At 50.9% G+C, this 50,219-nt stretch carries 44 protein-coding genes; 27 read left to right on the top strand and 17 right to left on the bottom strand.

Annotation, left to right across the window (positions count from 1 at the left end; genetic code table 11):
* Nucleotides 1-1,175: LysM peptidoglycan-binding domain-containing protein (locus tag F4Y39_07060; GenBank protein ID MYC13474.1), on the top strand; the 1,175-nt coding region annotated here is incomplete at its 5' end.
* A gap of 114 nt (nt 1,176-1,289) precedes the next feature.
* Here F4Y39_07060 and cadA read toward each other — a convergent pair.
* Nucleotides 1,290-3,455: a cadmium-translocating P-type ATPase gene (cadA, locus tag F4Y39_07055; GenBank protein MYC13473.1), complete on the bottom strand. Its 2,166-nt coding sequence runs from the start codon at nt 3,453-3,455 to the stop codon at nt 1,290-1,292.
* Between the two features lie 46 nt (nt 3,456-3,501).
* Nucleotides 3,502-4,620, bottom strand: coding sequence for an aminopeptidase (locus F4Y39_07050; GenBank protein ID MYC13472.1), 1,119 nt, complete (start codon nt 4,618-4,620; stop codon nt 3,502-3,504).
* A 132-nt stretch (nt 4,621-4,752) separates the two neighbouring features.
* Between F4Y39_07050 and hisA the strand changes: the two genes are divergently transcribed.
* Together hisA and thiL are read left to right on the top strand one after the other, a co-directional pair.
* Complete coding sequence (gene hisA, locus F4Y39_07045) at nt 4,753-5,517, top strand: phosphoribosylformimino-5-aminoimidazole carboxamide ribotide isomerase (protein MYC13471.1); 765 nt, start codon at nt 4,753-4,755, stop codon at nt 5,515-5,517.
* Complete coding sequence (thiL, locus tag F4Y39_07040) at nt 5,471-6,514, top strand: thiamine-phosphate kinase (GenBank protein MYC13470.1); 1,044 nt, start codon at nt 5,471-5,473, stop codon at nt 6,512-6,514. Before hisA ends, thiL begins: the two co-directional genes overlap by 47 nt.
* Here the strand turns inward: thiL and F4Y39_07035 are convergent.
* Complete coding sequence (locus F4Y39_07035; GenBank protein MYC13469.1) at nt 6,511-6,852, bottom strand: peptide chain release factor-like protein; 342 nt, start codon at nt 6,850-6,852, stop codon at nt 6,511-6,513. The two genes, thiL and F4Y39_07035, sit on opposite strands and share 4 nt — an antisense overlap.
* Before the next feature lie 89 nt (nt 6,853-6,941).
* Nucleotides 6,942-8,219: a 30S ribosomal protein S1 gene (gene rpsA, locus F4Y39_07030; protein ID MYC13468.1), complete on the bottom strand. Its 1,278-nt coding sequence runs from the start codon at nt 8,217-8,219 to the stop codon at nt 6,942-6,944.
* A gap of 192 nt (nt 8,220-8,411) precedes the next feature.
* On the opposite strand from rpsA, the gene F4Y39_07025 reads away from it, so the two are divergent.
* The 8 genes from F4Y39_07025 (at nt 8,412) to F4Y39_06990 (ending at nt 17,200) form a co-directional block, all read left to right on the top strand.
* A complete protein-coding gene (locus F4Y39_07025) occupies nt 8,412-8,885 on the top strand; it encodes a sigma-70 family RNA polymerase sigma factor (GenBank protein MYC13467.1) in 474 nt (157 codons plus the stop codon).
* Nucleotides 8,882-9,640, top strand: coding sequence for an ActD-like protein (locus F4Y39_07020; GenBank protein MYC13466.1), 759 nt, complete (start codon nt 8,882-8,884; stop codon nt 9,638-9,640). Before F4Y39_07025 ends, F4Y39_07020 begins: the two co-directional genes overlap by 4 nt.
* Nucleotides 9,640-11,205, top strand: a complete 1,566-nt coding sequence (locus tag F4Y39_07015) for a caspase family protein (GenBank protein MYC13465.1) — start codon at nt 9,640-9,642, stop codon at nt 11,203-11,205. The genes F4Y39_07020 and F4Y39_07015 overlap by 1 nt, the downstream gene beginning before the upstream one ends.
* Nucleotides 11,206-11,217: 12 nt before the next feature.
* The gene (locus tag F4Y39_07010; protein MYC13464.1) at nt 11,218-12,897 is read left to right on the top strand and encodes a DUF4252 domain-containing protein; all 1,680 of its coding nucleotides are present in this window, start codon (nt 11,218-11,220) and stop codon (nt 12,895-12,897) included.
* Nucleotides 12,898-12,943: 46 nt separating this feature from the next.
* Nucleotides 12,944-14,743, top strand: a complete 1,800-nt coding sequence (locus F4Y39_07005) for a hypothetical protein (protein MYC13463.1) — start codon at nt 12,944-12,946, stop codon at nt 14,741-14,743.
* A gap of 128 nt (nt 14,744-14,871) precedes the next feature.
* On the top strand, nt 14,872-15,624 hold the full coding sequence (locus tag F4Y39_07000) for a hypothetical protein (protein ID MYC13462.1): 753 nt from the start codon (nt 14,872-14,874) through the stop codon (nt 15,622-15,624).
* Nucleotides 15,625-15,626: 2 nt separating this feature from the next.
* Complete coding sequence (locus F4Y39_06995) at nt 15,627-16,646, top strand: S41 family peptidase (protein ID MYC13461.1); 1,020 nt, start codon at nt 15,627-15,629, stop codon at nt 16,644-16,646.
* A gap of 131 nt (nt 16,647-16,777) precedes the next feature.
* On the top strand, nt 16,778-17,200 hold the full coding sequence (locus F4Y39_06990) for an ankyrin repeat domain-containing protein (protein ID MYC13460.1): 423 nt from the start codon (nt 16,778-16,780) through the stop codon (nt 17,198-17,200).
* On the opposite strand, the gene F4Y39_06985 is transcribed toward F4Y39_06990, so the two are convergent.
* Nucleotides 17,181-18,296 (bottom strand): YbdK family carboxylate-amine ligase, encoded by a 1,116-nt coding sequence (locus F4Y39_06985; GenBank protein ID MYC13459.1) that lies wholly within the window; start codon nt 18,294-18,296, stop codon nt 17,181-17,183. The two genes, F4Y39_06990 and F4Y39_06985, sit on opposite strands and share 20 nt — an antisense overlap.
* Nucleotides 18,283-19,503, bottom strand: a complete 1,221-nt coding sequence (locus F4Y39_06980; protein MYC13458.1) for an amidohydrolase — start codon at nt 19,501-19,503, stop codon at nt 18,283-18,285. The genes F4Y39_06985 and F4Y39_06980 overlap by 14 nt, the downstream gene beginning before the upstream one ends.
* A 169-nt stretch (nt 19,504-19,672) precedes the next feature.
* On the opposite strand from F4Y39_06980, the gene F4Y39_06975 reads away from it, so the two are divergent.
* The 3 genes from F4Y39_06975 to F4Y39_06965 all read left to right on the top strand — a co-directional run bounded on the left by F4Y39_06975 (nt 19,673) and on the right by F4Y39_06965 (nt 21,772).
* Complete coding sequence (locus F4Y39_06975; GenBank protein ID MYC13457.1) at nt 19,673-19,891, top strand: YtxH domain-containing protein; 219 nt, start codon at nt 19,673-19,675, stop codon at nt 19,889-19,891.
* Nucleotides 19,892-19,998: 107 nt separating this feature from the next.
* Entirely contained in the window at nt 19,999-20,499 is a 501-nt protein-coding gene (locus F4Y39_06970) for an RNA methyltransferase (GenBank protein MYC13456.1), read from the top strand.
* Nucleotides 20,500-20,569: 70 nt separating this feature from the next.
* Nucleotides 20,570-21,772: a hypothetical protein gene (locus F4Y39_06965; protein ID MYC13455.1), complete on the top strand. Its 1,203-nt coding sequence runs from the start codon at nt 20,570-20,572 to the stop codon at nt 21,770-21,772.
* 35 nt (nt 21,773-21,807) lie between these two features.
* Here the strand turns inward: F4Y39_06965 and F4Y39_06960 are convergent, their stop codons facing one another.
* The 6 genes from F4Y39_06960 to guaB all read right to left on the bottom strand — a co-directional run bounded on the left by F4Y39_06960 (nt 21,808) and on the right by guaB (nt 28,218).
* Nucleotides 21,808-22,509, bottom strand: coding sequence for an amidotransferase (locus F4Y39_06960; GenBank protein MYC13454.1), 702 nt, complete (start codon nt 22,507-22,509; stop codon nt 21,808-21,810).
* A gap of 4 nt (nt 22,510-22,513) precedes the next feature.
* On the bottom strand, nt 22,514-23,512 hold the full coding sequence (locus F4Y39_06955; GenBank protein ID MYC13453.1) for a Gfo/Idh/MocA family oxidoreductase: 999 nt from the start codon (nt 23,510-23,512) through the stop codon (nt 22,514-22,516).
* Nucleotides 23,513-23,535: 23 nt separating this feature from the next.
* A complete protein-coding gene (locus F4Y39_06950) occupies nt 23,536-24,183 on the bottom strand; it encodes an SGNH/GDSL hydrolase family protein (protein ID MYC13452.1) in 648 nt (215 codons plus the stop codon).
* Nucleotides 24,143-24,886, bottom strand: coding sequence for a M14 family metallocarboxypeptidase (locus F4Y39_06945; protein ID MYC13451.1), 744 nt, complete (start codon nt 24,884-24,886; stop codon nt 24,143-24,145). The genes F4Y39_06950 and F4Y39_06945 overlap by 41 nt, the downstream gene beginning before the upstream one ends.
* 43 nt (nt 24,887-24,929) lie before the next feature.
* A complete protein-coding gene (locus F4Y39_06940) occupies nt 24,930-26,588 on the bottom strand; it encodes a sulfatase-like hydrolase/transferase (GenBank protein MYC13450.1) in 1,659 nt (552 codons plus the stop codon).
* Between the two features lie 145 nt (nt 26,589-26,733).
* Nucleotides 26,734-28,218 carry an IMP dehydrogenase gene (gene guaB, locus F4Y39_06935; protein ID MYC13449.1) on the bottom strand — a complete coding sequence of 495 codons (1,485 nt, stop codon included), beginning with the start codon at nt 28,216-28,218 and terminating at the stop codon, nt 26,734-26,736.
* 647 nt (nt 28,219-28,865) lie between these two features.
* Between guaB and F4Y39_06930 the strand changes: the two genes are divergently transcribed.
* From F4Y39_06930 to F4Y39_06875, 12 genes are all read left to right on the top strand, one after another.
* The gene (locus F4Y39_06930) at nt 28,866-30,077 is read left to right on the top strand and encodes a tetratricopeptide repeat protein (protein MYC13448.1); all 1,212 of its coding nucleotides are present in this window, start codon (nt 28,866-28,868) and stop codon (nt 30,075-30,077) included.
* Between the two features lie 72 nt (nt 30,078-30,149).
* Nucleotides 30,150-30,770, top strand: a complete 621-nt coding sequence (locus F4Y39_06925) for a MotA/TolQ/ExbB proton channel family protein (GenBank protein ID MYC13447.1) — start codon at nt 30,150-30,152, stop codon at nt 30,768-30,770.
* A gap of 3 nt (nt 30,771-30,773) precedes the next feature.
* Complete coding sequence (locus F4Y39_06920; GenBank protein MYC13446.1) at nt 30,774-31,178, top strand: biopolymer transporter ExbD; 405 nt, start codon at nt 30,774-30,776, stop codon at nt 31,176-31,178.
* 15 nt (nt 31,179-31,193) lie between these two features.
* Nucleotides 31,194-31,601, top strand: a complete 408-nt coding sequence (locus F4Y39_06915) for a biopolymer transporter ExbD (protein MYC13445.1) — start codon at nt 31,194-31,196, stop codon at nt 31,599-31,601.
* Nucleotides 31,602-31,604: 3 nt separating this feature from the next.
* On the top strand, nt 31,605-32,252 hold the full coding sequence (locus tag F4Y39_06910; protein ID MYC13444.1) for an energy transducer TonB: 648 nt from the start codon (nt 31,605-31,607) through the stop codon (nt 32,250-32,252).
* A gap of 169 nt (nt 32,253-32,421) precedes the next feature.
* Nucleotides 32,422-33,618 carry a tetratricopeptide repeat protein gene (locus F4Y39_06905; protein ID MYC13443.1) on the top strand — a complete coding sequence of 399 codons (1,197 nt, stop codon included), beginning with the start codon at nt 32,422-32,424 and terminating at the stop codon, nt 33,616-33,618.
* A 75-nt stretch (nt 33,619-33,693) separates the two neighbouring features.
* Nucleotides 33,694-34,845: an MFS transporter gene (locus tag F4Y39_06900; GenBank protein MYC13442.1), complete on the top strand. Its 1,152-nt coding sequence runs from the start codon at nt 33,694-33,696 to the stop codon at nt 34,843-34,845.
* Between the two features lie 19 nt (nt 34,846-34,864).
* Complete coding sequence (gene nth / locus F4Y39_06895) at nt 34,865-35,515, top strand: endonuclease III (protein MYC13441.1); 651 nt, start codon at nt 34,865-34,867, stop codon at nt 35,513-35,515.
* On the top strand, nt 35,460-36,671 hold the full coding sequence (locus F4Y39_06890) for a hypothetical protein (protein ID MYC13440.1): 1,212 nt from the start codon (nt 35,460-35,462) through the stop codon (nt 36,669-36,671). The genes nth and F4Y39_06890 overlap by 56 nt, the downstream gene beginning before the upstream one ends.
* Before the next feature lie 42 nt (nt 36,672-36,713).
* The gene (locus F4Y39_06885) at nt 36,714-37,958 is read left to right on the top strand and encodes a sulfatase-like hydrolase/transferase (protein MYC13439.1); all 1,245 of its coding nucleotides are present in this window, start codon (nt 36,714-36,716) and stop codon (nt 37,956-37,958) included.
* A 186-nt stretch (nt 37,959-38,144) separates the two neighbouring features.
* Nucleotides 38,145-39,683, top strand: coding sequence for a YifB family Mg chelatase-like AAA ATPase (locus F4Y39_06880; protein MYC13438.1), 1,539 nt, complete (start codon nt 38,145-38,147; stop codon nt 39,681-39,683).
* Nucleotides 39,631-41,904, top strand: a complete 2,274-nt coding sequence (locus F4Y39_06875; protein ID MYC13437.1) for a penicillin acylase family protein — start codon at nt 39,631-39,633, stop codon at nt 41,902-41,904. The genes F4Y39_06880 and F4Y39_06875 overlap by 53 nt, the downstream gene beginning before the upstream one ends.
* A gap of 11 nt (nt 41,905-41,915) precedes the next feature.
* On the opposite strand, the gene F4Y39_06870 is transcribed toward F4Y39_06875, so the two are convergent.
* The 5 genes from F4Y39_06870 to F4Y39_06850 are packed head-to-tail and all read right to left on the bottom strand — an operon-like array spanning nt 41,916 to nt 47,840.
* Complete coding sequence (locus tag F4Y39_06870; GenBank protein MYC13436.1) at nt 41,916-43,289, bottom strand: sulfatase-like hydrolase/transferase; 1,374 nt, start codon at nt 43,287-43,289, stop codon at nt 41,916-41,918.
* A gap of 57 nt (nt 43,290-43,346) precedes the next feature.
* Complete coding sequence (locus tag F4Y39_06865) at nt 43,347-44,114, bottom strand: DUF1445 domain-containing protein (protein ID MYC13435.1); 768 nt, start codon at nt 44,112-44,114, stop codon at nt 43,347-43,349.
* A 22-nt stretch (nt 44,115-44,136) separates the two neighbouring features.
* Nucleotides 44,137-45,567, bottom strand: a complete 1,431-nt coding sequence (locus tag F4Y39_06860) for a sulfatase-like hydrolase/transferase (GenBank protein MYC13434.1) — start codon at nt 45,565-45,567, stop codon at nt 44,137-44,139.
* Nucleotides 45,568-45,578: 11 nt separating this feature from the next.
* A complete protein-coding gene (locus F4Y39_06855) occupies nt 45,579-47,000 on the bottom strand; it encodes a sulfatase (protein ID MYC13433.1) in 1,422 nt (473 codons plus the stop codon).
* A 3-nt stretch (nt 47,001-47,003) separates the two neighbouring features.
* On the bottom strand, nt 47,004-47,840 hold the full coding sequence (locus F4Y39_06850; GenBank protein MYC13432.1) for a sugar phosphate isomerase/epimerase: 837 nt from the start codon (nt 47,838-47,840) through the stop codon (nt 47,004-47,006).
* 213 nt (nt 47,841-48,053) lie between these two features.
* Between F4Y39_06850 and F4Y39_06845 the strand changes: the two genes are divergently transcribed.
* Nucleotides 48,054-50,219: efflux RND transporter permease subunit (locus F4Y39_06845; protein MYC13431.1), on the top strand; the 2,166-nt coding region annotated here is incomplete at its 3' end.

Here is a 50,219-nt window from a genome sequence, read left to right as displayed (position 1 = left end):
AAATTGCCGATCAGTTTTCCATGAGTGTGACCGAACTGAAGCGGATCAATGGGTTGAGGTCGAATAATATTTATCCCGGACAAAGGCTTCGCACGCGTTCTTATACTGTTCAATCGGCTCGCTCCCGTCCATCTTCTGGCTACGTAGAAATGGACTATGTGGTGAGAAGGGGGGATACGCTTTCTAAAATTGCCGCACAATATTCTATGGGCCTGACCGAACTCAAGCGGAGCAATGGTATCCGGTCGGATCGCATTTATGTGGGCCAGAGGTTAAAGATACAGACTCGGTTAACAAAGATCACGATGGATAATGGGCCGTATTATTTTTCTCGTCCCAAAGCCGCTGTGCAACGCAGTCGGAGATATCGAGAAGTGCCCCCCAAAAAGCCGATTGAAGATTATCGGAGTGCCCGAAATTTGATGGGCGTGTTCAATGCCAGTATTAATTCTGATATGCGTCGAGATGGCAGATCATTGAAAGGCTGGCGCATTGTGCTCGACCCGGGGCACGGTGGACGCGACCCGGGTGCTATTGTTTCCAATTTAGATGGCAATAATCGTTCGGTTTATGTGGTCGAAGACGAATTTGTTTACGATATTGCGTTGCGTTTGTACCAAAAACTGAGGCTTGCAGGTGCCGAGGTGGAGATGACGGTGATTAGTCCAAATCATCTCATTCGGGAAAATAATCCGCCTGCAAGGACGTTTGTACACGAACAAAACGAAGTCTATAACGATGTAAGTGTCAACAGAAGAAATAGTTTTTCAGTGCGTCCGGGGCTTGACAATATTGTACAAAGGGTAAAAATAGCCAACCGTTTCTTTGCAAGGCGCGGGAAGACTCTGTTTATATCCCTGCATGCAGACAACACTCCCAATCGTCCAGAGGGTCCTCTGGTTATTTATTGGAGCAGGCGCGGGAAGATCGATTCCCGGTCCCGGTCATTTGCGCGGATTATGGAAAGGGCACTCGATCTGCCAGATATGCCCGCTCAAATTGGGGGGCGGAATCTGGCGGTGTTGCGGGGCAATCTGGCGCAGGCAGAAATTCTGGTGGAGATACGCAATGTACACCATAAAGGCGAAGCATGGGCATTGCGTTCTCACAAGATACGCGATTCAGATGCGGATCGCATTTTTCGCGGGATATTAAATTACGCGAAGAGGCGGTAGGACGAATAGACGAATAGACGAATAGACGAATAGACGAATGGCAGTACATACTGATTTTGGGAGGATGGGTGGGGTTCGTAGATTCGCTGATTCGTAGATTCGCTTATTAAGATATTACGGAGAAAATCGCTTTAGGCGCAGGGCATTGGTGACAACGGAGACAGAAGAGAGGGCCATAGCAGCTGCGGCGAGCATGGGACCACCCAGGGGATTGAGCAGGCCCAGCGCAGCAACGGGAATTAGAAGGGTGTTGTAGGCAAATGCCCAGAAGAGATTTTGGCGAATGACGCGCATGGTTTGCCGCGATAGCCGGATAGATGTGGCTATGGCCGATAGGTTGCCCGACATGAGGATCATGCCCGCGCTTTCTATGGCGATGTCTGTGCCCGAACTCAGGGCGATGCCGACATTGGCCTGGGCGAGTGCAGGAGCGTCGTTGATGCCATCGCCAACCATGCCCACGTTTATATTTTGGTCCTGGAGTTGCGCGATTTTGTGAGCTTTGTCCTGGGGTAGAACTTCGGCAAAGACCTGATTGATGTTGAGCTGTTGCCCAATGGCTTTGGCCGTGCGCTCATTGTCGCCTGTCACGAGGGAGACTTCAAGGCTCAGGTGCTGGAGGTCATGAACGGCTTGCGCGGCGTCGGCTTTCAGGTTGTCTGAAATGGCGATGAGGCCCGCGGGCTGATCATTGACGGTGACGAATACGGCGGTTTTGCCCTCGGCTTCGAGTTTTTCGGCTGGATATTTTGCGCGGTCAGATATGGTGCGTGGGTTGCCGAGCACGACGCGCTGTCCGTCAATTGTGGCGGCGACGCCAACGCCTGGTCTGGCTTCAAAATCTGTGGTTGGATGCAGGGAAAGGTTGGCTTCTTGCGCGGCGCGAACAATGGCTTCGCCGAGGGGGTGTTCCGATCCTTTTTCTGCAGAGGCTGCGAGTTTGAGTATGTGATCGCGGTGATAATTTTCTGCGGGGATAATATCGGTGACAGTGGGTTTGCCCTCTGTTAGCGTGCCTGTTTTGTCCAGGACAATGGCATTGAGGCGGTGTGCATTTTCGAGCACATCGCCTCCTTTTATGAGGATGCCGAGTTGCGCGCCCCGTCCTGTGCCGACCGCGATGGCAGTGGGGGTGGCCAATCCCATTGCACAAGGGCAGGCGATGATGAGGACGACCACGGCATTGATGAGGGCGGTTTCGATCCCAAAGTCAAAGATCCACCACAGGGCGCAGGTCAGCAGGGCGATGGCAAAGATTATCGGGACAAAGATGCGGGCGACGCGGTCGGCGAGGTGTTGTATAGGTGCTCTGGACCCCTGTGCCCGGCGCACGAGGTCGATGATTTGAGACAAGACTGTATCGGCGCCGATCTGTGTTGCCCGGAAGATAAAACTACCGGTTGTGTTGCGCGTGCCGCCTGTGACTTTGTCGCCTAATTGTTTGTCAACGGGTAGGGATTCCCCCGTGAGCATGGATTCGTCAATTGCGGATTGTCCATTTTGTATGAGGCCATCAACAGGGATGTTTTCACCGGGCCGAACGCGAATGTGATCGCCGACCTGGATGTGTTCAACGGGCGTTTCAACATCCCGGCCGTCGCGGACGATGTGGGCAGTTTTGGGTCGCAGGTCGAGGAGTTTTCGGATGGCGGACGATGTTTGACCTCTGGCGCGCGTTTCGAGCAGACGACCGAGCAGGACGAGTGTAATGATCATGGCAGAGGTGTCGAAGTAGGTCTGGATATTCTGCATGTCGAGTGGGGCAAAGATTACCGCAGTGCTGTAAAAATAAGCGGCGAGGGTTCCCGCAGCTATCAGGCTGTTCATGTCGGCTGTGCGATGGCGCAGTGCAGCCCATGCCCCTTTGAGAAAACGCCAGCCACATAAGAATTGGACCGGTGTGGCCAATGCAAAGAGCAATATGTGAATGTGATGGGGGGGGATGTTTGCACCCCACATGGTGCGGGTCATGCCCGTTGCCATGATGAGTGCAGAGAGGATTGCGGCGACTGTGAACAGATAACGCAACTTGCGATATTCGATTGTGCGTTCGATTTGTTCGGCGTCTTCGGAAATGTGAGGAGAGGCTTCGTAGCCGGCATTGGAGACGGCGTTCAGGAGCACATCTGTCAGGACTGCTTTGTGATGAACCGTGGCCTGATGGGTGGCAAAGTTGACCTGGGCATCTGCGACGCCGGGAACAGTTTGGAGGGCATCTTCAACCCGCGCCACACAGGCGGCACAACTCATGCCTTTGATGGAGATGGTCAGGGTTTGCATGGGGTGTTCGGTTTTTGTCATGGGCAGTTGTGAAAGCTATTTTAGTTTATTTGAGGTTTTCGGGGTTTAGCCCTTTGAGGTCTTCTACGACAAAATGCCCGTCTTTGCGAATGCACTCGTCGTCGAAGTAGATTTCTCCTCCGCCGTATTCGGGTGTTTGGATAAATACCATGTCCCAGTGTACGGCAGAGCGGTTGCCGTTGTCGGCGTCATCGGGATAGGCATTTCCGGGTGTAAAGTGGAATGAGCCCGCTATTTTCTCGTCGAAGAGGATATCGAGCATAGGCGATGTGATATAGGGGTTGAATGCGATGGCAAATTCACCAATATAACGCGCGCCTTTATCGGTGTCGAGAATATCGTTGAGTTTATCGGTGTCATTTGCGGTCGCGTCGATGATTTTGCCCGCTTGAAAGGTCAGTTTGATATCTGAAAATGTTGTACCGCGATAGATAGTGGGAACGTTGAAATGGATGTGACCGTTTACTGAGTATTTCACCGGTGCAGTAAAACACTCGCCATCGGGGATGTTGCGAAGTCCCGTACAGGGTCTGACTGGTATGTTTTTGATGCTAAAGGATAGATCGGTATCGACTCCGGTGATGCGCACGCGCTCGGTTTGTTCCATGCGTTTTTGGAGGGGTACAACCGCTTCGGCCATTTTGCCATAGTCGAGCGTGCAGACGTCAAAGTAAAAATCTTCAAAAGCTTCAGTACTTTGTTGCGCCTGTTGTGCCATAGAAGGTGTGGGCCATCGCAAGACTACCCATTTGGTATGCGGCACGCGGATAGCAAAATGCACGGGTTTGAGCCAGTGTTTTTCGTAAATATTCATCGCGGTGCTGGATACATCTGATAATTCTGAGATGTTGCGGCTACCGCGCAGACCGATATAGGCCTGTACGCGCTTCATTCGGAAGGCTTCGTAATCGCCTGCTTGTTGCATGGTGGCGACATCTCCTGCATGGATGAGTTCTCGTTGGATGCGGTTGTTTTTCATGGATACCAGGGGAATGCCGCCGACTTCGCGCACTTTGCGAATGAGTGCAATGATCATGTCTTCGGGCATGTCGTAGCCTTGAATGAGGACGGTTTCGCCCGCTTGTAACTTTGTGGAATGGCGAATTAGGACATCGGCGAGTTTTTCAAGTCGGGGATCTTGCATAAAGTTTCCTTGGGATGATCGCGGTTGATGTTGATATAAATAGAAAAATAACACATAATATGTTTGTAATCCATATTTTTTACAGAAAGTTGTAGGGGCGGTGTTCCCGTGCCCGCCCGTTGGGTAGATCACATGAAATTCAGACCGTGTATTGATTTGAAAGATGGTCGGGTTGTACAAATCGTGGGGGGCACGTTGCGCGATGGGGATGCCCAGCACACGGTGACAAATTTTGAAACCGAACGCTCTCCTGCGGATTATGCACGGCTGTATCGCGAGGATGGATTTTGGGGCGGCCATGTGATTGCGCTTGGGCCGGGCAATGAAGCGGCGGTGTTGGAGGCTCTGGAGGCGTTTCCCGGGGGTCTGCATATGGGTGGGGGTATCACGCCACATAATGCGAAAAAATTCTTGCGTGCGGGTGCAAGCCATGTAATTGTGACGTCTTATGTTTTCCGAGATGGGCAAATTGATATGAGGCGGTTGGATGAGATGATACAGACTGTGGGTAGAGGGCGTTTGGTTCTGGATTTGAGTTGTCGAAGGCGCGGTGATGATTATGTTGTTGTAACGGATCGCTGGCAAAGATTTACGGATGTGACTGTCGGCGAGGAGACTTTGAGTGCGTTGGCAGGCTATTGTGCTGAGTTTTTGGTGCATGGGGTTGATGTTGAGGGCAAACGAGCAGGTGTAGAAGAACCTCTGGTGGAATTATTGGGCAAATGGTCACCCGTGCCGGTAACTTATGCAGGCGGGGTGCGAGAGCTATCGGATATGCACCGCGTCAATGTGCTGGGCCAGGGGCGGGTAGATCTGACTATTGGCAGTGCGCTGGATATTTTTGGGGGCGATGTGGCGTATCGAGATGTTGTGGCGTGGGCGTGGGGGGAAAAGTGAGATGGATCGGTTTAAGGATATCGGAGAGTTCGATTTTATTGATCGCATTACCGCGCACGCACAGCGCAATCGGGTTCTGTGTGGGATTGGAGATGATTGCGCTGTTATGGCTGCCGGGCAGGCGCGCGTGCGATTGGTGACGGTTGATGCGATGGTTGAGGGCGTACACTTTGTGCCACAGGCACCGCCAGAAGGTGTGGGGTACAAATTACTGGCTGCGAGTTTGTCCGATGTGGCTGCTATGGGAGGGAAACCAACGGATGCGGTTGTGGCGGTTAGCGCATCGGGTGATTGTGATGTGGGTTATGTGGAGCGTATTTACAACGGGCTTTTTGCCTGTGCAGATCGGTTTGATGTGGCTGTTGTGGGCGGTGATACAACGCGCACGTCTGGTGCGCTGGTTTTGAGTTTGACGCTTACGGGTGAGATGGCGCGAGACCAGGTGTGTTATCGGTCTGGCGCACAAGTGGGTGATGCTGTCTATGTATCGGGGACATTGGGCGATGCTGCAGGTGGTTTGGGGCTGGTATTGGGTGATGTCGATCTGCCAGGTGAGGTGCGAACCGCGTTGTTACAAAGGCATTATCGGCCTGAGCCTCGGTTGGATTTGGGGCAGGTATTGGCGGAGACAGGTGCGGTGACAGCGATGATCGATGTGTCGGATGGGGTGGCTTCGGATTTGAGCCATGTTTGCCAGCAAAGTGGCGTGTCGGCTGTGATTCGGGCAGCGACGATTCCCATGTCGCTGGCGTTTAAGAAATTTTGTGAAGTCAGTGGTGAAGAAAAATTGGATCTTGCTCTCACTGGAGGGGAAGATTTTGAGCTGCTATTTTCTGTGTCTCACACACAGGTCGATAAGGTCGAAGCACTGGCAGAACAGTATTCTATTTGTCGCATTGGCGAGGTTGTGGCTGGCGATGGTCGTGTGATGATAGAAGATGAGGATGGCAAGCGCGTGCTATTGGAGCAGTTGGGATATGATCATTTTGGGAGCTAATTGTTGACCACGCGTTGTCGCTGGCGTTTTTTTTCTGCACGCTGGCGTTTTTTTTCCAGGCGTTTCTCGATCGAAGATCGGTTGGGGCGGGTTTTGATGCGCGGTTTGCGCTTTTTGTTGCGCTCGTTCAAGCGGTTTTGCAAACGTTCGAGGGCGAGTTGTTTGTTGCGGTGTTGTGAGCGGTGTTCTGTGGCGATGACCGTAATACCCGTGGGTATGTGGGTCGCGCGTACGGCGGTTTCAACTTTGTTGCGATGTTGACCGCCGGGGCCAGACCCGCGCATAGTTTGAAATCGGACATCCTTCAGGAGCGCGTTTTTGTCGGTGTTTTTAGACATTTTAACATAAAAAAATAAGCGGTCAGTTTTTAACGATCACCCAACGAGACGTGATGGCGCAAAACTGACCGCTGAATTTTAACGGCCTCTCAGGCGAGTCCTGCACGGCGAAGGGCGTCGGCCATGGCATTGTCGCTTTGAGACTCTTGCGTTTGCTTGGATTTGAATGCGGCCATGTCCTCAATTTCAGCCGTTTGCCTATCTCGTTCTTCAACGGCGCGCATTGAGAGTGAAATGCGTTTTTTACCCAAATCGATTTCGCGGATCAAGGTTTTGACTTCTTGACCGACTGAAACGACTTCGCTGGGGTTTGAGATGCGTTTTCCCGAGACGAACTGCGAGATGTGGACCAGCCCCTCAATACCGGGTTCAATTTCGACAAAGGCACCGAAATTTTGGATTGAAACGACTTTGCCGGTAATGATGCTGCCCGATTGGTAGCGCTCTGCTACCGTATCCCAGGGATCTCTTTCCAGTGCTTTGATAGAGAGCGATATGCGCTCATTTTTTTTGCCCAGATTCTTGAGGCCGATTATTTTCACGCGCACTTCTTCGCCTTTTTTTAGGACACTGCGCGGATTTTCTACACGGGTGTGGCTGATTTCCGAGACGTGTACCAGACCTTCAACTCCTCCGAGGTCAACAAAAGAGCCGAAGCGTTCTATGCGTGTAATGGTTCCCGTTCTTTCTTCACCTTCTGAGAGTTTTTGGCGCATCTCGTCGGCTTTTTTGCGATTTTCTTCTTCCAGATAAGCGCGGCGTGAAACGACGACATTGTTGCGTCCTCGCAGTTCAACAATTTTGAAGTTGTGGGTTTGGCCCGCATACGAAGCCGGGTCGTCGCAATATCCCGTGTCGATTTGCGACATGGGGCAGAATGCGCGAAGGCCGCCGATATTCACCACAAGGCCTCCGGTATTGAAGCCGGTGACTTTGCCGGCGATGGGCATGTCGTTTTGATGTGCTTGACGCAGGAGTTGACGACTGGAAACGCGCAACGAAAATGCCAGGCGTATTTCGCCATCGGTGCTGGCGACAAAGGCTTCGATGGTATCGCCAGCCTTGTATTTCAATTCGCCCGATTCGTCGCGCAGTTCTTGAATGTCTATTGATGCTTCACTGCGGCCGCCAAAGTCGATAAAAGCTGTGGAGTCACCGATTTCGCGGATCGTTCCAGTGACTTTATCGCCAGTAGAGACCTCGCGATAACTCTGCTTATCGCTTTCTTCGAGTAATGCGGCAAATTCGGTATCAGGTGTGTCTTCAGCGTATTTTTTGTCGAGTTCTTCGACAGTGGGCGCGTCGTCTGAAGGGGCATTGGCTGGTGTATCGCCAGCCGTTTCGCGTGTTGTTTCGGGGGTGCTCATAGTTTATGACCTGTGGAATCGTTTTTGAGGGACGGGGGTTGTTAGACAGAACAAATAATTTATAAAGGATAAAAAAAATAAGCAACCAAATTTTCCTTCTCAGGCGAGCGTTTAAATTCATCTCGATCTTGTGCCTGCCAAAAAAAAGTAACATTTTGGTCTGTGTGATGTGTTAAAAAATAAAGCGATGGGTTGTTTATGAATGTCGAATTGTTATATCAAAAATACGGTCCTATGGTGTTGCGTCGCTGTCGGCGGTTGTTGCGAGATGAAGATCGCGCCATGGATGCCATGCAAGATGTTTTTGTGCGGGTATTGCAACGCCGGGATCGTCTGAAAGCGACCTATCCGTCGAGTTTGCTGTATCGCATTGCGACCAATGTGTGTTTGAATCGCATTCGCGATCAGCGGCTCGATCTGCCGGGTGATGAGAAGTTGATACACATTGCTGGGATTGAAGATCTGGAATCGCGGTTGGATGCTCGGGCGATGCTCGACCGGCTTTTTGCCCGGCACAGAGATTCGACGCGAACAATTGCGGTTTTACATTTTGTGGATGGTTTCACATTGGCGGAAGTCGCTCGGGAGGTTGGGATGTCGGTTTCTGGAGTGCGAAAGCGGTTGCGGGGGTTGCGAGAATCGCTGGAGAAGTTGGAGGATCTATGAGGAGACAACGCGGTGATTGGAAACTGGAGCGTTTTCGGCTGAATGAACTGCCGGAAGAAGAGATGAGAGCTGTTCAAAGGGCGCTGGATGAGGACCCGGATTTGAGGGCGCGCCTGGAGGCATTGGAAGGGTCAGATCGAGAAATTCACGCGTCCTATCCGACTGAGTGGGTTGCGCGGCAGGTTGCGCGCCGGTCGGAGAGGCGAGGGGTGCCGAGTATATCGCGGTTCGGTCCGCGTTTTGCATTGGCCGCTGTGATTTTGCTCGCCGTTGTTTTTTCGATCTTTTTACCGGGGCCTGAAGTGCCGCCACCCTGGGATCGGAAAGGGATGGATGGCATTCGGTTAAAAGGCGTAAAGCCGGATTTGTTGCTATATCGAAAAAGGGCGTCTGAGATTGAACAATTGTCGGATAGCAGTGTGGCTTATACAGGCGATTTGATTCAGATTTTTTATCGCGCGGCGGGCAAGCCTTTTGGGGTGATTGTGTCTGTGGATGGGCGCGGCACTGTGACGCGGCATTTGCCCTCATCGGGAACAAGTGCCGTGCGCTTGATACAGGGCGATCCGGTGTCTCTGGATTATTCTTACGAACTGGATGATGCTCCAAAGTGGGAACGGTTTTATTTTTTGACAGCAGATATGTCTTTTGACGTGCGCGATGTGGCACAGGCGGCAAAGGGTGGTCCCGATTCATTGAGGGTGGGAAGAGAATTTGAGCAGTTTGTCATTACGCTTTACAAAGGGGGCAGGTGATGTTGCGCCGATGGGCAGTACTGTTGGGGATCGGTCTGCTGTTATGTGCTCAGGGAATTGAGGCAACACAGGTTGTGCGGCGTTTTGTGTTGGCGGCTGGCGCAAATTTTGGTGGGGTGAAACGCACACCACTGCGTTATGCCGTATCGGATGCAAAACATTTTGCTCGTGTTTTAGAGATGATGGGTGGGGTTGAATCTGAGGATCAATTTTTATTGGCCGAGCCGAGTTTGGAAAATTTTAAACGGGTTTTGATGGATTTGCAATCTCGGGTTATAAAAGCATCCCAATCGTCGAGTCGCATCGAAGTTGTCCTGTATTATTCGGGGCATGCCGATGAAAATGGGTTGCTGTTGGGAGAAGATCGGTTGACCTATCGCGCTTTGCGCGATGCAATGAATAGCGTTCAGGCGGATGTGCATATTACTGTGCTCGATGCGTGTGCTTCGGGCGCTATTACGCGCCTGAAAGGCGGGCAAAGGCAAAAAGCCTTTATGGTCGATACGTCGTCGGATATGCGGGGGTATGCGTTTTTGACTTCGAGTTCCGAAAATGAGGCTGCACAAGAATCGGATCGCATTCGCGGATCGTTTTTCACGCATTATCTGGTGTCTGGCTTGCGGGGTGCAGCAGATGTGACCGGTGATGGTAAGGTGACACTCAGCGAAGCGTATGCGTTTGCATTTCGCAATACGCTGAAGCGAACCGAAAAAACTCAGGGAGGGGCGCAGCATCCGGCTTATGATATTAAGATGACGGGTACAGGCGATGTGGTGATGACCGATGTGCGAGAGACGTCGGCGAGTTTGATTTTGTCGGATGAGTTGAATGGCCGATTTTTTGTGCGCAATTCGCAGGAGCAACTGGTGGCAGAGCTGGACAAGACCGCCGGGCAAACGCTCGAGTTGGGATTGGAACCCGAGGTTTATGACATTCATTTTGAACAGCGAACGCAATTGTTGCATTCAAAGGTCGCGTTAAAAAAGGGTGAGCGGTTTTTGCTTGAGGATCGGCATTTTCGCTCTCAGGTGCGCGAAAAAACCACAAGCCGAGGGCCTGCGTTGAGGAAGCCAGCAACCGGGACATCTGCCCGCTATCCACACAGGCTATCCGGCAGATGGCGTCTTGAACGCAGCAGGGGTGCATGGCAACTGGGGGATGATAGCAAAGTCTGGATTTTTGGATTCTGGCCCACAGAACATGTTTCGATCAATTATTCTCGTTCGGGATTTTCGTTTGCTGACGATGAAAAAAAAGCAGGCGTGTCATCTGAGCTGGTCAGTCTGCGTATTTATATGCCTTTGAATATGTGGCGTTCACCTCTGCGCCCTTATGCCGAAGGAGGCGTTGGTCGGTACACGGGTAAAGTATTGGATGAGAATGTCGATGAAGTGAATGGGTTGTATTGGGGTGGTGGACTGGATGTGCCGTTTATGAAGTTTTTTGTTCTGGGTGGACGCATAGGCTATAATCGGTTTGTCGAGCCTTTTGCTGTGCCGGTGGATGGGCAAACGGACTATAGTGGGATGGAGTACAGCGTGGGGTTGGGTTTGTTGTTATTCTGATCGGAGGAGAATATGTGCCGAATGATTTTGTGCGCGAGTGTCATTTGTTTTTTGATTTTTGGAATCGCGAATGCACAACAAGATATTTCCAGTCATTTGGGTTATGTGGAGGTTAAATCACTGGATGTATTTGAGTCCAAAGATGTCACTGCGGATGTGTCTATTGGACAATTGATGTTGAAGCAGGTCGCTGAAAGGGTCAAAAGTAAAAATAAAAAAATTGGTGAAGCCCTATCAGATCTGAAGCTGGTGCGTGTGCATACTCTGTCGGTTGATGAGATTGCAATGCGTATGGACAAAATTGCGCGATATTTAGATGCGATGGGTTGGGAGATAACCGTTCAGTCATGGAAGAAACGCGAGCGCGTGTCGGTGTATTTGCAGAAGGAAGCAGATGCTGTTATTGGTCTGTTTGCAATGGTCCATGATCGCAAGGCTGCCACTTTAACGCTGGTCAATGTGGTTGGCGTTGTTCAAATTGATAAAATGGGAACTGTTGGTCGGGAATTAGAGGTGGAGGCGTTTGATCGCATTGCTCGTTTATTGCCCGGATATAAACCGTCTGTCTCCCACATAGCACACCACCGCCTGGGTTCCTGGAAGGCGCGTATTGCTCCATTTTCGAATATTTGGCGCATTGATCACGAAGATTTTTTGGTGCGTTACAATCGGGTGGATGGCGTTTTTATTGGCTGGCGATTGCCATTGAAATATCGCACTTCGCGCGGGGTGGCGCACTATGGCGAAGTGGGTTATGGCTTTGGGAGTAATCGGTGGGATTATCAGGCTGGTGCTGAGTTTTTTACTTTTTCTGGTGCGTCAAAGGACAACATGGTCGCGCTGGGTTTTGAATTGCACGGGTTGACAAATACGCAAGATAATTGGCGTATTGATGAGATAGAAAATTCGATTTTTGCCTTTTTGTTGCGACGCGATTTTAGAGACTATTATCGTCGGGAGGGGGCCAGTACTTATATTTTTCGGGATTTTGACCGCATGGTAGAGGTTCGAGGACAGGTGGGTGTAGATGTTTTCGAGTCGATGCCCAATAGCGTTTCCTGGAATCTATTTGGCGATCGATGGGGTAGCCGGATGAATTTTCGACCCAATCCAGAGATTGAGGCCGGGCAAATGCACAGTGTAATGGGTACACTACAGTTAGATAGTCGTGCGAGCCAACGGTCTCGACAGGGATGGCGTTTAATGGCACAGGCTGAGAAAGCAGGTGGTATTTGGGGAGGCGATTTTGATTTTGAACGCTATATCCTGGATGTGCGCCGCTATCAGTATGCGGGGCGTGGGACCCAATTGAATTTGCGCGTTCGCGCGGGTACTGGACGAGGACGTGTGCCCGTGCAATTTCTCTATCGTCTCGGAGGTCCTTCTTCGCTTAGGGGTTATGGATTGAATGCTTATGAGGGAGATCGCATGGTGCTGTTTAATGCGATTTATTGGGTTGATGGCGAAGCTCATTTTAGGGATGACTGGCCTTTAGATGATGTTGGCATCGGTGTATTTTTTGATGCGGGTAAGGCGTGGTTTTCGGATAGAGGGCCTGTTGAAACACGGGTTGTAACGAGTGCGGGATTTGGATTAAAGACCGATAATTTGCGCGTGTTTTTTGCCCGGCCACTGGATGCAAACGATCTGGTTGATTGGCGGGTTTGGGTGCGGTTTCGGCGGGCGTTTTAGATTATATCACGGATGAGGAGAGAGGTCCAAAGGAGGAAGAATTGCAATGTTTGGTCGCGTTTTGGCTCTTATGATGGTACTCTGTGTTCTGATTGTTCAAGATCTGTATGCGGTAGATGGCGTGCGGCGGTGGGTGCTGGCTGTGGGTGCCAATGATGGCGGGGCAAAGCGCGAGACCCTGCAATATGCTGTCTCTGATGCTCAAAATTTTGTGCAGGTCATGGAAACAATGGGTGGGGTTGATGCCGGTGTTTTGTTATCCGATCCGCGCGTTGACGATCTTGAGATGGCTTTGCACGTATTGCACAATCGGGTTGCATCTGCGGAAGCAGCGCGGCGAGAGGTCATTATCTATTATTCGGGACACGCCGATGAAAATGGCCTTAGGTTGGGTGAATCGCTTTTTTCCTACGTACGCCTTCGCAATGCAATGGATAGGATGGAAGCCGAAGTGCATATTGCTATTTTGGATGCCTGTGCTTCTGGTGCGATTACGCGATTGAAGGGCGGAAGACGACAAAAGGCGTTTATGGTGGATGCGTCGTCGGATATGCGGGGGTATGCGTTTTTGACGTCGAGTTCAGAAGATGAAGCGGCGCAGGAGTCGGATGCGATTGGGGCGTCGTTTTTTTCGCATTATCTGGTGTCGGGATTGCGCGGTGCAGCAGATGTGACCGGGGATGGGCGCGTCACGTTGAATGAAGCCTATCACTTCGCGTTTCAAAATACATTGGAGGGCACGGAACGCACACGAGGAGGGGCACAGCATCCAGCTTATGATATCAAGATGACGGGTACGGGCGATGTGGTGATGACGGATGTGCGACAAACGTCGGCGGGACTGGTTTTGGCGGAGTCGCTTCAGGGGCGATTTTTTATTCGAAATGCCAATCGACAGTTGATCGCAGAGTTGTTCAAGCCCGCTGGACGGCGCGTTGAGTTGGGTTTGGAACCCGGCACGTATCGCGTTCACATGGCCCGTGAGATTCAATCGGCTACAGCTTCGGTCGAATTGGCGATGGGACAGCGCGAGATACTTGACGAAGATGATTTTGAAATTGTTGCACGAGAACGTACCACAACTCGGGGCGGGATTAAATATAGCGTAAAGCGCTCTCGGATCGAATTGCGCGGCGGATATTGGAATCCAGTTGGAAGATCTACTACCAGCACAGGCGGATTGGCGCGGCAAAGTGTAGGGAGCGGATTGGTACAGCAGAGTGCAGAGAATGTGATGGGGGCTGTCGCTTATATCTATCAGCTCAAAGAAAATCTGGCTTTGATGGTTCGATGGGCTGGGTTGATTGCAGAGATCGAGCAAAATGTGGGTGTTATAGGCATATCAGAGGATGCCGTCGTTGTTATGCCTCTGCTTTTTGGTGTAAGGTACTACTGGCCTCTGGCACCATCCCCTTTTCGCCCTTATGTTGTCGCAAGTGCGGGGTCCTATTTTTTATCAGACACCTCTCAAAAAGTTGGTATAGGACGAGATGTACCAAACGTCGATATTGAGGCGGAAGGCGTTAGCGTTAAGGTGCAAGAAGACGATGAGGGGCGAACTGTCAACGTTCAGGCTGATCTTGAAAAGCTAAATCTCGACTTGACTACATCGAGGATCGTTCAAGAAGGTCGTATTCAAGCCAGTTTGGGAGCTTATATCGGTGGTGGTGTTGATTTTGCCATCGGAAGGTATTTGATGCTCGGCGCAAGCGCGGGCTATCATCTGATTGCAAATTTTGCAGAGCCAATAAGAGGTCGTAGAAATTTCAGCGGTCCGGAATTGAGCTTTAGTTTGAGTTTGTTGTGGGGGAAAGATGTGGGAGCGGTCAAGAGTATTCGCAGATAAAAGGAGAGAGGTTTTTCAAATAAGTTTTTTGCTTTAACTCATTCCTATCAACAGAGCCGTCATCGCGGCATGGTTTTAGCCGCGATCCAGAACTCACGCCTTTTGCAATACATACGAGATCTGATTTTATGGCGAAATATATTGGTTTGGTTTTTGTGGGATGTTTGTTGATTGCGCAATCTGTGGAAGCCGAGACAAAAAATACGCGGCAATTCGGTATTGGTCTCGGTTTGTTTTTGATGCGTAGTAAAGATAATTTGGCTTCTCCATTTACTTACAATGGAGATGGCAAGGGATGGCTCATCAAATATCGCGCTCAAAATGCCAAACGCCGTCATCACATATCCCTGATGTGGGATACTGGGCTTCTCACATCGTCTCTTACCCGAGGGCACAATCACAGGGTTGAGCTAACTCGCATTCAAGTAAGATACGCATATCACCGCTCCTTTCGGTCTGATTCGTCTGGTCGTCTGCGGTTGCATTGGGGTGTTGTTCAACAGGCATTTATTCATTTTCGCAGACAATTTTACTTACAATCTGGTCGTGAATATTTTGGTGAATTCGTCGGTTCGGTTCAGCCGTCAATCGCATTGCATTTTGAATGGACAGACAAATCATCTCTATATTATGACCTGTCTGTACCCGCGCTTGTGTTCTTATGGCGTCATACCTATGGCATGGGTGAAAGCGGAGACTTCGATACAACAAGTCTACACCAATTTTTAAGCGTGGAACACAATCTTGTCTGGACGCATCATCTTTCTAATAGATGGTCTGTCCAGATACAATATTGGGGACAATTCTATCGCTATACGGAACCGCGTCGTGTGCAAATCGGCGTTGATCAACTGAGTGGGTTGATCAACTGGAGGTTTTAGACGTGAAGATTTGTCTGCCAACATTCTTCATTTTTATCCTCCTGGGCATAGGGTGTAGCCGAACCATTACCAATTCTATTCCAGAAAACACACCCGAAAGCAATTTTGAATACCTCTGGCAAGAATACGACCATTTCTACGCTGCATTTGAACTCAAAGGCGTTGACTGGGATTCGGTTTATGCCATCTATCGCCCACAGGTCACATCGCAGACAACAGATGAGGACCTATTTCTCATTATGAGCAATATGCTCGCAACACTCCGGGACGGGCATGTAAATCTTTATACCCCTTTGGGAGATTATTCATACACTGCCTGGTGGGATCAATATCCACGCAATTACGACAGCGAAATTTTACGCATTCAATATGGTATCGTGAGACGCACAAATAATCCCATACAATATCGCTTGTTGGATGAGCAAATTGGATATGTGCATATCAGCAGTTTTAGCAATTATAGTGGTGGCAATTGGGGACGAGACATCGAAATCGCACTGAGAGAAATGGGTAATATACAAGGACTCATTGTCGATGTTCGCAACAATGGCGGAGGCAGTGGTCGAAATGCAAAGGATGTTGCTAGCAGATTTGCAGATGAAGAGCGATTGTTCAGGCATGTTCAGTTTCGCAGCGGACCCAATCACGACGATTTTACCCAGTATTTTTCCGATAGCTTTGAACCCAAAGGCAATATCACATTTACCAGACCAGTCGTCCTGCTCACCAACCGTCGTGTTTTTAGCGCGGCAGAAGCCTTTGTGCTTATGATGCGTACTTTGCCCCAGGTCACAGTTGTTGGTGACACAACGGGAGGGGGTTCGGGCAATCCCGTGTATCGTGAACTACCCAATGGCTGGACTTTTCGTGTTCCGCGGTGGCAGGCATTTACGCCCAACTTTGAACCTTTTGAAGGTGTTGGTCTTGCACCCGATGTTTGGGTTTCGACGCCAGACGCGCTTTTGGAAAGTGGAACGGACCGCATTTTTGAAACAGCGATTGAGATATTAGTAAAAAAATGAAAGGAGGAATTAACTCCCTCTGAAACTTTTCTTCATTCTCGTTGCGTCTCCAGTTAAATGTTATTACAATTTGTTGAATTTTCAGATTGTCAAAATATTTTATTGCACCGCGACAAGAGGGGAAGGAAAACATGTCACAAAATAATTCTGCTATTGATCCGAAACTCGTCAACCAATTTGTCCAAGATGCCCACGGCGACTTCGACAGTGTAAAAAAGCTGCTTGAGAAAGAACCGGCACTCGTCAATTCTTCCTGGGATTGGGGAGGCGGCGACTGGGAAACAGGACTGGGCGCAGCAGCACACATGGGTCGCAAGGACATTGCCGAGTTTTTGCTGAACAAGGGTGCGCGTATCGATTTGTTTGCGGCGGCCATGCTGGGCAAGCTCGAAATCGTACAGGCGGTGGTGAACGACAATCCCGCGGTTGTAAATGAAAAGGGGCCACACGGGATTGCGCTGATGATCCATGCCAAAAAGGGAGGCAAGGAAGCCGCGGAAGTTGTGAAGTTTCTGCAGTCTGTTGGCAATTCGGTCAAGAAGATGGTTCGTTAATCAGGCGGCGGACGACTTCGGCGGGGTCGCCAGTGAGGGCGAGGAGATCCATTTGCCGTTGCGCCCAGGTGGGTTGGTGAGCCATGTCGAGGACGTGTTTGAGATAGGGTACGCAATTGAGCTGTTCGGCCATGGGGAGCAGTTTTTCGACGAGTTCCTCGGTTATTTGTGGGACGGATTTGAGGTTGTGAGAGGTGGAATCGACCAGTTGTGCATCGATGCCGTACCGCGAGGCATGCCATTTGTTTTGACGGATGAGCATGGGGTGGCTGTCGTGTTGATAGATTCCCCGGTCGATTTCGTCGGACAGGTTGCAAATTAAACACTGTACGAGTGCGACCAATCCCAATGTGTCTTCGAGAGTGCCGGGAATGTCGCAAATGCGGACTTCAACGGTGCCAAATGCGTGGTGGGGACGCACGTCCCACCAGATTTCTCGGATGGATTCGATATAGCCAGTGTCGATGAGGTGGTTGATGAGCCAGACATATTCGCTCCAGTTGCGCATTAAGGGGGGCAGCCCAGCGGTGGGGAGGCCCTCCATTACTTTTGATCGCCACGAGTGCAAGCCCGTGACCCGACCTTCCCAGAATGGGCTGTTGCAAGATAGCGCCAGCAAGACGGGCAAATAGCGCAGTATTCGGTCGCAGATCATTATGGCTTTGTCGCCGCTGTTGACGCCTACGTGTACGTGGAGGCCAAATGTGACCAGTTGCCGGGCGGTGTCCTGGAGAAGGTTGACGAGGCCCATGTATCGGTCATTGGGGGTGATTTTTTGTTCGCGCCAGGTGGAAAATGGGTGTGTGCCCGACCAGTAGAGTTGGACATTCTCGGCGGCCGCTACGCTGGATAGCGTCTGGAGTTTGGGCTTGAGGTCGGCTTCTACATGGCTGACACTTTCACATATATCGGTGTTGATTTCGACATAACACTGCATCAATTCGGGCTTGATTTTGTCGGCATATTCGTCGGGAATGCGATTGAGAATCGCGGCATTTTTGCTGCACAAAGCCATGGTGTTGGCATCGACCAGAGCCAGTTCTATTTCCACGCCGAGGGTGGGTTGATTACTGGGATTAAATTCAAGTCGGGTCATGGCAAGCTCCATTCTTTTTTCGCGATGGATCGAAGTAGTTGACGACGCTGCGCGCGAGTATTTTGGCGCCTATGACCAGGGCGCGTTCATCGATGTCGAAGTCGGGTGCATGCAGGGGCGGGGCACTCCCCCGGGCGGGCATGCATCCCAGGCGAAATAGGCTGCCGGGCACATGGTCGAGATAATTGGCAAAGTCTTCGCCCCCCATGCTCGGTCTGGCGATGGTTTGAACGTGTGTTTGGCCCAATAGATCGATGGCATTTTGGCGGATCAGTTCGGTGAGTGTGGGGTCGTTGTTGACCGATGAGGGACCGGTGAGAAAGCGAACATCGATTTCCGTGTCGGTGAGATTGGCTATGCCATGGGCAATCTTGAGGATGTGGTCCATAGCATGGGCTTGAGAACTGCCACTGAGGGTGCGAAGGGTGCCGCGAAGCAGAGCCTGGCCGGGTATGACGTTGGGATTTTCGCCTGCAGAGATATGCCCAATTGATATGACAATCGGGTCGTAGGTATCTACATTGCGAGGCAATGATTGATAGAGTGCAGTGATGACCTGAGCGGCAGCGACGATGGGGTCTCGTGTTTCCCGGGGGCGCGCAGCATGTCCGCCTCGGCCCTGGATACAAATTTCTATTTCGGCACAATTGGCTGTGAGCACGCCCTTGCGTGTGCCCACGGTACCTGTTGGACGCGAGGGATCGAGGTGAAGACTGAGCAGGCCACAGACGTTTTTGAGGGCACCAAAGGCGATCATGTCTTTGGCGCCGCGATTGGTTTCTTCAGCAGGTTGAAAGATGGCGCGCCAGTGTACGGGCCACGGCAATACCCGGTCGCATTCCAGAAGGCCCAGAACAGCACCGAGCACGGTGGCTGTATGACCATCGTGTCCGCAGGCGTGCATCACGCCTGGTACGCGGCTGCGGTAGGGCGCGTTTTTGGCATCTTGTATGCGAAGTGCGTCGATATCGGCTCGCATGCCTATACGCGTTTTTTCCAATGTGTTGTCGGCTATAACGCCACAGCCTCTGGGACCCATCTGTATATGGCATCCGGTCTGTTGTAATAATTTGACTAGATAGCGCGTGGTTTCCACTTCGCGACCGCTGGGTTCGGGATACATGTGTAGATCGCGGCGGACGCGTACAATTTTTTTGCGTTGAGCGTCAATGGCACGGTCGAGTTTTTGCATCCATTTGTTGGGCATGTCCCTTAAAATAGGGATAATTTTTTTTTGCGCTATAAATTGTTTCGGTCGGTTCGTCTGCTCCTGAATGCCTATTTCCGCTTGACTTCGCGCCGTGTATGGTTGAAATTAGACGGGCATTTTAAGTTTGTAGGTTAAACAATCGGGAGATATTTCCAAGGAGTGTGTTATGTGGCGACGACAAGAAGTGCATCGCGAATTTTTCTGGGTAGGACTCGTTGTAGGCCTTGCTCTTGGTGGCCTTGCTATTCTGGGATTGTTTTTGGGAACGGAAGCGGGGCGAAATACGCGCTCGCGCCTGGGAGAGGCCGTTCAACGGGTGCGCACCCGCTTTAATGGTTCCGCAAAATCTCAGGAATCACCTGCTGAAGCGGGATATATAGATTAGAAGAATTTCAGGATGGGTGTGTTTCTGGATTGAACGACCCGAATAGAGAGGTGAGACGCGAGAAGTAAGACGCGAGAGCGTTTTTACTTCTTGCGTTTTTGTATCTGATGAATTTGCTTTCCAAACCCGATGGCTATCCCATTTATGCCGTTGTGGAAAATGTTCGTTCACTGTTTAATGTGGGCGCGATTTTTCGCTCGGCAGATGGGATTAATGCATCGGGGATTTATTTGACGGGGTTTACGGGATGTCCCCCGCGCAGGGAAATCAGTCGCGTGGCGTTGGGCGCAGAAGAGGCCGTGCCCTGGCATTATGAACGGGATACGGAAGAGGTAATTGGCGATTTGCGCTCACAAGGTGTTCAGGTGGTTGCATTAGAGCAAACGCCAGATAGTGTCGATTTTCGAACCTTTTGCTATCGCTGGCCGGTGGCTGTGGTTTTGGGTCATGAGGTGACGGGCGTGCGTCCCGAGACACTGTGTTTGTGCGACGGCGTTGTACATATTCCAATGTTGGGAACAAAAGTGTCTCTAAATGTGTCTGTAGCTACAGGGGTTATGCTTTATGAATTGTTGTCCGTTTTTGAGGGGCAACGAGATAGGGAGTGATATGCTTTTGACTTTTGGACTGTGGCGTTGAGCGGACTGGCTACCGACAATTGAGAAAGGACTTATCCCGATGAATTTACGCTTTTGCGCTGTGCTGTGTATGCTTATGGCCCTGAACGGAGAGGAACTGCGGGCTGAAACGCGCGTGTTCTGGGTGGCTAACGGCCCTATGGGATCGGATTTTGATGGCGATGGCAAGGTGACGTTTACCGATTTTTTGCATTTTGTCAATAATTTTAATGCGGATCCTGAGGTTGAGAGTTATGATCCTCGCACGGATTTGAATGAGGACGGGGTCACGAATTTTAACGATTTTTTGGCATTTAGTGCTTCTTATGGTGAATCGCAGACACCTGCTGAGCCGAGCGGAGATCGATATATTATTTATGTGGCGGACATAGATGATAGTTCGGTTATGGCACTGGATTCCGATTCACATCTGATAATCGATTATCTGCCCTATCGCGGTCCGGGTGGAGTTATAGTGTCTGCGGATCAGCAGTCGATTTATGTGGCGGAGGTGTTTGGATTTTTCAAGATGGACACGCGCCATCAGGTGGAGTTTAGCGTGCCTGTTGAATCGCGGGGCAAAGCAGTGCTGAGTCCCGATCAGACGCGGGCTTATGTGGCCGATCAAGTGCAGGACCTGGTTCGCGTGGTGGATGTGGTGAATGGCGTTACCATAGATTCTATCCTGGTGGGCAATCGACCAATTGATGTCGCGCTCTCGCCCGATGGCACAACGTTGTATGTGGCAAATCAAACCGATCGAAATGTGGTCGTTGTGGATCTGGCAACGATGACGGTTACAGCGAGGATAGTTATCGGTGATATTCCGTTAGAGATTTCAATTACGCAGGATGGCGCGCGCGCTTATGTAACAAATTATAGTCGCGGTGTGATTTCTGTTTTAGATCTCAATACCAATCAGGTGGTGGGTGCGCTTCAGATTGATCAGGAGGGTTCGTTTGGCGCAGAATTTTCGCCCGATAAAAAGTTATTGTACGTAAGCGCAGTGGGCGTGTTGTTGGAAATTGATGTGGAGCACAATTTGATTGTTCGCACATTGCGATTGGGGAATGATTCGACGATACTCGGGGTTTCGCCCGATGGCTCTCGGGCTTATGTTGCAACGCTTGTGCTACAGGCTGGAGGACCGGGACTTACGGTGGTGGATTTGAATGAGTGGCGGATTCTCGGTCGGTTACGGGGGTTCTTTTATCCGAGGGAAATCGCGTTTCGGACTGTGCCGAGGATGACGGGATCTCAGTGAGGTAACCTGCAATTTGATCTATGGAGAAAGCGGCCTTAATGGTCGCTTTTTTTATTTGGTATCAGCAGGTCGAGACATTCTGACATGAGGCGATTGATGCGTTCAAATTCGCGTTGATCTGTCAGTATTTCGCGAGGGGGCTGAATATAGGGCGCTTCGACGATTTCGTGCCCACAGTTATCGACCAATGCCCGGGCTGCGTTGGGCGTTGTTTCCAGGTGGAATTGCAATGCGAGGATCTGATTGCCTACCGAGAATGCCTGATGCTTACAGGCACGGCTTTTGGCAAGGTGCGTTGCGCCAGTGGGGAGGTCATAAGTATCGCCATGCCAGTGAAAGACTTTGCCAGCCTGTGCGAGTAACAGCCCGATTTTTTCATGCGTTTGCACGCCTTCAATGGGAAACCAGCCGATTTCTTTGTGGTCGTTGGGATAGACTCTGGCTCCGAGTACGTCGGCTATGAGTTGGGCGCCCAGGCAGACGCCGAGTATATGTGTACCGGTATCTATTGCCTGTTTCAAAAAGTCCTTCTCTCGTATGAGCCAGGGATAGTCGCGTTCGTCATAGACACCCATGGGGCCTCCCAGGACGATCAATAGGTCAATTTCATCGGCTGATGGCAATGCCTCGCCGGCAAAGAGGCGCGTGCGCGAAATCTGAGCGCGACGCGCTTTTGCCCAGGATGCAATGCTGCCGAGGCCCTCGAATGGCACGTGCTGGAGATAGTGCAGTTTCATGATTTCAAGAAAGGTCCACGGGTTGTTGTGTTCTGATGGACTCGTAAATGGCGTCCATTGTTTTCATATTGCCGATGCTGTTTTCGGGCGGGATGCGGTGCGGCTGCCCGGTATCGAGGCAATCGCATAGATGATGGAGCTGGTTCAGGAATTGAAAGACGGGTTCAAATTCATGGGTTTCAATGCCATCGCGGGTGTGGACCTCAAGGGTCGTGGGCTGATTTTCGTTGTTCCAGGCGCGTTCTGTTCGCAACATGCCATCGATGCCGGAGATTTCAAAATATTGTGAGGAGGCCATTTTGAAGCTAAATGTGAGTTGGGCAGTGACCTGATTGGGAAATTCGTAGATGGCGATAATCGTTTCATCCACTTCTCGACCAAATTCTCCCGTGGCATAGACGCGGATGGGGTCGGCGTTGGCTATGAAGCGGGCGTGATGGGTATTGTAACACCCCAGATCATAGACCGCGCCTCCGCCTTTTTCTTTGTTGAAACGCCAGTTGAGTTCGGGTTTTCGGCGGTCGTCTGAAACGCCCGTGCAAAAGGTGCTGCGAATGTTGCCCAGGGTTCCGATTTTTCCACTGTCGAGAATTTCTTTGGTTTTGAGATGTAAGGGGTGATGGCGAAATTTGAAGGCTTCGGCGAGGAGGATATTGTTGGCTTTGGCGCAGGCGACCATTTCTCGGCATTCTGCAGCGGTTTGTGTGATGGGTTTTTCACAGAGGATGGCGCGAACTTTTTGCGATTTCGCAATTTGATTGCTCAGGCTGGCGTGAAAGCGGCCCCATGTGCAGATGATGGCGATGTCGAGGTTTTCGTTGTCGAGCATCAGGTCGAGATCGGTATAACCTTTTCGGACGTCAAATTCGCCGCGGTATCTCTCAACTGCTTCGGGCAAGACATCGCAGACTGCAACGATTTCTGCGCGTTCAGATTGTGCCGCCGCCCGACCATGAGCACGCGAGATACCGCCAGCACCAACAATTCCAATGCGATAGGACATGTAAAACTCCTGAAAAAAAGACCTCAGGCCAACACACCCAAAATATGTCGCGCAACAGATTCAGCCAGTATGGCAGAGCCTTCTTTTGAAAAATGCACATTGGCGGGGAGTTGTATATCGTCAAGGCGTTCTATAGCGTATGTGTAGAGGTCATGTGTGGGAATGCCGTGTGCAGCCATGACTTTTTGTGCGATGGCGTTGTATTCAACTTCGTCGCCGGGTTTGCGAAAGGACGCGCCTTCGGGAACCGGTGTGGTGGCACACCAGATCAATTTGGCACCGGTTTGTGCGAGGCGTTTGACCAGGGTGTCGAGGTTTTGTTCGTATTGGTCGTCAGGCACCTGGTGTTGGCCCTGCGGTGGATCGACGCGCTCACCCTGTTCTGTCATATAGACGATGTCGTGTAAGCCCCAGTTGAAGTGGATGACATCCCAGGAACCGTCACCGAGCCAGTTTTCGATTTCCTCTACGCCGCGCTTTGTCGGTCCGCAGTTGGTGAGCGGGCGGTGGAGATTGGCTTTGCCTTTGAGCAGTTCGCGCACGGGCACGGTATAGCCAATGGAGATGGAGTCCCCTATGATGAATACGCGAGGAAGGCCGGGGTCATCTTCAATGGGTTCAAATGCTGGGTTATTCACGTGGTTCTCCTTTGAGTGACGTCGAATAGTGATCGAGGGTCATGTCAAGGGCGAGCAGGTGTACTTTAGCTCGCCTATCCATAGGCCAGTTGGATGATGTTTCAGTGATCATGACGTGGTCGGCATGATGGATATAGACATAAGAGGTAAAACCGCTTTCACCCCAGGCGGGATCGACTTGCAAGACGCCCTCTGCAAGCGGGATATCGGTTTCAGCGGTATCCGCATCCAGGGGGCCGATTTTTTTTGCCCGGTGCGCGATGGCTGGCGCCAACCACGCGCTATCGCGTTTGCCTTCGTAAAAATAAGTACCTGTTGCGTCGTAATCTTCGTGCATGTCGAGAAAGACGTCAAAACGATATCCCGCAAGCTGCTGTTTGACAAGGGTGGATTCGGGGACTTCGTTTTTGAAAGCGCGATTGATGTCTTCACCCTGGATATTTTCTCGCTGGTTGTTGACGTATCCAGAAGGGTTGACACAGGGTAAAACGACGATGTGAAAGTGCTGGATTATATCTGCGAGATCGCGTTCGAGAAATTGAAGGATGGCTTCGACGCCCGCGGGTTCATCGCCGTGTACACCTGCCGAGAGGAGAATATTCGGTTTTGATGGCGCGGGTTTGCCAATTGTGAGGCAATGAAAAGCATAACCGTGAATATGACCAATGATGCGATGGGCAATGTCGGGGTGCGCGATATTTTTTAAGCGGTTTTCAAAAGTGGCGTAGTCTGGCATGGGATTAATCGGACTATCTAATATGAATGGGTTTTTTCAGTGCTTATGCGTTGTGCCAGGCGTCTTCCCATGGTGTGCCTTCAAGCGATTCTGCGGCGATATCTCGGGGACCGCGTTTGAGCACTTGTTCTTTATATTTTTTGATGCTCAATTTGTCGGGTGATAAGGTGGTTTCTTTGTCGATGGCACGGGTAAATGCTTCGGCAAAGGTTTCGATACTGTCTTTTTCATCGTCCGGCAAGCGTTTGGGCCAGGGCCCGTCGTTGAGGTTGACCGTGCGGCATTCTTCTTCTGTGGGAATGCGGGCCGGACCGGGATACGAGCGCAGTCTATCGCCGTCAAGCGAATTACTCAGGCCATATTGTCGTTCCCAGACGGTGATTTGATCGCGAAATTTTGACGCCAATGCGGGGTTTTCGGCGATGAGGTTGTGCTGTTCGTGTGGATCGTTTTCCAGGTGGTAGAGTTCTTCGATTCCGCCGTGGGCAAAAAAGGCGTATTTGTGTTTCTGGTTGCGCGCTGAAATCCAGCGTCCTTTGCCCTTGCTGTAGTCTATAATCGCGGATTCTCGAGGCTTTGCCAAGCCCCCACCTGTTGTGCCCAGGAGATTCGCCCCTGGTAACGGGCCGTGTTCTTCTGGATACTGGAGGTCGAGTTCTTCTATGAGGGTGGGAAAGAAGTCGAGCAGGCTGACGAGGTCATCGCATTGTTGCCCCGCTCGCGTTTTGCCGGGCCAGCGGAGGAGATATGGAATGCGGACGGAGGATTCATAAGGGCAGTTTTTTTGCGAAAGGCCGTGTTCGCCCATCATTTCACCGTGGTCTGAGACAAAGAGGATGACAGTGTTATCGGATAGGCCGAGGGTTTCGAGTTCATTCAAAATGCGACCAATGCCGTCGTCAACATGAGAGATGAGGCCATAGTAAAGGGCACGCAGGCGGCGCAGGCGGTCGGGGTCGCGATGGGCACCGTCCAGACGTCCCCGGCTGCCGTAAAAATTGGGTGGCAGGGTTTCGATAGGGCGGTCGGCAAAGGGCGGAAGTTCCATGTCGGCGGGGTCGTACATGTCGTCGTACGGTTCGCAGGGTGCAAAGGGCGGATGCGGTGATATCCAGGAACTCCACAGGAAAAAGGGTTGATTGGCGCGGTAGCGCGTGTGTTCGCGGAGAAAGTCAATGGATCGGTTGGCGACCCAGGTATTTTTGTGGTGTTCAACAGGTATGCCACAGGTTTGGGGCTGGAAGAAGAGCAGGTCGCGGATGCCTTTGGGAAAACGGGTGCGAACACTGTTTTCTCGCAGATAGCGGATGTAGTCGTCATTGACCCAATGATCGATGCCTTCTTCCATTGTGAGGAGATTTCGGAAGCCGTAGTGCCGACCGTGAAAGTGCATTTTCCCAATGCCCTGTGTCCAGTACCCGGCGCGCAGAAGAAGCGTCATGATGGTGGGAAGTTCGGGTAAGGGACCAGGTAGCGCACTGTTGTCTGTCCAGTGGTGTCGGGACATTCTGTGACCGGTGATAAAACTCATGCGCGCAGCAACGCAGACGGGGGTGGGCGTGACGGCCTGTGCAAAGCGAATCCCTGAACTGGCGAGCGCGTCGAGGTTGGGCGTGCGGATTGTTGTATTTCCAGCGCAGCCCATGGCATCTGCGCGCTGCTGGTCGGTCATGAGGACGAGAATGTTGGGGCGGTCTGGCATGGTGTTATCCTCAGCACTTATGGCAATTCAGGACATCCGGTCAGCGAATCAGCGAATCAACGAATCAGCGAATCTGCTAATGGAGTTCGCACTGATTTTGGGTGGTTGGGCGGGGTTCGTCTATTCGTCTATTCGTCTATTCGTTTCAGTATGTCGAGTCGAGCCGATAGTTGGGTGCTTCTTTGGTAATGGCGATGTCGTGAACGTGGCTTTCTCGAATGCCGGCAGAGGTGATGCGCACAAAGCGCCCGTTTTTGCGCAACTCGTCGAGGGTGCGCGTGCCACAATAGCCCATACCCGCGCGAAGACCACCTATGAGTTGATAGATAAAACCCGAAAGAGATCCTTTGTAAGGCACCTGTCCTTCAATGCCTTCGGGCACGAGTTTGTTGGTCGCTTCAACTTCGCCCTGGAAATAGCGGTCTTTGCTACCGCGCTGCATTGCGCCCAATGATCCCATGCCCCGATAGACCTTAAAGGTGCGGCCCTGATAGATAACGGTTTCGCCAGGGCTTTCGTCCGTGCCTACAAATAGGAAACCGATCATGACCGAATGGGCGCCTGCGGCAATGGCTTTGGTGATGTCGCCAGATTGTGTGATGCCCCCATCGGCGATCAGGGGAACACCGGTTTTGGCGGCGATTTCGGCACAGTCCATAATGGCTGTAATTTGAGGCACGCCAATGCCGGCGATCACGCGCGTGGTACAGATTGTTGCGGGTCCCATACCGACTTTGATGGCGTCGGCACCTGCCGCGGTCAAATCGGCTGCGGCTTCTGGTGTGGCGATATTGCCTGCGATGAGGTCAGTTTCGGGATATTTGCTTTTGAAGCGCTCTACGGCTTCGAGCACGCCGCGTGAATGGCCGTGCGCGGTGTCGATTACGATGACATCTACCCCTTGCTCAATCAGCGCGGCGGTGCGTTCTTCTGCGTCCCCATCCACACCGACTGCCGCACCAACGCGCAAACGCCCGAGGTCATCTTTACAGGCGATGGGATATTGGATTTTCTTTTCGATGTCTTTGACTGTAATCAGTCCCTTTAAGACGCCCGCATTATCGATAACCGGCAGCTTTTCTATGCGGTGTTGTTGCAGAATTTCCTGCGCGTCTTCAAGTGATATGCCCAGTTTGGCTGTTACCAGCCCTTTGGCTGTCATGACTTCTTTTACTCGGCGATTGAGATTTTTTTCAAAGCGCAGATCCCGGTTGGTCAAAATGCCGACGAGGCGGTTGCCCTGGGCGACGATTGGGACACCCGAAATGCGATACTTTTGCATGAGTTCCAGCGCTTCTGAAATGTAGTGATCGGGTGATAGGGTCACGGGGTCGACAATCATACCGCTTTCTGACCGCTTGACTTTTTCGACCTCTTGGGATTGCTCTTCAACGGTGAGATTTTTATGGATGATTCCAATGCCGCCTTCTTGCGCCATCGCAATGGCGAGACGCGCTTCTGTTACGGTGTCCATAGCGGCGCTCACCAGAGGGATGTTGAGTTTTATGTTTCGCGTGAGTCGCGTGCCGAGGTCGGTGTCTTTGGGTAAAAATTCCGATTTGCAGGGCATGAGCAAAACATCATTAAAGGTGAGACCTTGTTTGACAATTTTGTCTGTTGATTTATCCATCACATGTCCTTTCTATAGTGAAGTCGAGAAAGTTGATGAGGATTATTTTCCCTCTTTTGAGTCGAATACAAAAATCCCCTTGACGCAGACACATCAAGGGGATTCAGGAGGCAGGCACAGTTACACACTCCGCTCTGAGGCCTGGCGGCGGTGTAACCCGCCGTTTTTTGCGACAACAATAAGTGTAAAACTTCTGGTGCATGATGGTTCTCCAAATTGCGATTGGATTTGCCAAATATACCGCTTCTCTTTTATTCTGTCAATATGCGTGAAATAGAATTTTGTTCTCAATGGTCTCTGGAAAAGGGGTTGACAGCGATCTCTACGGCTTATATTCTTATTTTTAATTAACCCAAACTTCTAATATCGCTTTTAGTTAATTAGCTATCTTACATTTTCAAAACTGAGATAATTAACACTTCTCATAAAACATTGTTGCAGTGTTGGATATACCGGGAACTCTATTGATTTATATTTCGTTTAATTTGAAGCAGATTTTGGCTTGACAGGTTTTTTTTCATTCATTAGATTCTTCAGCCCTGGTACCTGTAATCGCATTATTCTTTGCTGTGGGTTGTATATTGTTCTCAAGGAGGGAAAACGGCCTGTTATGTGTCGTTTTCCGCGATTTTTCATCCCCATATAGTATGGAGATTGGGACCATGATTTTAAATTGGAAATTCCGATCTGGTTTTTCGGCTTTGTTTTGCAGTTTTTTTCTTCTGGGTACAGCGTCAATCTGTTTTGCCGAAGATGGCGAACCCGAGATGACACAGGCTGATTCTATTAAGAAGGCCAGTCAACACCTGTCTTTTGGTGCTCGATATCTCAAGAGCAAGCAATATGAAGATGCCGAAACGCAATTTTTGAAATCGTGGGGTTTTAATCCCAAAAGATCAACAACAGCTCGATACCTGGGTAAGTTGTACGAAGAAATAGAAAAATACGAAGATGCGATTACCTGGTTGCACAAAGCTGTTGAACTCGACCCCAAAAGCAAATACACGAAGATAGCACACATCGCATTGGCCCGCATCTATATTATAGAAGAACAGCCCGATAAAGCCATTGGGGCTTATGAAGCGTTGCTGGGATTTGACCTCACGGCAGAGGAGAAAATTAAATATTATCACGCGCTGGTCAGTTTGAGTGTCGAAACTGAAGACTATGAACAAGCATTGGAGTATGCCAAAAAGTGGGGTGAATTGGCTCCCGATGATCCCGAAGTGCGGGATATGATTGGTAAATTACATCTGCGAACAGGCGGCGAGGACGAAGCTCTGGCCGAAATGGAAAAAGTTCTGGAGATAAATCCCGATGATTATGCTACGCTGGAAAAATTGGCGGGTATGTATGATCAGAGAGGCGATGATGATAAAGCCTTTGATGCCTTTGAAAAATTGTATCAAAATGATGTCTCGAGTGTTTTCTTTCTGGAAGAGACCATTAAATTGGGCAAGAGGTTGAGTAAATCCGAAAGCTGGGTCGTTGGTCGGCTTGAAAAATTACACGCTATGCAGCCCGACAATTTGGGAGTGATAGAAGAACTGGCTGTGTTGACCGAGAGTCTCAAGTGGGTCAATAAGGGATTGAAACAAGATCCCCAAAATGGCAGGTACCCCTATATGAGGGGCGAACATTATTTTGACAGGTGGGAAAATTCAAGTGCAAAACAGGATTCGATCAATGCCTTGATATGGTATCGAAGGGCGTTGAAAGACCCGCAGTGGAAGGGCAATGCCAACGCGATGATCCTGACACTTGATCCACCCCTGACAGAAGAAGAAAAGAAGCGTCGAGAATTTTTTGAAGGTAGTAAAAAGAAAAAGGAGGAGGTGGAAACCGAAGGTAAAAAGTAAAGGGCTTTTGTGTTGTTAATCCATTTTTTTCGCATTCACACGTAATTCATAACCTAACCTGGGAGATGTGGCATGGTTGATCTTTTTATTAAAGGCGGAAACTTTATGTATCCGTTGCTGGTGATGTTGTTTTTTGGTGTTGTGGTGATGATTGAGCGCTTTTACACGCTTTTTAAGGCACACATCAATGCCAAAGAGTTTATGGTAGAGCTTCAGGATGCCCTCAAGCAGAATGGGCCAGAAGGTGCTGCCGAGTTGTGTTCCAATACGCGCGGCCCGGTCGCTACGGTGTTGCACGCAGGGTTGTTGCGTTTGGATCGCGGTATTGAACATGTGGAAAAGTCGATTGAGGAATCCGGTGCTATCGAAATGGCTTTTCTCGAGCGTGGTCTCGTGTGGCTTTCCACGGTCGCAAACCTGGCACCTCTTGTCGGCTTCCTTGGCACTGTGTCGGGTATGATCCGGGCTTTTAACGATATTGCCGCTGCTGGCGATGTTGATCCCAGTGTTGTGGCCGGTGGTATTTCTGAAGCTTTGATTACAACAGCTTCGGGCCTGGTGGTTGCTATTCCAGTACAGGCTGCATACAATTTCTTCCTGTCAAAGATTGACAAGATCATCATCGATCTCCAGGAAAGTTCCAATCAATTTGTCGATGACCTGATTCAGTTGGGCTACGGCAAGGAGGACTAAAACATGGCCCTTCAGCGACGCGAAAAATCTTCACCTGAAATCCCCACCGGGTCTATGGCTGATATCGTATTTTTGTTGCTGGTGTTTTTTCTGGTGACTACCACGATGAACCAGGATAAGGGTATTGGTATGCACTTGCCTCCGCCGGGCGAGTCCAAGAAAATCCAGAAGAAAAATATTTGCAACATCTGGGTCAATGTCAATGGGGATATTCTCATCAATTTGGAACAGAGTATCCCATTGAATATGCTTCGAGCAGATATTGAGCAGCGATTGGCGCAAAATGATAAGCTGATCATTTCATTAAAGGCAGACGAAGAAACGCCCTATGAGCAATTCATCGATGTGCTCGACGAGATTAAATTGTCAGGGGCAGATAAAATTTCCCTCGCTTCGCCCAGTGAGTAAGTTCAGGAGGTTTTCATGAATTTTAAGAAAAAAGGTGGTGTCTCACACAGCATCCCCACCGGGTCTATGGCCGACATTACTTTTTTGCTGCTCATTTTCTTTATGGTATCTACGGTTTTTGTCCGCTACCGCGTGACGGGCATTATTATGCCCAAGGCCGAAAAAATCGAAGAACTCAAGAAACGTCGTCACATCAACTATCTATGGGTTTCTGCTGATCGCAAAATCTATATTGACGACAAGCTGGCGAATCTCGATCAGATAGCCGGGATTTTTTACGATCGCCGTGTCAAAGATCCCCGCATGGTCGTATCACTCAAATGTGACTACCGCGCGCCTTATGGATTGATCAGTAGTGTGATGGAAGAATTGCGCAAGGCCGATGCGCTGCGCATCAACTTTGCGACCAACCGAGAGGGGTAAGCTATGGCAATGATTCGGGGAAAAGCACCAGAAGCCGATTTGCGACGTTCTTATAATAAGGTTTTTGGATATTGCACATTGGTCACGTTTGTCCTGCACACCGCCGTGGCTGTGATTTTTCCAACTTTTGAAGCCTCTGCGAGTGATCGCAAGAAGAAACAGATCATTATTGAAAATGTGGATATTCCAGAAACTCGTCAGATTAAACGTCCGCCGCCGCCGCCGCGACCTGCTGTGCCAATTGAAACAGAGAGCGACGATGTGCCCGATGACGTGACTATTGAGAGTACTGATCTCGATTTTGACGATGCAATGGTCGATATGCCGCCGCCACCGCCGCCGGGTTCATATGAGGAAGAAGAAGAAATCCTCGAGTTTTATATGGTTGAGCAAAAACCAAAAGTCAAACATCAGGTAAATCCTAAATATCCTGAAATTGCCCGCAAAGCCGGGTTGACTGGAAAAGTGTTTTTGAAGTTTTTGGTTGATAAGAATGGTCGGGTAAGCAATGTGACTGTACTTAGAGGTCAAGAAATTTTCCGTCAAGCGGCGATTGATGCTGTTCTGCAATTCAGGTTTGAACCAGCCCAACAAAATGACAAGCCGGTTTCTGTTTGGATGACACAGCCGATGTCTTTCCGCTTGAACTAAGGTAAGGTGGCTATTTTGATTTGCGAAAGGCCATTGTGCAGGGTGTACAATGGCCTTTTTTGTGTAAATATGTAAACAATACTTGACATATACGCCGAAATTTTACAATATATACTGCCTAATCCGAATTTTAAGTCTTTGTAAAGGTTCAAAATACAGGAGATTCCCCATGTCCATGCGTTCCTTCCTTGCGATGCTTTCATTGTCTGTGCTAATGGCTGGCTCTGCCCTTGCACAGGTTGTGAGTCCCGAATCAGCGGAAAAGTACAATGCCGGACAGGAGTTATACAAAAAAAGACAGTATCAAAAAGCACTCGTAGCTTTTGAGGAAGCTGTAAAAATCGATGCTAAAAACGCGCAGGCATATCGCGCGATAGGCACGACATATCGAAAGCTCCGCAATTACACAAAGGCCATAGAAGCTTATCAAATGGCGACTTCAATCAAGACGGATTACGCAGCTGCTTATTTTGAGATGGGCGAATTGCAATTGCAGACCAAAGACTATACAGGCGCCCAGGCGAGCATGCAAAAGGTGCTGTCGATTGATCCCAGTTTTGCCGACGGCAAAGCACGGGATAGGTTAAAGGTGGCTTATCTTCAAGAAGGCACCACGTTGTTCAGGCGGCGCAATTACAAGGCAGCTGCGGCTCAGTATGAAAGTGCCACGCAAGTCGATCCTTCAGATGCGACCGTATTTTACAATTTGGGTCTGGCACATAGAAGTGCTCGCAGTGTGAATGCCGCGCGCGAAGCACTTGAAACAGCCATTGAGCTGAATCCGAACTATGGCAAAGCCCATCGCGGTTTGGGTGATCTCTTCAGGGCGACAGGAAAAAATAGCAGTGCAGCAAGCGCGTACTTAAAGGCGATTCAAGCGGATGCAAAAGATACGAGATCTCGCCTGAATCTGGCAGTGGTCTATCAGGCGATGAAGCAAAATAGCAAAGCGATCTCCGTGCTTTCAAAAGCAGCACAGGTTGATCCCAAGAATGCAGATGTTCACACAGCACTTGGCAAAGCCTATTCAGATGCCAGACAGTACACAAATGCTGTTGCTTCCTACAAAAGGGCACTGGGCATTAAGAATACAGCCGAGGTAAACTATCGGATAGCTGAACCCTATTTTGGACTCAAGCAATACCAAAATGCGATCAGGCACGCCAATAAAGCCGTGTCTTCATCTAAATGGAGAGTGCCCGCCAATGTCATTCTGGGCGATTGTTATCGCGAGCTTGGCCAAAAAGAAAGAGCGATTTCGCACTACAAAAAAGGGGTTGGGAATCGCCAATACAAGAAATATTGCGAAGACCAGATTGATCGCATCCTCAATCCAATGGGCGGTGGAGAAGAAGAGGCACAGTAAGTAGCACAATGCTTTTTGTAAAAAATTAGAAGGGACTCTTTTGAGTCCCTTTTTTTTTAGGAGATATCTCCTTTTGTGAAAAAAGATACTTTTTTGTATGTCAATGCCTTTTTAATGGATAGCTGTTTTTCCATTGTGGGCATTTGCGTTCCATTATACGCCCTGCAATTCGGTGCGACTTATGACGATCTCGGGCACATCAATGCCTGGGGTGCATTGGCTTATTCTGTGACCAGTCTCGTTTCTGGCCGCCTTTCAGACCGGATGGGTTATCGTCAGATTATGAGAATTGGGAGTTTTTGTCTTTTTCTGGCATTTGTGGGATATATCGGTGTCAATCGCATCTGGCATTTTATTTTGCTTTCTGTGCTTTCTGCTGTTGCCATTGCACATTATTGGCCCCCAATGCAAGCCTATCTTGGGCGCGGGAAATCGCGAGATATGTTGTTACCCGCTTTGGGGCGATTCAATGTGGCGTGGACATTGGGCGTGTTTGTTGGCCCAGCCGCAGGTGGTGTGTTGTTCGCATTCCACCCGTTTAGCGGATTTGTTTTGTCTGGCTTTTTTGTGCTTCTGTTATTTCTGGGGCTGATCGTCGTTCCCATTTTGGAATCGGAGCCAGGTGTTGCGGCTACAAGATCGGTTGTTGCGACGTCAGGACATTTTTTTCCCCTTGCATTGTTGGCCAATTTTGCAACGTTTTTTGTGATTGGGCTTATACGTGCGCTCTTTCCAAAATTGGCGACGGATCTCGGCATTTCACCGGATTTGCTGGGGTTTTTGCTCGCGCTGATCGCTTTGACCCAACTTGCGGTTTTTTATTTTATGTCGCGGACAGATCGATGGCAATTTCGTCTGTCACCTATTATTTTCGCTCAGCTTTTGGGAGCTTTTGGCCTCGGTTTGATCGGGATGGGTACAAAACCGATTGTTTTTGCATGTGGTTTTTTGCTGCTGGGCGGGCTTATTGGGGTAACGTTTACAGCGAGTATTTTTTACAGTTTGTACGCAGAAGGTCCAGGAGGTCGTCGCACGGGTATTCACGAAGCGATTGTGGGGAGTGGATTTTTATTTGGTCCGCTCCTCGGTGGTCTTGTTGCCGAGCATTTTAATGCGCGATTGCCCTATTTGATGGGTAGTATGGTTATTCTGATGACGATTGGTATTCAGTTGTTTATCCATAAAGTGAAAGCTCCCAGCGGCTTTGTGCCGCAGACGGGCGATTAGTTTTTAATTTGTGTGGAGAATGAATTTGAAAAAGCGTTTTAGTAAAGCCGAGAAAGCCGAAAGAATTGCCGAGATTTTAGACGAATTGTATCCCGATCCCGAAGGATCGCTGAGACACGGGAGTGCCTATACCTTGCTGGTCGCTGTGTTGTTGTCGGCGCAGTGTACCGATGTGCGGGTCAATCAGGTGACGCCGGTTTTATTTGCCAGGGCAGATACGCCAGAGAAAATGATTGCGCTGTCGGTTGAAGAAATCGAAGGCATTATCCGTCCGTGTGGGTTGGCGCCTCGCAAAGCGCAGGCGATTTTCGATTTGTCTCGTATTTTGCTGGATGAACACGATGGCGAGGTGCCCCAATCTTATGAAGGTTTGGAAGCATTGCCCGGCGTGGGACACAAGACGGCGTCGGTGGTGATGGCTCAGGCTTTTGGCGTGCCGGCATTTCCCGTGGATACGCATATTCATCGTCTCGCCTATCGATGGGGGTTGTCCAGTGGCAAAAATGTGGTGCAGACCGAGCGCGATTTGAAACGCATTTTTCCCGCGGAAATTTGGAATAAGCTGCATTTGCAGATTATTTTTTTTGGACGAGAATATTGCCCTGCGAGAGGCCATGATCCCCATCAATGCCGCATTTGTAGCGTGTATGGACGCAGAAGTTTGCTTTGAAAGATTGGAGGTGGAAGTGAAGATTCGAGCGATTGCGATTTCGGTTTTTGAGTTGCCCGCCAATACGGGGCGGTTTCGGATGGAACAAACCGGTCAGGGTGCCCGCAAGCGATGGGCAAAGCGGGGTGCGGGTAAGTCGGCAGAGCATATACACGTTTTGCATGTAAAGACAGACGAAGACATCGAAGGGGTGTGTACGGTGGGGGATGCGCGGTACACGACGATGCGCTCTGAAGATCTGGAGCAATTGCGGTTGCTGGCGATTGGCGAAGATCCATTTGATCGGGAGAGACTCGCGCAAAAATTACACAAAGCAACGCGCGGCATGTTCACGCGACCTGGATGGTTTGGCGCTTTTGACAATTGTTTGTGGGATATCGCCGGCAAGGTTGCGGGGCTTCCCGTTCACGGTCTGATTGGTCGGGCGCGGTCTCGTTGTGCGGCTTATTACAATTTTAGAAGTGGCTCAAAAGAAGAGGCTGTAGCCGATGCAAAAAAGGCAGTGGAAATGGGATTTCTGGCTGTAAAAGATCACTTTGGGGGTACGGCAGATGAAAATATCGCGTGTTTTCACGCTGTGCGCGATGCGGTTGGGAGGGATGTCGATATTTTGCACGATGCCGCAGGATGTGATTATACGTTGCACGATGCGATTCGGGTGGGTAAGACTCTGGAGGCGTTGCGGTTTGGGTGGTTTGAAGAGCCTCTGGCAGATCGAGATCAAAAGAACTTGCAGCGTTTGTGCGATGCGCTGGATATTCCCATTTTGGCACCTGAGACTTTGATGCACGATGTGGATTTGAGCGCGCAATGGATTATTTCCGGGGCAACCGATGCCCTGCGCGCCAATGCGCGGCTGGGTACAACTCCGACGTTGAAATTAGCACATTTGGCGGAGATGTACGGTGCAAATATTGAATTTAATGGACCGGGTGGGTTGTTTGGGCTGGTGCATGCACATCTGGTTTGTGCCATATCGAATACGAGTTATTACGAGTTTTTCCCAGGAGGGTCCCGGGATGTGCGCGGTCGTGAGATTGGGTTGCTCAATCCACCCTTGCCCGAGAATGGCCATATTACACCGCCCAGTGATCCCGGATGGGGTGCCGAATGGGATTGGGAATTTTTTGAGAAGAAGCGGATTGGAGAATTGTAAATGGGGCGTGTCCCGAAGCTCTGACTACTGAAAGGAGATTTTATGGCTTCTGATAAACCAAATATTATTCTGATTCTGTCCGATGATTTGGGATATGAATGCCTGGGGTGTTATGGGGGTGAATCGTATCGAACTCCCGTGCTGGATGGTTTGAGCAAGGAGGGGATGCGTTTTGACCATGCGTATGTCCTGCCGCTGTGTACGCCGACTCGGTTACAGTTGATGACGGGTAAATACAATTTTCGAAATTGGAGAGCTTTTGGCGTGATGGACCCTCAGGAGCGCACCTTTGGACATCTGATGCAAGCGGCTGGGTACAAAACGTGTATTTCGGGTAAATGGCAAATGTATAGCTATAATCCGCCGGATTTTGAGCCCGAGTGGCGCGGTAAGGGGCAATTGGCGGAAGATTCGGGTTTTGACGAGTATTGCTTATGGCATACGGAACACACCGAGGATAAGGGGTCGCGGTATGCCGATCCGGTGATTCAGCAAAATGGAGCGTATTTGGAGGATACAGAGGGCAAGTACGGTCCGGATATTTATACGGCTTATATTTGCGATTATATCGAGCGGCACAAGGATGAGCCATTTTTTGTTTATTATCCCATGGCGCTGACACACGGTCCGTTTGAACCCACGCCCCATAGTGAAATATGGTCTGAAAACCGACACGATAGCGGTGTGAAGTATTTTAAAGATATGGTTGAGTATATGGATGTGGTGATTGGACGGATTGTAGATAAATTGGATGAACTCGGTCTGAGAGAGAATACTTTGCTTTTGTTTATTGGCGATAATGGTTCGCCCCGTCAGGTGACTTCTATGATTAATGGTCGCGAGTTCCAGGGGGGGAAGGGCCTTTCGACCGATGCGGGTACGCGGGTGCCATTTGTCGCGAGTTGGCCGGGGACAATTCCCCCGGGGTCTGTGTGTGATGATTTGATCGATTGTAGTGATTTTGTGCCCACTATGATGGATATGGCTGGCATTTCTTTGCCCGAGGACGATGTGTTTGATGGGGTGTCATTTTTGCCGCAGTTAAAGGGCGAGGCGGGAACGCCGCGCGAGTGGATTTTTGCCCATCACGATCCCCTTCCCGGATGGGGTAAGGTGGGGTATTACTTAAAGCGGTGGGCACAGGATAAACGCTGGAAGCTCTACGATACGGGCGATTTGTACGATGTGGTAGCAGATGAGTTGGAAGAACACCCGGTCGTCGATGGGGGCGCAGAAGCCGAGGTAGCGCGACAAAAATTGCAGCCCGTGCTGGATCGGATGAAGTAGCAGGCGTGTTGCACATTTTGTTCTGCGGAAGATGGTTTTTGTGAAAAGATTGTTCAATACAGGTCTGCTTTGATATGATGTAAATTTTTTTATAACAACAAGTTATTGTTTCAAGTGGTTCTGGCACACTCCTTGCCTGATTCTAGTGCTTCTTTCGGTTGGTTTCTTTCAGGCAAGGAGGTTTTGATGACTTCGCGTGTGTTGAGTTGTGCTACGCTGGGTATTGATGCGTATATCGTGCATATTGAGGCGGATATTTCGCGTCGGCTTCCCTCATTTTCAGTGGTGGGTTTGCCCGATAGTACGGTGAAGGAGAGCCGGGATCGGGTGATGGCTGCGATTAAAAATGCCGGGCGAACATTTCCAACTAATCGGATTACGGTGAATTTGGCACCGGCAGATATTCGAAAGGAAGGCTCGGCATTTGATTTGCCGATTGCGATAGGTATTATCGCCGCGATGGGCGATTCAATTTCACCCGAGAAGCTGTCGCAATATCTCATTTTGGGTGAGTTGGCTTTAGATGGTACGGTGCGGCCCGTGCGCGGGGCACTGTCAATGGCTGTGGAAGCCAAAAAGGCGGGTTTAAAAGGGTTGCTCGTCCCTGTGGAGAATGCGCAAGAGGCGGCGATTACTGGAGGGTTAGATGTTTTGCCGGTGCGCGATTTGAGTGAGGCACTGGATTTTTTTGAGGGGTACTGCGATATCATGCCCTTTGAAATCAATAGCCAGGCGATTTTTCGGCAGGCGCGGATGCATCGGGTGGATTTTAGGGATGTGCGCGGGCAAGAGCATGCCAAGCGCGCGCTGGAGGTGGCGGCGGCAGGCGCGCATAACGCGATTCTCATGGGACCACCCGGATCTGGTAAGACGATGCTCGCCAGGAGATTGCCGACCATTTTACCCAATCTGACCCTGGATGAGGCTCTGCAGACGACAAAAATTCACTCGGTGGCGGGGTTGCTGCCGCCTGATACGGCACTGGTGGCAGTAAGGCCGTTTCGTTCGCCACATCACACGATTTCAGATGCGGGATTGATCGGTGGCGGTCCCTATCCCCGGCCGGGAGAGGTGTCGCTGGCACATCACGGGGTGCTGTTTTTGGATGAGCTTCCCGAGTTTAAGAAACAGGTTTTGGAGTCTCTTCGCCAACCTATTGAGGACAGTTTTGTGACGATTGCACGCGCGGCGATGTCGCTTTCGTATCCCGCGCAGTTTATGCTCGTTTGCGCCATGAATCCGTGTCCGTGCGGGTATTTGGGCGATCCACACCACGAGTGTATTTGCTCGCCACCTGTGGTGCAGCGCTATGTCAATCGAATCTCGGGACCGCTGATGGATCGCATTGATATTCACGTAGAAGCCCCGGCTGTGCAGTATGAAGAACTGGCCAATGAACCCGCTGGCGAGTCTTCTGCAGAGGTTCGCAAGCGCGTGCAAGGCGCGCGGCAAATACAATTGGAACGGTTTGCAGATTATAGAGATTTGTTTAGCAACGCGCACATGGGGTCGCGAGAGATTCGGATGTTTTGTAAAATTGATGATAGGAGCGAGGAGTTGTTGCGGATGGCGATTACGCGATTGGGGCTTTCGGCGCGGGCCTATGATCGCATCCTGAAGGCGAGCCGCACAATAGCAGATCTGGAAGGCGAAGAGGATATCCAATCGCGCCATGTTGCCGAGGCGATTCAATACCGTAGTCTGGATAGAAGGTTGTGGGAGTGAAAATAAAAAAAGCGAAGCATTGACAAGTGCTTCGCTTTTTTTGGGTTACAATATGAAACGCGATACAAAAAAAGTTGTGATACCAGGTATTAAAGGCGAGGTGTGCATTCAGCGGATGGCGCATGGCTTTCCGCATATCTCGGCGGGGGATGAAGAGGATCGGTATTACGGTCTGGGGTATGCACATGGCCGGGATAGGCAGATGCATATGTGGTTGCTCAAGCTCATTGGGCGCGGGAATGCGTCTGCATATCTGAAAGCGGATGACGAGTTGATTGAGGTAGATCGGTTTATGCGCTGGCTCGATATAGCGGGTGATGCGGATCGGGAAGCGCGACGTTTGTCACCTGATGTGCAAGCGGTTCTGGATGCGTATTGCAAGGGGGTGAATCAGGCGGTGCGCGCAACGGGAACGCCTTTTGAATTTAAGCTGATGGGGTATCGACCAGATGACTGGACGCCGGCAGATGCACTGCTGATGGTTAAGCTGATCGGTTTTGTTGGGCTTTCGCAAATGCAGGGCGATATGGAGAAGTTGATTGTTCAGTTGATTCAGAAGGGCGTGGATACAGAGCGATTGAAGGAACTTTTTCCAGCGATTCGGGATGATGTATCAGAAGAGTACATCGATCTGATAAAGAGAGTGCGTCTGGTGCGTCCGATGATTCCATCATCTGTGGTGTGGCGCGATTTGTTGCCCGATTTTTCCGCGAGCAATAATTGGGCTGTGCGTCCGTCAAAGACGGCATCTGGATGGGCGATGATGTGCGGAGATCCGCATCTGCAATTGCAATTGCCTTCGGTGTGGTATCTGGCGGTGCTGTCTGGGGGCGATGATTATTTGATGGGTGCGACGCTGCCGGGGTTGCCGGTTGTGGCTATGGGACGGTCACCCCATCTGTCGTGGGCAGCGACCTATGGTACCGCCGATGTGTGTGATTATTTTTTGGAGGAGGTGAAGGATGGGAAGTATAGATGTGGGGATAAATGGGTGCCTTTGCGCGTGCGAGAAGAGGTTATTCGGCCCAGGAAGCGGGATCCGATAGGGTTGCGCGTTTGCGAGACGGAACGCGGTTTGTTGGAGGGTGAGGTCAATGAGGATGGGTTTTACCTGTGTTATGCGTGGACGGGTAAGCAGCAAAAGGGGACGGGTGCGGATTCGCTGGATTGTGTTTTGCGGATTACAAAGTCAAAAGGCGTTGAAGAGGCACGGGATTATTTTGCGGGGTTGACGTTTGCGCCGTTTAATTGGGTGTTTGCTGATCGGGGGGGGAATATTGGATATCAACTCGGGGGGCTGGTGCCCAAACAACCCGAAGGTTCATCGGGTTTGCTTCCGTATTTGGGTTGGGATGAGAAACAGAATTGGGATGGGATGGTGGATCCAATATTGTATCCGCGTGCGATGAATCCGGAATGCGATTTTATTGCGACGGCAAATCAGGATCTCAATTCTATGGGGCAGTTCGCGCCAATGAAGTTGTCGATTTCGTCTTATCGCGTGGATCGAATTTGCGAGATGTTGCGGGAGAAGGATGATTTGACAGTAGAGGATATGAAGCGGATTCACTGCGATCTTTACGCGCTTCAGGCCAGGGAGTTTATGGCGGTTATACGTCCGTTATTACCCGAATCAGAAAACGGGAATAGATTGCAGGAGTGGGATTTGTGTTATGATGCGGATTCTCTGGGTGCGACGCTTTTTGAGCGCGTTTATCGCGAACTGGTTTTGCTCGTTTTTGGGGATAATGGTTTGGGGCGCGAGATGGTGACGTTTTTGCTGGATGGTACGACGCTGTTCAGTGTTCTGCACGGATATTTTGATCGCATTCTTTTGAGCGAGGCATCGGTCTGGTTTGGAGATCAGCCGCGTGAGGTTCTTTATCAAATGGCGATTGAACGCGGGTTAAGAAAAAAAGCCGTGCCGCACGGCAAAGTGAGTAAAGTTTATATTGAGCATATTTTTTTCAGGGGGAAGTTGCCGAGGTTTTTGGGTTTTGATTATTCGCTTGCGAATATTGGGAGTCGGTCAACGGTTTCTCAGGCTGGCGTGTTCAAAGGCGGCGCGCTTGCACCCACTTTTCGAATGATTTGCGATTTTGGGGAGGATGTGCTATACGCAAATATCGCGGGCGGTGCTTCAGATCGCCGTTTTTCCAAATTCTATACGTCGGGGTTAGATGCATGGGCGCAAGGCGAGTACGAGGTGTTAGGACCATAAAGAGTTGACAGCTAACGGGTTGCTCTGTTAATGCCTTTGATTTTTTGATTTGCTTTGGCGCGCTGGTCGATTTCTTCGGGTATGACGATGTTGTGGAGGTCGGCGCGGAGGTCGGCGCGGAGGTCGGCACAGGTGGGGTCGTCGGCGCGATTTTCGGTTTCGTCGGGGTCGTTGGCGACGTTGAATAACTGGTCTGGCAGGCCTACGTAGTGGATGTATTTCCAATCGCCTTTTTTGATCATGAAGCCGCCAGTTAGCGCGCCGAGAGCGTGGTATTCGCTAAAGATGGGACGGTCGGGAAAGGGATGTCCGAGGATGGCGGGCAGGAGGCTGCTGCCGGGCAATGGCGCGGGGTCCTGTTCGGCGAGATCGAGTAGGGTGGGGAGGATGTCGATGAGGTTGGCTCCTGCGGCGATGCGCTGGTTGCCTGCAGCGTTTGGGTGGCGAATGATCATGGGGACGCGCACGGAGTGTTCGTAGAAACATTGTTTTTGCCATATACCGTGGTGTCCGCCCATTTCGCCGTGGTCGCTGACGTAGATGACGACGGTGTTGTCGCGCAGGGATGAGTTATCGACTATGTCGAGCAATCGACCGACGAGGTAATCGGTGAAAGTGATGAGGCCGTAGTAAGCCGCGGTTGCAGTGGTGGAGATGGCGTCGGGCAGGGGTTCTTCGTTGCGCAGCCAGTAGCGGAGTTGCTGGATGGAAGGATGCTGGGTTTCGCAGGGTTCGGTTCTCGTGTGTGGCAAGATGACGCGGTCGGGATAGTATCGGTCGAAGTATTCTTGCGGGCACAGGAGGGGGAAGTGGGGATTTATGAAGCCGGTGTAGAGGAAAAAGGGGCGGTCGGCGTATTGCGCGCGAGATTTGAGAAAGCGTTCGGAGAGGTCGGTAGCTGTGCTGTCGTAGTCGGTTTGCCAGTTTTCTCCGGGGCCGCATTCGGTGACGTGGCTGTTGCTGCCGCGCCGGGCGTCGGGTGTGCGGGAGGGGGCACCCATATTCCAGTGTTTCCATTTTTCTGCATCGTCCATGAGGCGCGCGCCAAAGCCGTGCAGGCGTTCGGGACCTATGAAGTGGGTGCGGCCGCAGGCTGCGGTTTCGTAGCCCGCGGCTTCGAGGTAGCTGCCCATTGTGGGGATTGTTCCCGCGAGGGGTGAGCCGTTGTCATAGGTGCCGATCTGGTGGACGTATTGTCCAGTCATAAAGGACATGCGCGCCGGTACGCATATCGGGCAGGCGGTATAGGCATTGTCAAAGGTGGTGCCTTCGGATGCGAGGCGATCCATGTGTGGCGTTTCGATATGGGGGTGACCGTAACAGCCGGTGACTGCGGGGTCGTGTTCGTCGCTCATGACGAGTAGGATGTTGGGGCGCTGGTTCATGCTAATATCTTCCTATGCGTTTGGGACCGGGATCGGCGCATATAACGGTATCTCAGGTCAGGCCTGGTACAGGCTCTCTGTCGGGATGTCGGTGATCATTGCGTGGCCAGGGGTGTAGGATATCATGAAGGGGAGCCTGGCCTGTTCGGCGACAATGCGGGGTGTGATGCCGCAAGCCCAATACAAGCGGTCCGTTCCTTCGGGTACTTCAAACGGGTGACCGTCCATGTTGACGTTCAGTTCTTCAATACCAAGTTCGTCCGCATTGTTTCTTCCGATTGGGGCGCCGTGACACCCGGGAAAGTGGCTGGTGAATTCCCATACATCGTCGATCATAGCCGGATCGAAGGAGCGGATGGTGACGGCCATGTTGCCCGAGAAGATCCCGACTGTTTTGCACGAGAGCGACGTGAGTTGGATGGTTGGTCCGAATGCGGCGGGGTAGCCTTTTTCGGTCAGGAGGCCGTCGAAGGAGACGCTCGATCCGATCAGGAAGGTAACGGTTCGGTCGTCGAACAGGTCCACGATGTCCTGTCGGCGTTCGGTGACTTCGCCATCGCGTACGATGTCGTATGAACCCAGGTCGGTTCGGATGTCGAGGGCGCGTGCATACTCGGGACAGTCTGTTTGGCCGGGTTCCATTTTAGCGATCAGCGGGCAGGGTTTCGGGTTGGCGCGACAGAATGCCTCGAAATCGTCGGCGTAGTCTATGTCCAGAAAAGCGACGTTGACGCACAGGTAACCGGGAAGGGCTCGGGATGCGAAGCCTTCGAGTTCGTTGGCTCTGCAAGCGAGTCTGACGTCTAACGGTGTTTTGAATTTCATGTTGCGCTCTCCATTGAAACGCTTAATATCTTCCTATGCGTTCGGGACCGGGGTCGGCGCATATAACGGTGTGGTCGAAGTTTTGTTTGATGAGCTGGTATTTCAGATCTGTGTGGGATGGGTCTTCCCAGAGGTTGTGAAATTCATCGGGATCTTCTCGAAGATCGTAGAGTTCGCCGTAGTCTTCGTTGTGATAGACGACGAGTTTGTAGCGGTTGTTGCGCAACATGGTCGCCCAACAGGGTTTGTGTTTTTCAGAGGCGTGTGGGGCGAATTTATCGACGACGTCGTAGTATTCACAGCGCACAAAGTCGTGGTGCGCGTGACCGGGGTGTTCGCCTGTGAGAATGGGGATGAGGGACTTGCCGTGTGTCCATTCGAGAGGGATGCCGGCGAGGTCGGCGAGGGTGGGCGCAATGTCTAAGAGCGCGGTGAGGCCATCTGCGCGCTGGCCCTGGAGAAAGGTGCCGGGCCATGAGATGATGAGAGGAACCCTTACGAGGGCTTCGTAGAAGCGGCAACCTTTGCCGGTGAGGCCGTGATCGCCGAGCATTTCGCCGTGGTCGCTCGTGAAGATGACCACGGTATTTTCGCGTTGTTCCGTGCGCTCAAGTGCGTTGAGCATGCGACCGACGTTTTCGTCGATGAGGGCGATCATGCCGTAGTAGGACGCTTTGTTGTGCTGTTCGCGGTCGCCAGGTGGGTTGCCTTCTTGCCCTGCGAAGAAGCGTTTGAGCCGCGTTTGTGTTTGCAGGTCGCTTTCGCGAAATAGCGGCGGTGGCAGGTCGGCGGGATTGTATTTGTGCGTGTCGGGGGCGTCAAAAGGTCCGTGCGGGTCAAAGGGGTTGACGCTCATGAGCCAGGGACCGTCGTGGGGGGATTCGATAAATTCAATGGCGCGGTCCGCACACCAGGTGGTCTGGTGGTATTGGGGATTCATGTCGGGACGATAGTTGCCATACGTGCCGTCTTTTTTTGTTTGAAAGACATCGCCGAGGTCTATGCCCTGTTCGGTGAGCCAGTCGGTGTACTGGTTGCCAATTCCGATACCTTGACTGTGTGAGTGGCTATACCAGAATTTGCGATATCCATCGTCAACGCGTTGTTCTTCGCCGTTCCATGCAGAGGCGAGGTGGAGTTTTCCCGATAAGCCGCAATCGTATCCGGCATCTGCGAGGCGTTTGGTGATGAGTTGTACGCGTTCATTTGCCTGGAAATAGGCATTGCCATTGCGATTGCCGTGTACGGTGCTGGGATATAGCCCGGTGAGAAAGCTGGAGCGGCTGGGCGTGCATATCGCGCTCTGGCAGTGGGCATGTGTGAATGCTACGCCTTCGGCGCAGAGGCGGTCGAGGTTGGGCGTCTGGATGTGTTCATTGCCGAGGGCGTGGATGGTGTCGTAACGTTGTTGATCTGTGCAGATCCAGAGGATGTTGGGGCGTTTTGATGTCAATGGTGGTCTCCTCAATCGCGTGCGCCTCTGATAACGCGGCCATTTTCGATCCAGTGATCGCGGTAAAAGGTGGTGGGTTCAAAGGTGTCGTTTAGTGCGTCCATGCGCGTCCGAATCTGGTCGCGGTAATGCTGGATTGTTCTGGCATGGTCAGGGCTGCTGGCGAGGTTGTGCAATTGCAGGGGGTCTTCGCGGTGATTGTAGAGGGATTCTCGATGGTTTTCAATGGCATAGGTATATTGTTTGTCGCGCAAAGCACGCCATTCAAAGCCATCGTCCCAATCGACACTGGGACCCATGCCCTGTAAGAATGCGGATTCGGGTTCCTCTCCAGGCTGGCCGAATGCGCAATGCGAAAGGTCAAATCCATCGATACCATCGGGGATATCGACGTCTATAAGTGAGAGCAGCGTGGGCATGATATCGGGTGTGTTGAGGCAGGCATCGCTTTCGGATTTGGGTGCGATGCGGTTGGGCCAGCGCATGAGAAAGGGGACGCGAGCAGCTTCTTCATAGTAGATGTTTTTCTGAACGCGACCGTGTGCGCCAAACATTTCGCCGTGGTCTGATGTGAAGACGACAAGGGTGTCGTGCGCGAGGTCGAATCTGTCTATCGCGTCTAAAATTCGGCCCACGTTCCAGTCGAGGTTGGCAGTCATAGCGGCATAGATTCGCTGCCATTCAACGAGGTTGGGTTTGACGGATTTCATCCACCAATCGCGGTCGAACCACGCGTGCCAGTATTCTCCTGATCCATCCCGGTAATTTGGCGGCAGGTCAAAGGCCATGTCTTTGAAGTGCATACCCCATTCTTCGGGGACGTTGTCCCAGTTCCAGGGCTGATGAGGTGTGCCATAAGAGACGAAGAGGGCGAAGGGTTCTGGATTTTCGCGCGCGTTTTCGAGATAGGAGATGGCGAGGTCGGTCATGGCATCGGGTTCATAGGCCTGGATGTCGATGCGTTCAAATTTGTCTTCGTAATAAAATCCCTTGTAATAGCTGTGGTTGAAGTTGTAGGCTGCCCAATAGTGGTCAAATCCCAGTCGGTGCGGGCCTGGGGGCACGAATTGATTGGCGGGATTCTTGTGAAAATCTCCGGCCTGTTTATAAACTTTGCCTTCGGTTGCGTAAATGTGCCATTTGCCGATGTAGGCACAATTCACGCCGTTCTGCGTCAATGTGCCGGCAAGCGTTGGCAAATCGGTGCGGGCACTCAATTCGTTCATGACGTAGCCATTGGTGGTGGGATAACAGCCCGTAAAGAGGGATGCGCGATGCGGGCTGCACACGGGATAGACCGAGGTGGCGTTGACAAAGTTGATGCCTTCAGATGATAGGCGGTCGATATTGGGGGTGCGGGCGCGGTTGTCGCCCATATAGCCACAGGATTGCGGGCGGAGTTGATCGGCGAAGATGTAGAGAAGGTTAGGCACAGATTACGCGCTTTCGTGTTCTGCTCGCATTGCGTTAAAGAAGCGCACATCAATGCGCGCCAGGTCAATTACGGTTTCTATGGGTTCACCGCTGTATTCGCTGTGGAAACTCACGGGACCTTCAAAGTTTAATCGATCCAGTGTTTTTACGACTGCGGGCCAATCGCCAAATCCCTGTCCCAGTCGCATTGTCCCACCCGTGGGCGTCCCCTGTACAGTTCGTCCCAGAGGTCGCTGGCGAATCAGGTCTTTAAATGCCAGGACTGAGAGATATTCGCGCACGATATCCAGTGCCATTTCTATGGGTTCGCCACATATCGACAGGTGTCCCGGGTCGGAGAATACGCCGATGTGTTCGGGGTTGAATCCCTTGACCACGTTCATGACGGCACACGAGTTTAGTCCCATCGATTTGCCCGAATGGTTGTGTACTACGGTTTTTACGCCGTGTTTTTCCGACAATTTCTCAAAGCTTTCCATCCAGCCCCGGATTTCATCCAGCTGATCCCAGTAGTGTTTCGCATCTGACCAATGCCAGTAGCCCAGTTTTACGTGCGCCACGCCAGCTTCACCGAGAGCGCCGTAATAACGCTCGGCGTAATCGATGTCCGGGCGACTAAAATCGCCGGGGGCTGTTACGAGTGGAATGCACAGCCCTGCTGCTTCAAACTGTTTGGCGGCTTCGGGCAGTGCCTTATCGATATTGTCTGGGTTTACAGGATATCCCTCTCGCACACACAAATCCGCGCCCTGTACGCCTACGGATTGGAGGGATTCGATGATTTCGGAAACGTCCATGCCTTCGAGGTGTTTTGTGAACATGATGTACGTGAGCTTCATTTTCTTTCCTTTCTCTGGTGTCGTTTGCATTTATGAGCGTTTCAGGATACGCAATTATGTACCTAAAATCAATGGTGATGCGAAGCTCAAATCTTGACATGTTGTGAAAAATGTATATGTTGTCGTCAAATTGTTGTGAAAAATGACGACCAGGTAGTCAAAAAACACGGTTTCGCATATTTCAGCATCCCGATGCAGAGGTCGTAAAAGGACATGAAACTCAGCCGCTTTGCCATTTTTAAGCCCATCAGTACTATTATGATTGCACTTAGTCTCGTGGTGATGGGTTTTATTTCCCTGTTCAAGTTGCCGCTCGAATATTTGCCCAGCGTGACGTTTCCGGTTCTTTTTGTGTCTATCCGGTATCCCTCTTCGTCTCCCGAGGAAATTGAACGGTTTATCACGCGACCGATTGAAGAGATATTGGGCACTATGCCCGGTATTGAAAATATGGGATCCACATCCAATGCGTCTTCTTCGACCATTCGCCTGGAATTTGCAATGGATGCGGATATGGATCTCGTTGGCATTCATTTGCGCGACAGGCTTGATCAGGTCCGCGCAGATTTGCCAGAAGACGTGGATTATATTGGGATTAAAAGTTTTGATACCGAAGATATTCCGGCTCTTGAATATACTGTTTCGTGGCTCGGTGAAGATCCCGAAGATCTCATCGCGTTTTATAACCAGCACCTGTTGCCGCGATTGCAGCGGCTCGATGGCGTGGCAAGTGTTGAATTGAGGGGTTTACAGCAAAAGGATCTCCTCGTCGAGGTTGATCAGCGGGCTATGACTGCGCACAAATTGGATTTTCGCACCATCAATCGCGCGCTTCGCAGAAATAATATCAATATCTCGGCGGGTTATGTCACCGATGGCGACAGGCGATTTGCTGTGCGGAGTGTGGGCGAGTTTGAGACCGTTGACCAGATTCGCAATCTGCCCATTCGTCCAAACCTGGCGCTGTCCGACGTTGCAGCGGTTACCTACGATTATCCCCCCGCTCGTCGATTTGATCGTCTTGATGGCATACCTTCTCTTTATCTTTCTGTGCATAAATCGTCAACGGCAAATATGGTCGATGTTTGCAAGCGTGCCCGTGCAGAACTCGTCCGCATCAACGAGGAGGTTGGCAAAGATAAATTTCGAATGCTTCTGGTGCGAGATCAGTCAACGGATGTTATTGCCAGCATAACCAGCCTCAGCCATTCGGCGATTATGGGGGGACTTTTAGCCGTTATTGCCATTTTTATTTTTCTCCGCAACTTCCGCAGTACGCTCATCATTGGCTCCGCTATTCCAATTAGCGCGCTCACGGTGTTTCTCATCATGTATTTTTTGCGGCAATCGGGCGCTGATATCACCTTGAACTTGATTTCGATGATGGGGCTGATGGTCGCTATTGGGATGCTCGTGGATCCCGCTGTTGTGGCTCTGGAGAATATTTTTCGCAAATGTTTTGATGAGGGCCAGAGTGCAACACAGGCAGCGCTTGAGGGCAGTGAGGAGATTGGTCTCCCGGTTCTGGCTGCTACGCTCACCACTGTGTGTGTATTTGTTCCGGTCATTTTTGTGACTGATTCGGGTACTTCGCTCTTTATGCGGCAATTCTCTGTGACAGTTGTCGTGTCTGTTATTGCATCGTTTTGTGTCGCGCTTTCTCTGATTCCATTGGCCGCATCTCGCGCCTTTGATAAAGGTGGTCAGACCTTTGACCGCGTTCTCAAAAGCATTTTTGTACTCGCGGCAAGTGTCGGGGTGGGCGCGTATATATATTATACGGATTTCAGTAAAATTGATTACGGGGATATGTGGGACGCATTTGCGCGTACTATCGCTGCCCTGCCTTTATTTGCCAAAATTGGTTTTCCCGCGGCAATTGCACTGGTGATTTTTCTGTATTTTCGTTACCGCGCCATTGGTGCCAGAGCACTGTACGCGAGGGTGGTCGCCAATACTTTGCACTATCGCTGGGCAACGCTATCCGTTGCGTGCGTTCTTCTCTTTTTGGGCAATCACATCTACGGCAAAATAGAACAAGAACCCTTCCGCTATCAACCCACCCGCGCGATTAGGCTGACAGTGGAGATGCCCCGTACGTACGATTTGGCGCAGGCGAGTAATACTTTTAAAATAGCCGAAGATATCCTTATTCCACTGAAGGAGGAACTGGACATAGAGGCTATTGCGACGAAGTTCAATACGGGTAACCGCCAGGGAAAGAGAAACGCACTTTTGACCATTTATCTCACGCCTGCAGAAGAAAGCAAGTTGACGACAGACGAAGTCCAGTACAGGATCATCGCGCTTCTTCCAAAGGATATTCCCGGTGTGCGTTTCAGGCCTCGCGGGGGCAAGTCGGGCGGGACTGCGGGGGTG

The sequence above is a fragment of the Gemmatimonadota bacterium genome, assembly GCA_009838845.1.
Lineage (GTDB): Bacteria > Latescibacterota > UBA2968 > UBA2968 > UBA2968 > VXRD01.
The sequence above is the reverse complement of the archived record's forward strand: the minus strand, read 5'-3'. Positions and strand labels throughout refer to the sequence as shown.

Coding starts and splice junctions, on each gene's coding strand:
- F4Y39_06865 (MYC13435.1), bottom strand. CDS start 44,114: ATGAAATTCAAAACACCGTTAGACGTCAGACTCGCTTGCAGAGCCAAC.
- F4Y39_06965 (MYC13455.1), top strand. CDS start 20,570: ATGAATTTACGCTTTTGCGCTGTGCTGTGTATGCTTATGGCCCTGAAC.
- F4Y39_06940 (MYC13450.1), bottom strand. CDS start 26,588: ATGCCAGACCGCCCCAACATTCTCGTCCTCATGACCGACCAGCAGCGC.
- F4Y39_06985 (MYC13459.1), bottom strand. CDS start 18,296: ATGACCCGACTTGAATTTAATCCCAGTAATCAACCCACCCTCGGCGTG.
- F4Y39_07000 (MYC13462.1), top strand. CDS start 14,872: ATGGCGAAATATATTGGTTTGGTTTTTGTGGGATGTTTGTTGATTGCG.
- F4Y39_06870 (MYC13436.1), bottom strand. CDS start 43,289: ATGAACCAGCGCCCCAACATCCTACTCGTCATGAGCGACGAACACGAC.
- hisA (MYC13471.1), top strand. CDS start 4,753: ATGAAATTCAGACCGTGTATTGATTTGAAAGATGGTCGGGTTGTACAA.
- F4Y39_07005 (MYC13463.1), top strand. CDS start 12,944: ATGTTTGGTCGCGTTTTGGCTCTTATGATGGTACTCTGTGTTCTGATT.
- F4Y39_06975 (MYC13457.1), top strand. CDS start 19,673: ATGTGGCGACGACAAGAAGTGCATCGCGAATTTTTCTGGGTAGGACTC.
- F4Y39_07035 (MYC13469.1), bottom strand. CDS start 6,852: ATGTCTAAAAACACCGACAAAAACGCGCTCCTGAAGGATGTCCGATTT.
- F4Y39_06920 (MYC13446.1), top strand. CDS start 30,774: ATGGCCCTTCAGCGACGCGAAAAATCTTCACCTGAAATCCCCACCGGG.
- F4Y39_06955 (MYC13453.1), bottom strand. CDS start 23,512: ATGTCCTATCGCATTGGAATTGTTGGTGCTGGCGGTATCTCGCGTGCT.
- F4Y39_06890 (MYC13440.1), top strand. CDS start 35,460: ATGATCCCCATCAATGCCGCATTTGTAGCGTGTATGGACGCAGAAGTT.
- F4Y39_06980 (MYC13458.1), bottom strand. CDS start 19,503: ATGCCCAACAAATGGATGCAAAAACTCGACCGTGCCATTGACGCTCAA.
- F4Y39_07010 (MYC13464.1), top strand. CDS start 11,218: ATGTGCCGAATGATTTTGTGCGCGAGTGTCATTTGTTTTTTGATTTTT.
- F4Y39_06885 (MYC13439.1), top strand. CDS start 36,714: ATGGCTTCTGATAAACCAAATATTATTCTGATTCTGTCCGATGATTTG.
- F4Y39_07050 (MYC13472.1), bottom strand. CDS start 4,620: ATGCAAGATCCCCGACTTGAAAAACTCGCCGATGTCCTAATTCGCCAT.
- F4Y39_06930 (MYC13448.1), top strand. CDS start 28,866: ATGGAGATTGGGACCATGATTTTAAATTGGAAATTCCGATCTGGTTTT.
- guaB (MYC13449.1), bottom strand. CDS start 28,218: ATGGATAAATCAACAGACAAAATTGTCAAACAAGGTCTCACCTTTAAT.
- rpsA (MYC13468.1), bottom strand. CDS start 8,219: ATGAGCACCCCCGAAACAACACGCGAAACGGCTGGCGATACACCAGCC.
- F4Y39_06990 (MYC13460.1), top strand. CDS start 16,778: ATGTCACAAAATAATTCTGCTATTGATCCGAAACTCGTCAACCAATTT.
- F4Y39_06875 (MYC13437.1), top strand. CDS start 39,631: ATGTTGCCGAGGCGATTCAATACCGTAGTCTGGATAGAAGGTTGTGGG.
- F4Y39_06945 (MYC13451.1), bottom strand. CDS start 24,886: ATGCCAGACTACGCCACTTTTGAAAACCGCTTAAAAAATATCGCGCAC.
- F4Y39_07015 (MYC13465.1), top strand. CDS start 9,640: ATGTTGCGCCGATGGGCAGTACTGTTGGGGATCGGTCTGCTGTTATGT.
- F4Y39_06910 (MYC13444.1), top strand. CDS start 31,605: ATGGCAATGATTCGGGGAAAAGCACCAGAAGCCGATTTGCGACGTTCT.
- cadA (MYC13473.1), bottom strand. CDS start 3,455: ATGCAAACCCTGACCATCTCCATCAAAGGCATGAGTTGTGCCGCCTGT.
- F4Y39_06880 (MYC13438.1), top strand. CDS start 38,145: ATGACTTCGCGTGTGTTGAGTTGTGCTACGCTGGGTATTGATGCGTAT.
- F4Y39_07020 (MYC13466.1), top strand. CDS start 8,882: ATGAGGAGACAACGCGGTGATTGGAAACTGGAGCGTTTTCGGCTGAAT.
- F4Y39_06960 (MYC13454.1), bottom strand. CDS start 22,509: ATGAAACTGCACTATCTCCAGCACGTGCCATTCGAGGGCCTCGGCAGC.
- F4Y39_06905 (MYC13443.1), top strand. CDS start 32,422: ATGTCCATGCGTTCCTTCCTTGCGATGCTTTCATTGTCTGTGCTAATG.
- F4Y39_06850 (MYC13432.1), bottom strand. CDS start 47,840: ATGAAGCTCACGTACATCATGTTCACAAAACACCTCGAAGGCATGGAC.
- thiL (MYC13470.1), top strand. CDS start 5,471: ATGTGGCGTATCGAGATGTTGTGGCGTGGGCGTGGGGGGAAAAGTGAG.
- F4Y39_06970 (MYC13456.1), top strand. CDS start 19,999: ATGAATTTGCTTTCCAAACCCGATGGCTATCCCATTTATGCCGTTGTG.
- nth (MYC13441.1), top strand. CDS start 34,865: ATGAATTTGAAAAAGCGTTTTAGTAAAGCCGAGAAAGCCGAAAGAATT.
- F4Y39_06915 (MYC13445.1), top strand. CDS start 31,194: ATGAATTTTAAGAAAAAAGGTGGTGTCTCACACAGCATCCCCACCGGG.
- F4Y39_06925 (MYC13447.1), top strand. CDS start 30,150: ATGGTTGATCTTTTTATTAAAGGCGGAAACTTTATGTATCCGTTGCTG.